Origin of the sequence: Cellulomonas sp. JZ18 (assembly GCF_009720485.1) — a bacterium.
In the GTDB taxonomy this organism is placed as follows: Bacteria; Actinomycetota; Actinomycetes; order Actinomycetales; family Cellulomonadaceae; genus Cellulomonas.
This window is the reverse complement of sequence record NZ_CP045245.1, coordinates 2,238,624-2,296,294: the sequence shown is the minus strand read 5'-3', so window position 1 is coordinate 2,296,294 and position 57,671 is coordinate 2,238,624. Positions and strand designations below refer to the sequence as shown.

The window sequence follows — 57,671 nt, the reverse complement described above, 5'->3', positions numbered from 1 at the left end:
CCGGCGGCGCCTTCGCCGACATCGTCACGCAGACGTCCGCCGCGGTGGACGCCATCTTCACCGGCCACACGCACAAGCAGTACGCGTGGCAGGCGCCCGTGCCGGGCGAGGACGGGACGCGGCCGGTGCTGCAGACCGGCTCGTACGGGGAGTTCCTCGGCAAGGTGGTCCTGACGTACGACCGCGAGTCGGGTGAGGTGACGGCCTCCACCGCGGAGAACGTCGCCCGCACGACGACGGCGGACGCCGAGCTCGTCGCGGCGTACCCGCGCGTGGCCGAGGTGAAGACGATCGTCGACGCGGCACTCGCGTACGCCGCCGAGGTCGGCAACCAGCCGGTCGGGTCGGTGACGGCGGACATCACGACGGCCTACGCCGGCGGCGCGTACGTCGACGGCCGCTACGTCGGCCCCGGCCCGCTGCCGAGCACCGGCCGCGACGACCGCAGCCGCGAGTCCACGCTCGGCAACCTCGTCGCGGACGCGCTGCTCGACACGCTCGACGCCCCCGAGCGGGGCGGCGCGCAGATCGGCGTCGTCAACCCCGGCGGCCTGCGCAACGAGCTGTTCCAGGCCCCCGACGGCACGATCACGTACGCCGAGGCCAACGCGGTGCTGCCGTTCGTCAACAACCTCTGGACGACCACGCTCACGGGCGCCCAGGTCAGGACGATGCTCGAGCAGCAGTGGCAGACGGACGAGGACGGCAACGTCCCGAGCCGGCCGTACCTGCAGCTCGGCCTGTCGGACAACGTGTCGTACACCTACGACGCGTCGCGTCCCCAGGGCGAGCGCATCACCTCGGTCACGGTCGACGGCGCGCCGCTCGACCCCGACGCCGAGTACCGCATCGGCACGTTCTCCTTCCTCGCGCAGGGCGGCGACAACTTCCGCGTCCTCGCCGAGGGGCAGGACACCGCCGACTCCGGTCTCGTGGACCGCGACGCGTGGATCGCCTACCTGCAGGCCAACCCCGGCCTCGCGCCGGACTTCCGCGAGCGGGCGGTCGCTGTGCCGGCGCTGCCGCAGAGCGTGGAGGCGGGCGCGGAGCTCACGTTCCCCGTCACCGGGCTCAACCTCACGAGCCTCGGAGCGCCGGAGAACACCTCCCTCGAGGTGCGCCTCGACGACGTCGTGCTCGGCACGGCGCCGCTCGCTCGGGGCGAGGGACCGGACGCGTCCGGCACCGTCACGGTCACGGTGCCCGAGGGCACCGCGCCCGGCACCCGGACGCTCACGCTCGTGGCGCAGCCCAGCGGCACGACCGTGACGCTGCCGCTGGTCGTGGAGGACGGCGTGCCGTCGTCGACCACCACGCTCACGGCGCAGCCGGACAGCCAGGTGCACGGCGACCTCGCGCCGCGCGTGCGGCTGACGGCACGGGTCACGTCCGACGTGCGGGTGACGGGTCAGGTCGAGTTCGTCGCGGGCGACACCGTCCTCGGCACCGCGACCCTGCGCGGCGGGCAGGCGGTGCTCACGCTGCCGGCCGGCACGCCGGCGGGCACGTACGACGTCGTCGCCCGGTACGCGGGCAGCGCGCAGGTCGCGGGCTCGCAGTCGGACCCGGTCACGGTGACGGTCGAGAGGGTCGGCAGCAGCACCACGCTGCACGTCGTGTCGTCGCCGGTGTCGTTCCTGCCGTCGCCGTGGGTCGCCACGGTCCGCCTCGACACGCTGCGCCTGCCGTCGGGCACCGTGCAGCTGCGGGAGGGTGACCGCGTCGTGGCCGAGGCCCCCGTCGTGCTCGGCGTCGCGATCGGCACCCTGCCGCGCGACCTCGGCCGCGGGACGCACCGCCTCACCGCGGTCTTCGTCCCCGACGACGCCGCGAACGTCGAGGGCAGCACGAGCCGGACGGTGACCGTGCGCCGCTGACGCGCCGGCCCCTGCGACGGGGGCGGGTCCCACCGGACCCGCCCCCGTCGTCGTGCCCGCTCCGGACGGCCGTCCGGTCCGAGGAATGGTCCGGTCCGTCCGGATGCGTCCCTCGCTGCGCTACGGTGGCCGGCGACACGGGGTGCCCTGCACCAGGCAGGGCTGAGATCACACCCGTCGAACCTGATCTCGTTAGCACGAGCGAAGGGATGTCGCGATGACGACGCCTGCCGTCCCTGCCCACCCGACCTCGCCGCGGCCGCCGCGGCGGCGTTGGCCGACCTGCGGGCACGGACCCCGCTCGTCCAGTGCCTGACCAACGAGGTGACGACGAACCTCGTCGCCAACACCCTGCTCGCGGTCGGCGCGTCGCCGGCGATGGCGTCGGCGCCCGGCGAGGCCGAGGAGCTGGCCGCCGTCGCCGGTGCCGTCCTCGTCAACCTCGGCACGCTCGGGCCCGACCAGCGTGCGGCCGTCGAGCCGACCGTCGCCGTCGCCGCGGGGGCCGGCACGCCGTGGGTGCTCGACCCGGTGGCCGTCGGCGTGCTGTCGGTCCGCACGCGGCTCGCGGGGCGCCTGCTCGCCGAGCGTCCGGCGGTGGTCCGCGGCAACGCCGGCGAGGTCCGCGCGCTCGCGGGCCTCGCGACCGCCGCACGCGGCGTCGACGCACGCGACGGCGTGGACGACGCGGTCGTCGCCGCCGAGCAGGTCGCCCGGCTCACCGGCGGGGCGGTCGCCGTCTCGGGCCCCGTGGACCTCGTGACCGACGGGCGCACGCACGTGCGTCTGGCCGTGGGCCACCCGCTGCTCACGACCATCACGGGCGCGGGCTGCGCCCTCGGCGGGCTGACCGCCGCGTTCGGCGCCGTCGCCGACCCGCTCACGGCGGGGGTCGCCGCGACGGTGGCGCTCGGCCTGTCCGCCGAGCGCGCCGCGACGGTCGCCCGCGGGCCGGGCTCGTTCCCCGCCGCGCTGCTCGACGCGCTGCACGCCCTCGCCCCGGACGACGTCGCCGAGCGGGCCCGGACGGCCGCGCGCGTGGCGGTGCCCGCATGACCCGCCTGCCCGCAGGGGCGTACCTCGTCCTCGACGCCGACGTGTGCGCCGCGTCCGGGCACGCGCCGGCCGCCGTCGCGTCGGCGGCCGTGCGCGCCGGCGTCGGCACCGTGCAGGTGCGCGCGAAGCGTGCGGGCGTCCGCGAGCAGGTCGCGCTCACGGTCGCGGTCGCCGACGCCCTGCGGCACGCGCCGACCGCGTTGCTGCTGGTCGACGACCGCGTCGACGTCGCGCTGGCGGCCCGGGCCCGCGGTGCCCGCGTCGACGGCGTGCACGTCGGCCGGCAGGACCTCGAGGTGGCCGACGTGCGGGCCCTGCTCGGGCCGGACGCGGTCGTCGGCGTGTCGGTGCCGCACCCGGACCGGCTCGCCGACGCGGTGGGCGCGGACTACGTGGGCAGCGGCCCCGTGCGGCTGACCCCGACCAAGCCGGAGGCCGGCCCCGCGCTCGGCGCCGACGGCGTGCGGGCGGTGGCGGCCGCGACGGCGCTGCCCGTCGTCGCGATCGGCGGCCTGTCCGCGGACGACGTGCCGGCCCTGCGGGCCGCGGGTGCGCACGCCGTGGCGGTCGTGAGCGCGGTCTGCGCCGCGGCCGACCCCGGGCGTGCCGCCGCCGACCTGGTCGACGCCTGGTCGCGGGCGGGCCTCGCGGCGGTGACCCGGTGAGCGCCCCGCTCGGCGTCCCGACCCGGGTCCGGGCGCTGTCGGTCGCGGGGACCGACCCCACGGGCGGCGCCGGCATCCACGCCGACCTCAAGTCCTTCGCCGCGCACGGCGCGTACGGCATGGCGGTCGTGACGGCGCTCGTCGCGCAGAACACGCACGGCGTGCGCGCGGTGCACGTGCCGGACGTGGACTTCCTGCGCGCGCAGCTCGACGCGGTGAGCGACGACGTGACGGTCGACGCCGTGAAGATCGGCATGCTGGGCACCCGCGCCGTCGCGGACGAGGTCGCCGCGTGGCTCGCGCGCACCCGCCCGCCGGTCGTCGTGCTGGACCCCGTCATGGTCGCGACCAGCGGGGACCGGCTCCTCGACCGCGACGCCGAGGACGCGGTGCGCCGGCTCGTCCCGCACGCCCACCTCGTGACGCCCAACCTGCCCGAGCTCGGCGTGCTGCTCGGGGAGCCGACGGCGCGCACGTGGCGCGACGCGGTGGACCAGGCCCGCCGGCTCGCGCAGGCCTCGGACGTGACGGTCCTGCTCAAGGGCGGGCACCTCGACGGGGACGCGAGCCCCGACGCGGTCGTCGACGCGACGACCGTCGTCGAGCTCGACGCGGTCCGCCTCGCCACGACGGCGACGCACGGGACGGGCTGCTCGCTGTCGGCGGCCGTGGCCGCGCTGCGCCCGCGGCGCGCGGACTGGGTGTCGGCGGTGCGGGAGGCCAAGGCGTGGCTGACCGGTGCGATCGCGGCGGGGGAGGCGCTCGCCGTCGGGTCGGGACGGGGACCGGTGGACCACCTGCACCACGCCCCGACGCTGGGCGCCCGGCCGTTCGGGGACGAGGCGTGGGACGCGGTCGCGGACCTGCGGGCCGCGTGCGACGACCTGCCGTTCGTCCGGGCGCTCGCGGACGGCACGCTGCGGGCCGAGGCGTTCGAGGCGTACCTGCACCAGGACGCGCTGTACCTGGCCGCCTACTCGCGCGTCCTGGCCCGGGCGAGCGAGCTCGCGCCCGACGGCCCGGCGCAGGCGTTCTGGGCGCGCGGGGCGAGTCGGTGCCTCGACGTCGAGGCGCAGCTGCACCGCGACCGCCTCACCCGCACGGGACGCGTGTGGGACGGCCCGCCGTCCGCGGTGACGACGGCCTACACCGACCACCTGCTGGCGGTCGGGGCCCGCGGCTCGTACGCCGAGCTCACGGCGGCGGTGCTGCCGTGCTACTGGCTGTACGCGGACATCGGCGCGCGCGTCCTGGCGCGTTCGGGGACCTCGCGGGGCACCCGTACGGCGACTGGGTCGGCACGTACGGCGACCCGGCGTTCGCCGCGGCCGCCGACGAGGCCCGGCGCCTGTGCGACGCCGCCACGCGGGAGGTCGGGGCGGCGACGCGGGCGCGCATGCTCGCGGCGTTCGTCCGCTCGTGCGAGCACGAGGTGGCGTTCTTCGACCAGGTCGACGTCGTCGCGCCGGACCGTCCCGGGTCCGGCGTGCTGGCCGCTGCGGGACGCGGCGCCCCGTGATCCGGTGCCGGCGGCCCCTCAGGGGGCGGGGCCGTCGGCACCGTCGTGAGGCCCGTCAGCAGGACGCGTCGGTGCACGCCTCCCCGGCCGCGACGGTGGCCAGCGGGTTCGCCGCGCGCCACCCGGTCTCGAGCAGCTGCGCGAACACCTGCGCCGGCTGCGCACCGGAGACGGCGTACGTGCGGTCGAGGACGAAGAACGGCACGCCGGTGACCCCGAGCGCCCGCGCCTCGGCGATGTCGGCGCGCACGGCGTCGGCCTCCTCGTCGCCGGCGAGCGCGGCGGCCACGCGGGCCTCGTCCCAGCCGTGCTCGGCGAAGCCGACCTGCTCCGCGACCGCCACGAGCGCGCCGTCGGCACCGAGGTCGACGCCCTGCTCGAAGTGCGCCGAGAAGAGGGCCTCCATGGTCGCGTCGGCCAGGGCCGCGCCGCCGACGCGCGCGGCGAGGTGCAGCAGCCGGTGGGCGTCGAACGTGTTGAAGGCGAGGGTGCGGTCGAAGTCGTACCGCAGGCCGTCGGTCGCCGCGACGGCGGTGACGTGCGCGAACATCTGGCGCACCTGCGCGGGGTCCAGCCCCTTCATCCGCGCGAGCGCGTCCACCTCGGGCCGGCCGGGACCCGTCGGCGTCTCGGGGAGAGCTGGTAGGAGCGCCACACGACCTCGACGCGCTCGCGGTGGGGGAACTGCGCGAGCGCGGCGGCGAAGCGGCGCTTGCCGATGAAGCACCAGGGGCAGGCGACGTCCGACCAGACCTCGACACGGATCGTGCGGGTCGGCGCGGGCAGGGGCGTGAAGGGCGTCGTGGACGTCACGGGAGCAGCAGCACCTTTCCGGTGGTGGCGCGCCCCTCGAGGGCGCGGTGGGCCTCGGCCGCGTCGGCGAGGGGGAACGTGGCGCCGACGCGGACGTCGAGCGCACCGGCGGCGGCGGGCTCGGCGACCTCGCGCCAGCGCCACTCGAGCTCGTCGCGGGTCAGCGTGTGGTGGGCGAGCGTCGGCCGGGTGACGAACAGCGACCCGGCGGCGTTGAGCCGCTGCAGGTCGAACGGCGGGACCTGACCCGACGAGCCGCCGAACAGCACGAGCGTCCCGCGCGTGCGCAGCGCCGCCAGCGACGCGTCGAACGTGTCCCTGCCCACCGAGTCGTACACGACGTGCACGCCGCGGCCGGCGGTCAGGTCGCGCACGAGCGCGGGCAGCTCGGCGGTCAGGTCGGACAGGTCGCGGTAGCGGATGACGTCCGCGGCGCCGGCCGCGCGGGCCAGCGCCTCCTTCTCGGCCGATCCGACCGTGCCGATCACGCGGGCGCCGCGCGCGGCCGCGAGCTGGGTGAGCAGCAGTCCCACGCCTCCGGCGGCGGCGTGCAGCAGCACGTCGTGCCCTCGCTCGAGCGGGAAGGTCGACGCCGCGAGGTAGTGCGCGGTCATGCCCTGCAGCGGCAGTGCGGCGGCGGTCCGGTCGTCGAGGCCGGGCGGGACGACGAGCGCGGAGCGCTCCGGCACGGCGACGAGCTCGGCGTAGGAGCCGGGGACGTCGGCCCAGGCGACCCGGTCGCCCGGCGCGAGGGTCGTGACCTCGGGCCCGACCGCGACCACCTCGCCCGCGCCCTCCGAGCCGACGACGTGCGGGTAGGACATCGGGTACGTCCCCGTGCGACGGTAGGTGTCGATGAAGTTGACCCCCGCGGCGGCGACGCGCACGAGCACCTCGTCGGGACCCGGCGCGGGGTCCGCGACGTCGGTCGGCTCCAGGACCTCGGGTCCGCCCGCACGGGCGGCGACGACGGCACGCATGACCGTCGCAACCGCGTCGCCTGCGAGACTGTTCCCGCTGGTCGCGACCGGAACCGTTGGTATCTTTGTGCAGCCCACTGTATGTTCATGCACATGACGTTCTCCGTGGCGGTCGCCGGCGCCAGCGGGTACGCGGGCGGTGAGGTCCTCCGCCTGCTGCTCGACCACCCCGAGGCGCGCATCGGCACGCTGACGGCCCACAGCAACGCGGGCACACCGCTGGGGGACCACCACCCGCACCTGGTCGACCTCGCCGACCGCGTGCTGGAGCCGACGTCCGCGCAGGCGCTCGCCGGGCACGACGTCGTCGTCCTGGCGCTCCCGCACGGCGCGAGCGGCGCGGTCGCGGCCGAGCTGGAGGCGCTGGGGGAGGACCCCGTGGTCGTCGACCTCGGCGCGGACCACCGCCTCGTCGACGCGGGGGACTGGGAGGCCTACTACGGCAGCCCGCATGCCGGCACGTGGACCTACGGCCTGCCGGAGCTCGTCGTCGCCGAGACCTCGGCCCGCCAGCGCGACCGGCTCGCAGGCGCCCGCCGCATCGCCGTCCCCGGCTGCAACGTCACCGCCGTCACCCTGGGTCTGCAGCCGGGCGTCGCCGCCGGCCTGCTCGACACCACCGACCTCGTCGCGGTCCTCGCCGTCGGCTACTCGGGGGCGGGCAAGTCCCTCAAGCCCCACCTGCTCGCGTCCGAGGCGCTCGGTGCGGCCGTGCCGTACGCGGTCGGCGGCACGCACCGGCACATCCCGGAGATCGCCCAGAACCTGCGCAGCGCGGGCGCCACGGACGTGCGCACGTCCTTCACGCCCGTCCTCGTGCCGACCTCGCGCGGCATCCTCGCGACCGCCACCGCGCGGCTCGCACCGGGCGTCGAGGCCTCCGACGACGAGCTGCGCGCGGCGTGGCGCGCGGCGTACGCCGACGAGCCGTTCGTGCACGTCCTGCCCGACGGCCGCTGGCCCACGACGGCGGCGACGACGGGTGCGAACACCGCGCTCGTCCAGGTCGCCCTCGACGCCCGCGCCGGCCGGGTCGTGACCGTCACCGCCATCGACAACCTCGTCAAGGGCACCGCGGGTGGCGCGGTGCAGTCCCTCAACATCGCGCTCGGCCTGCCCGAGACGCTCGGCCTCCCGCGGAACGGAGTCGCCCCGTGACCGACCACCTCGGCCCCGCCCTCGAGGGCACCTCGCCCGGCACCTCGCCCGGCGTGACGGCCGCCGCGGGCTTCCGGGCCTCGGGTGTGACCGCCGGGCTGAAGGCCTCCGGCAAGCCGGACCTCGCGCTCGTCGTCAACGACGGGCCCCGGCAGGTCGGCGCCGCGGTGTTCACCACGAACCGCGTCGTCGGCGCACCCGTGCTGTGGTCGCGCCAGGCGGTCTCGGACGGCGTCGTGTCCGCCGTCGTCCTCAACTCGGGTGGGGCGAACGTCGGCACGGGGCCGCGCGGCTTCCAGGACGCGCACGCGACGGCCGAGAAGGTCGCCGACGCGCTCGGCGTCTCCGCGGGCGACGTCCTCGTGTGCTCGACCGGGCTCATCGGCGTCCCGCTCGCGAGCGAGAAGCTGTTCGCCGGCATCGCCCCGGCCGTGGCGGCGCTCGACGCGTCCACCGGGCCGGACGCCGCCGCCGCGATCATGACGACGGACAGCGTCAGCAAGACGGCGCACGTCACCGTCACGACGCCGGACGGGACGTTCACCGTGGGCGGCATGGCCAAGGGCGCCGGCATGCTGGCGCCGGCCATGGCGACGATGCTGTCCGTGATCACGACGGACGCCGACGTGGACGCGGCGACCGCGGACGCCGCCCTGCGCGCGGCGACCGGCGCCACCTTCGACCGCGTCGACTCCGACGGGTGCATGTCCACGTCGGACACGGTGACGCTCATGGCCTCCGGCGCGAGCGGCGTCGTCCCCGCGCCCGACGTCTTCGCCGACGCCGTCCTGCGCGTGTGCGCGTCGCTCGCCCGCCAGCTCGTGGCGGACGCCGAGGGGGCGAGCCACGACATCGCGGTCCACGTGCACGGCGCGACGACCGAGGCCGCCGCCCTCGCCGTGGCCCGCGCCGTCACGCGCTCGAACCTCTTCAAGGCGGCGATGTTCGGCAACGACCCGAACTGGGGCCGCATCATCGCCCAGGTGGGCACGGTGCCCGAGGATGTCGCGCCGTTCGACCCCACCGCGCTCGACGTCGCGATCAACGGCCTGCAGATCTGCCGGGCGGGCGGCGCGCACGAGGACCCGGCGCAGCTCGACCTCGCCGCGGCGCGCGAGATCCACGTCGAGGTCGACCTGCACGCCGGGGACGCCTCGGCGACGGTCTGGACCAACGACCTCACGCACGACTACGTCCACGAGAACAGCGCGTACTCCACATGACGACACCCGAGCTCCCGCCCGTGCCGGAGGACTTCTACTTCGACACCCGCACCGACCTGCGTCCGGACCAGAAGGCCGAGGTCCTCATCCAGGCGCTGCCCTGGCTCGAGCAGTTCGCCGGCGCGCTCGTCGTCGTGAAGTACGGCGGCAACGCGATGGTCGACGAGACGCTCAAGCGCGCGTTCGCCGAGGACATGGTGTTCCTGCGCCGGGTGGGCCTGCGGCCGGTCGTGGTGCACGGTGGCGGCCCGCAGATCAACGCGATGCTCGACCGCCTCGGCATCGAGAGCGAGTTCCGCGGCGGCCTGCGCGTGACGACGCCGGAGGCCATGGAGGTCGTCCGGATGGTCCTGACGGGCCAGGTGTCGCGCGAGCTCGTCGGCCTGCTCAACGCGCACGGCCCGCACGCGGTCGGCCTGTCCGGCGAGGACGGCGGGCTCTTCCAGGCGCGCCGGCGCACGGCGGTCGTCGACGGGCAGGAGGTCGACGTCGGCCTCGTCGGCGACGTCGTCCAGGTGAACCCCGGCGCGGTGCTCGACCTGCTCGACTCGGGGCGCATCCCCGTGGTGTCCACGGTCGCGCCCGACGTCGACGACCCCACGCAGGTGCTGAACGTCAACGCGGACACCGCCGCGGCGGCCCTCGCGGTCGCGCTGGGGGCGCGCAAGCTCATCGTCCTCACCGACGTCGAGGGCCTGTACACCGACTGGCCGGACCGCGAGAGCCTGGTCCGCCGCATCCGCGCCGCCGACCTGGCGGCGCTGCTGCCCCGGCTCGACGCCGGCATGCGCCCCAAGATGGAGGCCTGCTGGCGCGCCGTCGAGGGCGGCGTGCCGCGTGCGCACGTCATCGACGGGCGGCAGGCGCACTCGATCCTCGTCGAGGTCTTCACCTCCGACGGCGTCGGCACGATGGTGCTGCCGGACGTCGACCCCGCCGACAACCCCTCGACGGTGCCCGTGCCCCGGGTCCGTGCCGCGCAGGAGGACACCCCGTGACCGAGCCCACCACCCCTGCGGCGCCGTCGTCGCCGTCCGCGCCGCGCCACCGCGCGGAGGCGCCCGACGACGCCCTGCCGATGCCCGCCGCGGCCGGCTCGGTCGCCGAGTGGACCGACCGCTACACGCACGCCCTCATGGACACGTTCGGTCCGCCGCAGCGCGTCCTCGTGCGCGGCGAGGGCCCGTACGTCTGGGACGCGGACGGCAGGCGGTACCTCGACCTGCTGGGCGGGATCGCGGTCAACGCGCTCGGGCACGCGCACCCGACGCTCACGGCTGCGGTCAGCGCCCAGCTCGGCACGCTCGGGCACATCTCGAACTTCTTCGCGAGCCCCACGCAGATCGCCCTGGCGGAGCGCCTGCTCGCGCTCGCGGCCGCCCCCGAGGGCTCGCGCGTGTTCCTCACGAACTCCGGCACGGAGGCGAACGAGGCCGCGTTCAAGCTGCTGCGCCGCCACTCCGCCGGCCGCCGCCCGCGCGTGCTCGCGCTCGAGGGCGGCTTCCACGGCCGGTCCATGGGCGCCCTCGCCCTCACGTCCAAGGCCGCGTACCGCGAGCCGTTCGAGCCGCTGCCGGGCGGCGTCGAGTTCCTCCCGTTCGGGGACACCGCCGCGCTCGAGGCCGCCTTCGCCGACGGAGGCGACCAGGTGGCGGGCCTCGTGCTCGAGCCGGTCCAGGGGGAGGCGGGCGTGCGTCCGCTCCCGCCGGGCTACCTGGCCCTCGCGCGCGAGCTGACGTCCCGGCACGGGGCGCTGCTGGTGCTCGACGAGGTGCAGACCGGCATGGGACGCACGGGCCGCTGGTTCGCCCACCAGCACCCGCACCTCGGCGGCGGCGTCGTCCCGGACGTCGTCACGGTCGCCAAGGGCCTCGGCGGCGGGTTCCCGGTGGGTGGGCTGATCGCGTTCGGCCCCCAGGTGGCCTCGCTGCTCGGTCGCGGCCAGCACGGGACGACGTTCGGCGGCAACCCCGTCGCCGCCGCGGCCGCGCTCGCGACGATCGGCGTCGTCGAGCGCGACGGCCTCCTGGCGCACGTGACCGCGCTGGGCGCGCGCCTGCGCGAGCGTCTCGCCGCGACGGGCAACCCCCTGGTGCGCGAGGTGCGCGGGGAGGGACTGCTCATCGCGGTCGAGCTGGCGGCGCCGGTGGCGGCGCGGGTCGCGACCGACGCGCTCGAGGCCGGCCTGATCGTCAACCCCTGCACGCCCACGACGCTGCGCATCGCACCGCCGTACGTCCTGACCGACGAGCAGGCGCAGCCGTTCGTCGACCTCGTCGCCGCGCTGCCGGCCGACCTGGCGAAGGAGGCCTCCGCGTGACCCGCCACTTCCTGCGCGACGACGACCTGGACCCGCAGGAGCAGGCGGCCGTCCTCGAGCTCGCCCTCGCCTTCCGTGACGACCGCTTCCTCCGCACGCCGCTCGCCGGCCCGCGGACCGTCGCGGTCATCTTCGACAAGCCGACGCTGCGCACGCAGGTGAGCTTCATGACGGGCGTCGCCGAGCTCGGCGGCTTCCCGCTCACGGTCGACGGGTCGCTCGCGCGCATCGGTGTGCGCGAGTCGATCGCCGACACGGCGCGGGTCCTCGGCCGCCAGGTCGCCGCCGTCGTCTGGCGTACGCACGCCCAGACCCGTCTCGAGGAGATGGCCGCGCTCGCGGGCGTCCCGGTCGTCAACGCGCTGACGGACGAGTTCCACCCGTGCCAGGTGCTCGCCGACCTGACGACGGTCGCGCAGCACCGCGGCGGCGTCGCGTCACTGCCCGGCACGACGCTCGCCTACGTGGGCGACGGCGCGAACAACATGGCCCACTCGTACCTGCTCGGCGGTGCGACGGCCGGCCTGCACGTGCGCGTCGGCACGCCCGCGGACGCGCTGCCGGACCCCGGGGTCGTCGCGGCCGCCCAGGCCGTCGCGGCGCGCACCGGGGGCTCGGTGCAGGTCCTGCACGACCGGGACGCCGCGGTCGCGGGCGCCGACGTCGTCGCCACCGACACCTGGGTCTCCATGGGCCAGGAGGACGAGGCGGGGGAGCGGGCCGGGCGCTTCACGGCGTTCCGCCTCGACACGGACGCGCTGGCGCTGGCGGCGCCCGGCGCGCTGGTGCTGCACTGCCTGCCCGCCTACCGCGGCAAGGAGATCACCGCCGAGGTGCTCGACGGCCCCCAGTCGGTCGTCTGGGACGAGGCGGAGAACCGCCTGCACGCGCAGAAGGCGCTGCTGACGTTCCTGCTGGAGCAGCGGTGAGCACGCCGGCGGGGGCGATCCCCTCGACGAAGGCCGCGCGGCACGCGCTCATCACCCACCTGCTCTCGCGCGGGTCGGTGCACTCGCAGGGGGAGCTCGCGGAGCTGCTCGCGGGCGAGGGCGTGCACGTGACGCAGGCGACCCTGTCGCGCGACCTGGTCGAGCTGCGCGCCGTGAAGATCCGCACCCCCTCGGGCGCGCTGGCGTACGCCGTCCCGCAGGAGGGCGGCGACCGCACGCCCACCACGAGCGACACGGAGATGCTCGCCGCGCGCCTGGCCCGGCTGTGCGCGGAGCTCCTGGTCACGGCCGAGGCGTCCGGCAACCTCGTGGTGCTGCGCACGCCGCCCGGGGCGGCCCAGTTCCTCGCCTCCGCCATCGACCACTCGGTCCTGCCGCACGTGCTCGGCACGATCGCGGGCGACGACACCGTGCTCGTCATCGCGCGCGCTGCCGACGGCGGCGAGGCCGTCGCCGCCCGCTTCCTCGCCCTCGCCGGCGAGGGCTGAGACCCGGTTGTGCATATCTCCGCGCGGGCATGTATGTTCATGCATGCACACGCTGCTGAGAACGGAGAGAACCTGACATGACCGATCGCGTCGTCCTCGCGTACTCCGGGGGCCTGGACACCTCGGTGGCCATCGGCTGGATCGCGGAGGCCACCGGTGCCGAGGTGATCGCCGTCGCGGTCGACGTCGGTCAGGGCGGGGAGGACCTCGAGGTCATCCGCCGCCGCGCGCTCGACTGCGGCGCCGTCGAGGCCTACGTCGCCGACGCGCGCGACGAGTTCGCCGAGGAGTACTGCATGCCGGCGCTCAAGGCGAACGGCCTGTACCTCGACCGGTACCCGCTCGTCTCGGCGCTGTCGCGCCCGGTGATCGTCAAGCACCTCGTGCGCGCCGCGCGCCAGTTCGGCGCGACGACCGTCGCGCACGGCTGCACCGGCAAGGGCAACGACCAGGTGCGCTTCGAGGTCGGCATCACCTCGCTCGCACCGGACCTCACGTGCCTCGCGCCCGTCCGCGACCTCGCGCTGACCCGCGACAAGGCGATCGAGTTCGCCGAGAAGCACCAGCTCCCGATCGCGACGACCAAGCACAACCCGTTCTCCATCGACCAGAACGTGTGGGGCCGCGCGGTCGAGACCGGCTTCCTCGAGGACATCTGGAACGGCCCGACCAAGGACGTCTACACCTACACCGACGACCCGACGTTCCCGCCGGTCGCCGACGAGGTCGTCATCACGTTCGAGCAGGGCGTCCCGGTCGCCCTCGACGGCGTCCCGGTCACGCCGCTGCAGGCGATCCAGGAGATGAACCGCCGTGCGGGCGCGCAGGGCGTCGGCCGGATCGACATCGTCGAGGACCGCCTGGTCGGCATCAAGTCGCGCGAGGTCTACGAGGCGCCCGGCGCGATCGCCCTCATCGCGGCGCACCAGGAGCTCGAGAACGTGACGGTCGAGCGCGAGCAGGCCCGCTTCAAGCGCGGCGTCGAGCAGCGGTGGACCGAGCTGGTCTACGACGGCCAGTGGTTCAGCCCGCTCAAGCGCTCGCTCGACGTCTTCGTCGACGACACGCAGCGGTACGTGTCGGGCGACGTGCGCCTCGTGCTGCACGGCGGCCGCGCCACGGTGACGGGACGCCGCTCCGACGCGAGCCTCTACGACTTCAACCTGGCGACCTACGACACGGGCGACACGTTCGACCAGTCCGCGGCGAAGGGCTTCATCGAGATCTACGGCCTGAGCTCGAAGCTCGCCGCCGCGCGGGACGTCAAGTTCGGCAACGCGCCGGACCTGGGCACGCAGGGCGGGCTCGCCGGTGCCTGAGCAGCCCACGACCGGTGACGGGCCGCTCGCGCTGTGGGGCGGGCGCTTCGCGTCCGGCCCCGCGGCGGCCCTCACCGAGCTGTCCCGCTCGACGCACTTCGACTGGCGGCTCGCCGACGACGACATCACCGGCTCCGTCGCGCACGCGCACGTGCTGCACGCCGCGGGCCTGCTCACGGACGCCGAGGTCGCCGGCATGGAGGACGCGCTCGAGCGTCTGCGCGCCGACGTCGCCTCCGGCGCGTTCGCGCCGACCCCAAACGACGAGGACGTGCACACGGCGCTCGAGCGCGGGCTGATCGAGCGTGCCGGCGCGGAGCTCGGCGGCAAGCTGCGCGCGGGCCGCTCGCGCAACGACCAGATCGCCACGCTCGTGCGCATGTACCTGCGCCGGCAGGCGCGCGTGCTGTCGGGCATGGTGCTCGACGTCGTCGACGCCCTCGTGGCCCAGGCCGAGGCCGCCGGCGACGCGCCCCTGCCGGGGCGCACGCACCTGCAGCACGCCCAGCCGGTGCTGCTCGCGCACCACCTGCTCGCGCACGCGTGGCCGCTGCTGCGCGACGTCGAGCGCTGGGCCGACTGGGACCGCCGCGCGGCGGTGTCGCCGTACGGCTCGGGTGCGCTCGCCGGGTCGTCGCTCGGCCTCGACCCGGCGGCCGTCGCGGCCGAGCTGGGCTTCGACGCGCCGGTGGAGAACTCGATCGACGGGACGGCGTCGCGCGACGTCGTCGCGGAGTTCGCCTTCGTGGCCGCGATGGTCGCCGTCGACCTCTCGCGGATCGCCGAGGAGGTCGTCCTGTGGGCGACCAAGGAGTTCGGGTTCGTGCGCCTGCACGACGCGTACTCGACCGGGTCGAGCATCATGCCGCAGAAGAAGAACCCGGACGTGGCCGAGCTCGCGCGCGGCAAGGCCGGCCGGCTCGTGGGCGACCTCACCGGGCTGCTCACCACCCTCAAGGGGCTGCCGCTCGCGTACAACCGCGACCTGCAGGAGGACAAGGAGCCGGTCTTCGACCAGGTCGACCAGCTCACGGTCCTGCTGCCGGCGTTCGCCGGCATGGTCGCCACCCTCACGTTCGACACGGACCGGATGGCCGCGCTCGCGCCGCAGGGCTTCTCGCTCGCGACCGACGTCGCCGAGTGGCTGGTGCGCGAGGGCGTGCCGTTCCGCGTGGCGCACGAGGTCGCCGGCGCGTGCGTGCGCGCGTGCGAGGAGCACGAGCCGCCGCTCGAGCTGTGGGACCTCACGGACGAGCAGCTGCAGGCGATCTCGCCGCACCTGACGCCGGGCGTCCGGGCGGTGCTGTCCGTCGAGGGCTCGCTCGCGTCGCGCTCCGCGCACGGCGGCACGGCGCCCGTCCGCGTCGCGGAGCAGCTCGAGCGCGCCCGTGCGCTCGCGGCACGGCTGCGGGCCTCGCGCGCGGCCTGATGACGGCGGCGCGCGACGCCGGCGCGGTCCTCGACGTGCTCGTCGACCGCGTCCTGGCGGGACCGCGCCGGCTCGGCCCGGTCCGGCTGGTGTGCGTCGACGGCCCGGCGGGCTCGGGCAAGACGACGACGGCCGGCCGGCTCGCCGCGGCCGTCGCCGCGCGCGGGCACGCCGCGGACGTGCTGCACCTCGACGACCTGTACGACGGCTGGCGCGGGCTCGAGTGCTCGCTGTGGCCGCGCCTCGCGGCGCAGGTGCTCGAGCCCCTGCGCCGCGGCCTGCCCGGTCGCTACCAGCGGTTCGACTGGCCGAGCGGCCGGTTCGCCGAGTGGGTCGACCTGCCGGTGCCCGACGTCCTGGTGCTCGAGGGCTGCGGCTCGGCGCGGCGCGCGGCCGACCCCGCGGCCACGCTGCGGGTGTGGGTCGAGGCGCCCGACGACCTGCGCCTCGCACGGGGGCTCGCGCGCGACGGCGAGGCCGCACGCGAGCACTGGCTGACGTGGATGGCCGACGAGCGGGCGCACTTCGCGCGGGAGCGGACACGCGTGCGGGCCGACGTCCGCCTCGACGCCTTTGGCATGATGACGGCGTGACCGCCCAGGAGCCGACGCCGCGCCGCGGGGACGACGGCCCCGTGCCCGACGTCCCCGGGGCCGGTCCCGTGCCCGCGCGCACCTGGTTCGCGCGGGACGTGCTCGCGGTGGCACGCGACCTGCTCGGCGGGTTCGTGACGACCCGGTCCCCCGAGGGCACCGTGACGGTGCGGCTGACCGAGGTCGAGGCGTACGGCGCGCAGGACGACCCCGGCTCGCACGCCTTCCGCGGCCGCACGCCGCGCAACGCGGCGATGTTCGCCGAGCCCGGACGTCTCTACGTCTACCGCCACCTCGGTCTGCACCACTGCGTCAACGTCGTGACACAGCCCGCGGGGAGCGCGTCGGCCGTGCTGCTGCGTGCCGGCGAGGTCGTCGAGGGGGCCGACCTGGCGTGGGCGCGGCGCACCCGCTCCGGCGTCGTCGACAGCGCGCGTCAGCTCGCGCGCGGTCCGGCGCGGCTCGCCGTGTGCCTCGGGCTGGACCTGACCGCGAACGGTGCGGACGTCACGGAGCCCGGCGGCGCCGTCGTGGTCCGCCGCCGCGACGCGGCGACGGCGCTGCCGGCCGTCGCGACCGGACCGCGGGTGGGGGTGGCCGGACCGGGCGGAGACGCGGGCGCGCACCCCTGGCGGCTGTGGCTGACGAACGAGCCGACCGTGTCGGCCTACCGCCCGGCGTATCGGTCGCCGGCGTCGGCAGACGCCCCGCGCGGGGCGACGACGTCGGCCTGAGGACGGTGCCGCCGGCACCGCGACCGCCATCGCAACGACACTGACCCCGGGCCGCCGAGGCGCCCGCGAGGAGGAGACCGACGTGAGCAACATCCTCGACGAGCTCGAGTGGCGCGGGCTCGTCGCGCAGACCACCGACCGCGACGCGCTGGCGCAGGCGCTGGCCGACGGACCGGTCACCTTCTACACCGGCTTCGACCCGACCGCGCCGAGCCTGCACCACGGCCACCTCGTGCAGCTCGTGCTCATGCGCCACCTGCAGCTCGCGGGGCACCGGCCGCTCGCGCTCGTCGGGGGCGCCACGGGGCTCATCGGCGACCCGCGGATGTCGGGCGAGCGCGTGCTCAACACCCCGGAGACCGTGGCGGAGTGGGTCGGGCGCCTGCGCGCCCAGATCGAGCGCTTCCTCGACTTCGAGGGGCCGGACGCCGCGGTCATGGTGAACAACCTCGACTGGACGGGCGGGATGTCGGCCATCGACTTCCTGCGGGACGTCGGCAAGCACTACCGGCTGGGCACCATGCTGGCGAAGGACACCGTGGCACGGCGCCTCGCCAGCGAGGAGGGCATCTCCTTCACCGAGTTCAGCTACCAGATCCTGCAGGGCCTCGACTACCGCGAGCTGTTCCGCCGGCACGGCTGCACGCTGCAGACGGGTGGCAACGACCAGTGGGGGAACCTGCTGTCGGGCGTCGACCTCATCCGCAAGACCGAGCGGACCGCGGTGCACGCGCTGACGACGCCGCTCATCACCAAGGCGGACGGCACGAAGTTCGGCAAGTCCGAGGGCGGTGCCGTGTGGCTCGCGCCGGACATGATGACGCCGTACGCCTTCTACCAGTTCTGGCTCAACACCGACGACGCGGACGTCGTCCGCTACCTGAAGGTGTTCACCTTCCGCACCCGTGAGGAGATCGCGGAGCTTGAGGAGGCGGTGGCGGCGCGGCCCGCGGCGCGTGAGGCGCAGCGCACGCTCGCCTACGACGTCACGGCGCTCGTCCACGGCGCGGCCGCGACCGACGCCGTCGTCGCCGCGAGCCAGGCGCTGTTCGGCCGGGGCTCGCTCGAGGACCTGGACGCGGCGACCCTCGCGGCTGCGGTCGCGGAGCTGCCGACGGCCCGCGGCGCGGCCGGCGACCCCGTCGTCGACCTGCTCGCGGCGACCGGTGTCGTGGCGAGCAAGGCCGCCGCCCGGCGCGCGATCGCCGAGGGGGGTGCCTCCGTGAACAACGTGCGGGTGGCGGACGAGGACGCGGTGCTCGCACCCGGGGACCTCCTGCACGGGCGGTGGGCGCTGCTGCGCCGGGGCAAGCGGACGCTCGCGGTGGTCGACGCCGGCGCCTGACGACGGCACCCGGTGCCCGTCCCCGGTGGGGGGCGGGCACCGGGAGCCGCGGTGGGCCACCGTGCGGACCGGCCGAGGGGCCGGTCGCGACGACCGGCACGCGGTCCCGCGGCCGGCACGTGCGCGACGACAGGCACGCGGCCCACGGCACGCACGTGCGCGACGACCGGCGGCGCGCGGCGATCCGCCGGGGCGGGGCGACGCGGTGGCGCCGGCGGTGACCACGCTCACGCGGGCACGAAGGGAATGGTCCTGCCCGCCTGCGGGTTGCACAGCGAGCGGCCGGGGGCGCCGCGCAGCCCGCGACCTGGTGACCGTGGTCACCGGCGGCAGGGTTTGCGTGGGGGGCTGGGTTCGCGTAATGTTCTCTAGGCCCGCCCGGCAGGGAGGCACGGACACCGTGATGGTGGCCGGTCCCGCGGAGCAGGGCACAACCCCGGTTCGGATCACCCAGGCGCTGTGCGCGTCGGGGTGTGAGGTGCGGGTGGGTCGGTTCTTGCGTGTGCTGGTCGTTTCGGCGGTCGGGGTTTGGAATGGCCTGGTAGCGTGGAAATCGTTGCTGGAGAGGGAATTGTGTCGGCCGTTACGGCGGTCGGGGCGAGGAATTCTTCTGGTACGGTGGAAACACAACGGCGGTCCTGCTGGAAACGGTCACCTCGGTGGTCGGGGAAAGCGTAAGGGTCTGCTAGGGTGGATGAGCCTCCTGCGGGAAGCCCGAGAGGGTGGATCGAGGATGAGCGTCTGTTCCTTGAGAACTCAACAGTGTGCCAAGTAGTCGATGCCATTTGTTTGGTGTCGAGCCCAGATCTTGATCCGCGTCCCCGTGGTGATGGTCTGGGGTAGAGACCAGTTTCGGCCCTGCTTCGTGTGGGGTTTCTTTGTGTGTCTGTTGCCTGCCGGGTTCGCCTGGTGGGTGGCGTGTGACATTTACGGAGAGTTTGATTCTGGCTCAGGACGAACGCTGGCGGCGTGCTTAACACATGCAAGTCGAACGGTGAAGGTCAGCTTGCTGACCGGATCAGTGGCGAACGGGTGAGTAACACGTGAGCAACCTGCCCTCCACTCTGGGATAAGCCTTGGAAACGAGGTCTAATACTGGATACGAGGCGCCCGGGCATCTGGAGCGTCTGGAAAGATTTATCGGTGGGGGATGGGCTCGCGGCCTATCAGCTTGTTGGTGGGGTGATGGCCTACCAAGGCGACGACGGGTAGCCGGCCTGAGAGGGCGACCGGCCACACTGGGACTGAGACACGGCCCAGACTCCTACGGGAGGCAGCAGTGGGGAATATTGCACAATGGGCGCAAGCCTGATGCAGCGACGCCGCGTGAGGGATGACGGCCTTCGGGTTGTAAACCTCTTTCAGCAGGGAAGAAGCGCAAGTGACGGTACCTGCAGAAGAAGCGCCGGCTAACTACGTGCCAGCAGCCGCGGTAATACGTAGGGCGCAAGCGTTGTCCGGAATTATTGGGCGTAAAGAGCTCGTAGGCGGTTTGTCGCGTCTGCTGTGAAAACCTCAGGCTCAACCTGGGGCTTGCAGTGGGTACGGGCAGACTAGAGTGCGGTAGGGGTGACTGGAATTCCTGGTGTAGCGGTGGAATGCGCAGATATCAGGAGGAACACCGATGGCGAAGGCAGGTCACTGGGCCGCAACTGACGCTGAGGAGCGAAAGCATGGGGAGCGAACAGGATTAGATACCCTGGTAGTCCATGCCGTAAACGTTGGGCACTAGGTGTGGGGTCCATTCCACGGATTCCGTGCCGCAGCAAACGCATTAAGTGCCCCGCCTGGGGAGTACGGCCGCAAGGCTAAAACTCAAAGAAATTGACGGGGGCCCGCACAAGCGGCGGAGCATGCGGATTAATTCGATGCAACGCGAAGAACCTTACCAAGGCTTGACATGCACCGGTAACACTCAGAGATGGGTGCCCCGCAAGGTCGGTGCACAGGTGGTGCATGGTTGTCGTCAGCTCGTGTCGTGAGATGTTGGGTTAAGTCCCGCAACGAGCGCAACCCTCGTCCCATGTTGCCAGCGGGTTATGCCGGGGACTCATGGGAGACTGCCGGGGTCAACTCGGAGGAAGGTGGGGATGACGTCAAATCATCATGCCCCTTATGTCTTGGGCTTCACGCATGCTACAATGGCCGGTACAAAGGGCTGCGATACCGCGAGGTGGAGCGAATCCCAAAAAGCCGGTCTCAGTTCGGATTGGGGTCTGCAACTCGACCCCATGAAGTCGGAGTCGCTAGTAATCGCAGATCAGCAACGCTGCGGTGAATACGTTCCCGGGCCTTGTACACACCGCCCGTCAAGTCATGAAAGTCGGTAACACCCGAAGCCGGTGGCCCAACCTCTTTGAGGGGGGAGCCGTCGAAGGTGGGACTGGCGATTAGGACTAAGTCGTAACAAGGTAGCCGTACCGGAAGGTGCGGCTGGATCACCTCCTTTCTAAGGAGCATCTGGCACGTGCCTGCGCCTGTCATGGGTGTGGGTGGGTGTCCAGGCCCATGCCTCCACCGCCAGTGTGTGGGGGGTGGTGCTCGAGGGTGGAACGTCGACTACGGCCGGCTTCGCGCTGGCAGATGGCCTAGTACGCCTCGTCGTGCTGCTGGGGAGCTTGCTTCCTGGGGGTGTGGTGGGGGAGGGAACGGTTGGTCTGCTGGTGGTGGGGTCGGCCTGGCACGCTGTTGGGTCCTGAGGGAACAGCCCGCTTGTCGGGGTGTTGCTTCGGGGTCGCGAAGGTCTGCTGCTGCGGGTCCTGGTCCTGGTGTTGTGCCGGGGTGGGGGTCGGGTGGTGGGCTGGGTGGGCCTTCGGGTCTGTCGGTGGGTGTCGAACCGCCTGTGCACGCCAGTGGTGTGTGGGGGTAGGCGTGCCTGGTGCCGGCGGGGTCCGGTGGTTGCTTGAGAACTGCACAGTGGACGCGAGCATCTTTGAATGATCTTTGTGGTCAAGTTTATAAGGGCACAGGGTGGATGCCTTGGCACCAGGAGCCGAAGAAGGACGTAGTAGCCTGCGATAAGCCTCGGGGAGTTGGCAAACGAACCGTGATCCGAGGATGTCCGAATGGGGAAACCCCGCCACAGTCATGTGTGGTGACCCGCACCTGAATATATAGGGTGCGTGGAGGGAACGCCGGGAAGTGAAACATCTCAGTACCGGCAGGAAGAGATATTCCGTGAGTAGTGGCGAGCGAAAGCGGATCAGGCCAAACCGTGCGTGTGTTCAAGCCGGCAGGCGTTGCACGTGCGGGGTTGTGGGACCCGTCAGCTGATACTGCCGTGTCAGCAGGGAGTCAGAAAGTCGCGTCATAGTCGAAGGGCATTGAAAGGCCCGGCACAGAGGGTGGTACCCCCGTAGACGAAATGGCGTGGCCTCCCGATGGGGATCCCAAGTAGCTCCGGGCCCGAGAAACCCGGAGTGAATCTGCACAGACCACTGTGTAAGCCTAAATACTACCTGGTGACCGATAGCGGACAAGTACCGTGAGGGAAAGGTGAAAAGTACCCCGGGAGGGGAGTGAAATAGTACCTGAAACCGTGTGCCTACAATCCGTCGGAGCCTCCTTAGCAGGGGTGACGGCGTGCCTTTTGAAGAATGAGCCTGCGAGTTAGTGGTACGTGGCGAGGTTAACCCGTGTGGGGAAGCCGTAGCGAAAGCGAGTCCGAACAGGGCGTGTCAGTCGCGTGCTCTAGACCCGAAGCGAAGTGATCTAGCCATGGGCAGGGTGAAGCGCGGGTAAGACCGCGTGGAGGCCCGAACCCACCAGGGTTGAAAACCTGGGGGATGACCTGTGGTTAGGGGTGAAAGGCCAATCAAACTTCGTGATAGCTGGTTCTCCCCGAAATGCATTTAGGTGCAGCGTCACGTGTTTCTTGCCGGAGGTAGAGCTACTGGATAGCCGATGGGCCCCACCAGGTTACTGACGTTAGCCAAACTCCGAATGCCGGTAAGCCAGAGCGTGGCAGTGAGACTGCGGGGGATAAGCTCCGTAGTCGAGAGGGAAACAGCCCAGACCACCAGCTAAGGCCCCTAAGCGTGTGCTAAGTGGGAAAGGATGTGGAGTTGCACAGACAACCAGGAGGTTGGCTTAGAAGCAGCCACCCTTGAAAGAGTGCGTAATAGCTCACTGGTCAAGTGATTCCGCGCCGACAATGTAGCGGGGCTCAAGCACACCGCCGAAGCTGTGGCATTCACACATCGTGACAAGCCTTCGTGGTTCAGTCGTGTGGATGGGTAGGGGAGCGTCGTGTGGGCGGTGAAGCCGCGGGGGAACCCAGTGGTGGAGCCCACACGAGTGAGAATGCAGGCATGAGTAGCGAAAGACGGGTGAGAAACCCGTCCGCCGAATGACCAAGGGTTCCAGGGCCAGGCTAATCCGCCCTGGGTAAGTCGGGACCTAAGGCGAGGCCGACAGGCGTAGTCGATGGACAACGGGTTGATATTCCCGTACCGGCGAAGAACCGCCCATACCGAGCCCGGTGATGCTGACCGTCCGAGCCGGTGCACCGTCCCTTCGGGGACACCGCACCGGGGAGCACGGGACCCGAACCGGTAGTAGGTAAGCGTGTTAACAGGGGTGACGCAGGAAGGTAGCCCAGCGTGGCGATGGTAGTCCACGTCCAAGGCCGTAGGGCGAGGTGCAGGCAAATCCGCACCTCACGTAGCCTGAGAACCGACGGGTACCGCGTATGCGGGAAATGGGTGATCCTATGCTGCCAAGAAAAGCCTCGACGCGAGGTTCTAGCCGCCCGTACCCCAAACCGACTCAGGTGGTCAGGTAGAGAATACCAAGGCGATCGAGAGAATCGTGGTTAAGGAACTCGGCAAAATGCCCCCGTAACTTCGGGAGAAGGGGGGCCTCAAGCGTGTACCGGTTCGCCCGGGAAGCGTGGAGGGCCGCAGAGACCAGGGAGAAGCGACTGTTTACTAAAAACACAGGTCCGTGCGAAGTCGCAAGACGATGTATACGGACTGACGCCTGCCCGGTGCTGGAAGGTTAAGAGGACGGGTCAGCACGCAAGTGCGAAGCTCAGAATTTAAGCCCCAGTAAACGGCGGTGGTAACTATAACCATCCTAAGGTAGCGAAATTCCTTGTCGGGTAAGTTCCGACCTGCACGAATGGCGTAACGACTTCTCCGCTGTCTCAACCGCGAACTCGGCGAAATTGCACTACGAGTAAAGATGCTCGTTACGCGCAGCAGGACGGAAAGACCCCGGGACCTTTACTATAGCTTGGTATTGGTGTTCGGTGCGGCTTGTGTAGGATAGGTGGGAGACTGTGAAGCCGGCACGCCAGTGTCGGTGGAGTCATCGTTGAAATACCACTCTGGTCGCTCTGGACATCTAACCTCGGTCCGTGATCCGGATCAGGGACAGTGCCTGGTGGGTAGTTTAACTGGGGCGGTTGCCTCCTAAAATGTAACGGAGGCGCTCAAAGGTTCCCTCAGCCTGGTTGGCAATCAGGTGGCGAGTGCAAGTGCACAAGGGAGCTTGACTGTGAGACTGACAGGTCGAGCAGGGACGAAAGTCGGAACTAGTGATCCGGCGGTGGCTTGTGGAAGCGCCGTCGCTCAACGGATAAAAGGTACCCCGGGGATAACAGGCTGATCTTGCCCAAGAGTCCATATCGACGGCATGGTTTGGCACCTCGATGTCGGCTCGTCGCATCCTGGGGCTGGAGTAGGTCCCAAGGGTTGGGCTGTTCGCCCATTAAAGCGGTACGCGAGCTGGGTTTAGAACGTCGTGAGACAGTTCGGTCCCTATCCGCTGCGCGCGCAGGAAACTTGAGAAGGGCTGTCCCTAGTACGAGAGGACCGGGACGGACGAACCTCTGGTGTGCCAGTTGTTCCGCCAGGAGCACGGCTGGTTGGCTACGTTCGGAAGGGATAACCGCTGAAAGCATCTAAGCGGGAAGCCTGCTTCAAGATGAGGTTTCCACGCCCTTCGGGGTGAGAGGCTCCCAGATAGACCACTGGGTAGATAGGCCGGATGTGGAAGGCAGGACCAACGACTGCCGCAGCTGACCGGTACTAATAAGCCGACAACTTGACACACTTCATTCTTTGCTACGCGTCCACTGTGCGGTTCCCGAGAAATCAACGGGTCCACGACCTGCTTGACAATCTCGACCGTGTTACGGCGGTCATAGCGAAGGGGAAACGCCCGGTCCCATTCCGAACCCGGAAGCTAAGCCCTTCAGCGCCGATGGTACTGCACTCGCCAGGGTGTGGGAGAGTAGGACGCCGCCGGACAACCATTCCACGAAGGCCCACCCGACACCGGGTGGGCCTTCGTGCATTCCCGGCACATACGCACCGCTCTTGGGACCGGGCCATGGCCGGTCGGCGCGTGCAGCACGACGGCGACCTGCAGCGGCCGCGGGCGTCCGCGTCCGGTACGTGCGGGGTCAGCGCCGGCGCTCGTGCACACCCCACCGCGCGCCCGGACTGGCGCGCAGCGACCCGGATCACGTCCGGCTCGTGATGGGCCGGCGGTCCTGCCGGTCGCGGTAATGAGACCATGGGCGCCGACGTACGACGAGGAGCACAACATGAACAGCGACGGCTCGCCCGACGAGCGACGTCCCCGCCGCAACGACCAGGGCGGCAGCGCACGAGGGCCCCGCGGTGGAGCTGCGGGGGCCGGCGACGGCTCCCGCGGGACGCGCGGCGGAGCGGCCGCGCGCGGTGGGACCGGGTCGACCGGGTCGTGGCGCGGCGGTGACGCTCGCGGCGGCTCCGCCACGGGCCGCGGCACCGGCGGGGCCTCGGGGCGGGGGCGCGGGGACCGCTGGAACGACCGGCCGCGCGTCGAGGACGGCGGGTCGCGTCGGGACGACGTGCGTCGAGCGCCTGCGGGCCCCCGCGCGGGAAGCGGTTCGGCGCGCGATGCGGAGGCGTGGCGTCCCGGTCCGGGCCGTCCCGCCGACGGCGGTCGGCGCGGGCGCGAGCTCGATGCCGGGGTGCGCGATCAGCGTCGCGACGAGCAGCGCGGACGTGGCGAGGGCGGCACAGGACGCACGGCGGGTGCCGCCGCGGCGGGGCGTGGTCGTGCTCCGGGCGGTTCGGGTCCGTGGCGCAGCGACGACCGCGGCCCGCGGCCCGCGGGTGCAGGCGGGCGGCCGCGGGTGGCGGGGCGCCGTGGGGACGACCCCCGTGAGCGCGACGTGCGCGGCGGCTCCGGGGCGTCGGGACGCACCTGGGAGCCCCGACGTGGGGACGGCGGCGGACGTGACGACCGCGGTCGCGGTGACGCTGCGGGACGGGGGCGTCCGCCCCGTGCGTGGGACGGACCGCGGCGCGACGAGGGCGGCCGGGGCGCCGGCCCGGGCCGACGTCCTGCGGCGGACGGGCCGCGTGGTGACGTGCGTGCGCACACCCGCGGCGCGTCGACGTCCGGGCCGCGCGACGCCCGCGGGCCGGACGACAGGACCCCACGCACGGACCGCGGGCCGGGCGGTGGCGTCCGGCGCGAGGACGCGTGGCAGGGGGACCGCCGAGGCGATGCCGCGAGCGGCGGACGCCACGAGGTGCGCGACCGCGGTGCGCGCCGCGGGTACGAGGAGCGACCCGGCCACGACGAGCGGCGTGGTCGCGGTGACGGTCCCCCGCGCGGGGCCGCCGGGGCGCGCCGCGTCGCGGGCGCCGACCGTGGTCCCCGTGGGGCGGACCGGCACGAGCCGGAGCGCGTGCGCGTGCCCGAGCCGGAGCTCCCCGAGGAGGTGACGTTCGCCCAGCTCGACCGCGAGGTGCGCGGACGTCTGCGCACGCTGAGCAAGGAGAACGCGCAGCGCGTCGGCAGGCACCTGGTGATGGTCGGGCGGCTGCTCGACGTGGACCCCGAGCTCGCCTACGAGCACGCGGCCGCGGCGGTGCGCCGCGCCGGACGCGTCGACGTGGTGCGTGAGGCGGCGGGGCTCGCCGCGTACCGGACAGGGCGCTACGCGGAGGCGCTGCGCGAGCTGCGCACGGTCCGTCGTCTCAACGGCTCGTCGGAGCACCTCGCCGTCATGGCGGACGCCGAGCGCGGGCTCGGGCGCCCGGAGCGCGCGGTCGCCCTCGCCCAGGAGCCGGAGGCCGAGACCCTGCCGGCTGCTGTCCGGGTCGAGCTCGCGATGGTCGTCAGCGGTGCGCGCCTGGAGATGGGGCAGCCCGAGGCGGCGGTCGCCGCGCTGTCCACCGACGTCGTGCGGCGGGCGAGCGGGCTGCTCGCCGTGCGCGTCGCGCAGGCTCGTGCGACGGCTCTCGAGGCCGCCGGGAGGCACGCCGAGGCGGAGGCGGAGCTCGCCCCGTACACGCAGGAGCAGCTCGACGAGGCCGCCGGCGCCGTCGAGCCGGAGGAGGAGGTCGTGGTGTACGACCTCCTCGAGGACGTCGAGGACGTCGAGGACGTCGAGGACGTCGAGGACGTCGAGGCGACCGGTGCCGAGGACGTCAGCTCGCCGTCCGCTGCCGACGGCGCACAGGACGAGCCGGACGGGTCCGGGCGCGGCGAGACGCCGCAGGGCGAGGCGGCGTCGGACGAGGCGCCGCAGGGCGAGACGCCGCAGGACGAGACTGACCAGGACGTCGAGGGCGTCCAGGACGAGGAGGCACGGTGACGGGAGCGGGGCTGCTGGAGTCGCAGGAGCCGCTCGCCGAGCGCTACGACCTCGCGCTCGTCGACCTGGACGGCGTGGCCTACCGGGGCCACGAGCCGATCGACGGCGCCGCGGAGGGGCTCGACCGGGCGCGCGGGGCCGGCATGCGCGTCGTGTTCGTCACCAACAACGCCTCGCGCGAGCCCGAGCAGGTGGCCGAGCAGCTCGTGGGCCTCGGCATCCCGACGGCCCCGCACGAGGTGATGACCGCGGCGCAGGCCGCCGCCGAGCTGCTCGCGACACGCGTGCCCGCCGGGGCGCGCGTGCTGGTCGTGGGCGGCGCGGGCCTCCTGACGGCGGTGCGGGCCAAGGGCTACGAGGTCGTGACGTCGGCGGACGACGACCCGGCGGCGGTCGTGCAGGGGTTCGCGCCCGAGCTCGGCTGGGCGCAGCTCGCGGAGGCGGCCTACGCCGTCCAGCGCGGCGCGTGGCACGTGGCGTCGAACCTCGACCTCAGCCTCCCGACGGCCCGCGGGTTCGCCCCCGGCAACGGGTCGCTCGTGGGTGCGGTGCGCGCCGCGACGGGGGTCCAGCCGGCGAGCGCGGGCAAGCCGTCGCCGACGATGTACCGCCTGGCGGTGGAGCGGGCCGGCGCCCGTGCGCCGCTCGTCGTCGGGGACCGGCTCGACACGGACCTCGCCGGTGCGAGGTCCGGGGACATCCCCGGCCTGCACGTCCTGACGGGGGTCAGCAGCGCCCGCGACGACGTGCTCGCCCTGCCCGGCGAGCGCCCGCACTTCGTCGGCGCCGACCTGCGTGCGCTCCTCGAGCCGCACCCCGCACCGGTCCGCCGGGACGGGTGGTGGGTGTGCCGGGGCGCGGCCGCACGGGTGGCCGACGGCGCGCTGGACCTGCGGCCCGACGCGGCCGGGGGCGTCGGTGCCCGGCTCGACCTGGTGCGTGCGGCCTGCGCCGCGGCGTGGGACGCGGCCGACGGGGGTGCGCCGCTCGACCCGGCCGTCGTGCCGGAGCTCTGACCGCGGACGCGGCGCCCGGGCGGCACGTCACGCCTGTGGGTCGCGCCCGCCGCCGCGGGCCGACGCCGGGTAGCGTGGGGACGCCCCGCGCCCGGCGCGCCGGTGCGGCACGTCCGCACGGCGCCGGCCCGACGCCGTGCGCCGCCCGGTGCGGCCGCCGGACGACCGCGACGAAGGAGGACCGCACGTGAGCGAGAGCGCCAGCACCGCAGCGGGCACGCCGTCGCCCGCGGCCGTGTCTGCGGCCGTGCCTTCGGCCGTGCCCGCGGCACCCACGCCGTCGGACCTCCTGACCGCGGCCACGGGGGACGACGCGGTGGACGAGGCGCTCGGGCGGCTGCGTGAGGTGCAGACGCTGGACCTGCGCGCACAGCTCGCGACGTTCGAGGCGGTGCACGAGGCGCTGCAGGACCGGCTCGCGGACGCCGAGGGATGACCGCGACGATGACGGCACGCCTCGACACCGAGCTGGTCCGCCGTGGGCTGGCCCGGTCCCGCACCCAGGCCGCCCGGTTCGTCGCGGACGGCCGGGTGCAGGTCGACGGAACCTGCGTGCGGCGGCCCGCCGCGCCCGTGGACGACGGGCAGGACGTCACGGTCGCGCCCGACCCGGCCGACGCGGGGTGGGCGTCCCGGGCGGCCCTCAAGCTCGCGGACGCGCTCGGCGCCTGGCCGCACCTGGAGGTCCGCGGACGGGTGTGCCTGGACGCGGGGGCCAGCACCGGTGGCTTCACCGACGTGCTCCTGCGCCGCGGTGCCGGGCGCGTGGTCGCGGTCGACGTGGGCCACGGGCAGATGGTGCCGTGGTTGCGCGAGGACCCCCGCGTCGACGTGCGCGAGGGCGTCAACGTGCGTGACCTGGGCGCCGGCGACGTCGTCCCGGTGCCCGACCTGGTGGTCGGTGACCTGTCGTTCATCTCGCTGCGGCTCGTGCTCGCCCCGCTCGTGGCGGTGGCGGCCCCGGGCGCCGACCTGGTGCTGCTCGTCAAGCCGCAGTTCGAGGTGGGCCGCGAGCGCCTGGGCGCGCACGGCGTCGTGCGGGACCCGGACCTGTGGCGTGCGGCGGTGCTGGACGTGTGCGAGGCGGCGCAGCGGCTCGGCGCCGCGGTGCACGCGGTGCGTCCCAGCACGGTGCCGGGCACGCACGGCAACGTCGAGTTCGTGGTGCACCTGACGGCACCGGGTGGCGCGCCGGCGCCCCTCGCGCCGGTCCCGTCGGTCGACGTCGTCGCCGCGGTCGACGCGGCGGTGCGCGCCGCGGTCGACGGCACGACCCCGCGGCGGGAGGGCGTGCGGTGACGCGCCGCGCGCTGGTCGTCCGCCACAGCGGGCGACCCGAGGCGGTCGCGGCCGCGGACTCGGTGGTGCGCGCCCTCGCGCACGCCGACGTCGAGGCGGTGGAGGCGTCGGAGGACGTCACGGCGGACGAGCTGCCCCCGTTCGAGCTCGCGGTCGTGCTCGGCGGCGACGGGACGATCCTGCGCGCCGCGGAGCTCACGCGCGGCACGGACGTGGCGCTGCTCGGCGTGAACCTCGGGCACGTCGGGTTCCTCGCCGAGATCGAGCCCGCGGACGTCGCGACGGCCGTGGCGCGGCTGACCGCCGGCGACCACGACGTGGAGGAGCGGGACACCGTCGACGTGCGCGTCGTGCACGCCGACGGCCGGGTCGAGACGGGGTGGGCGCTGAACGAGGCGGCCGTGGAGAAGACCGACCCGGCGCGGATGATCGAGGTCGTCGTCGAGGTCGACGGCCGTCCGCTCTCGTCGTTCGGCTGCGACGGCCTCGTCGCCGCCACCGCGACGGGCTCGACGGCGCACGCCTTCTCCGCCGGCGGGCCGGTGCTGTGGCCGGACGTCGCCGGGACCGTGCTCGTGCCGCTGGCCGCGCACTCGCTGTTCGCACGGCCGCTCGTCGTCGGGCCCGGCAGCGTGCTGGCCGTGGAGCTCATCGGCCGCTCGTCGTCGGCGGCGGTGGTGACGTGCGACGGGCGGCGCCAGCTCGAGCTGGACCGCGGCGCGCGGCTCGAGGTGCGCGTGAGCGACCAGCCCGTGCGGTTCGCACGCCTCAACCCGGCGCCCTTCACGACGCGCCTGGTGCAGAAGTTCGACCTGCCGGTCGTCGGCTGGCGGGGTGCCCGCGAGGACGGTGGACGGTGATCGAGGAGATCCGGATCGACGACCTCGGCGTCATCGGTCGCGCGCACGTGCGGCTCGGCCCGGGGCTGACCGTGCTGACCGGGGAGACCGGTGCCGGCAAGACGATGGTGCTGACGGCCCTGTCGCTGCTGCTGGGCGGCCGGGCGGACCCGGCGACCGTCCGGACGGGCGCCCGGTCCGCGGCCGTGGAGGGCCGGGTCGTGCTGGGCGACGGGGCCGCCGCCCTGGAGCGTGCGCGCGAGGCCGGCGCCGAGGTCGACGAGGACGGGAGCCTCGTGGTGCTCCGCACGGTGACGGCGGCCACCGACGACGCCCCCGGGCGCTCGCGCGCGTACCTCGGGGGACGCTCGGTCCCGCAGGGTGTGCTCGCCGAGATCGCCGAGGAGCTCGTCACCGTGCACGGGCAGGCGGACCAGGTGCGTCTGCGCTCCCCGGCGCGTCAGCGCGCCGCCCTCGACGCGTTCGCCGGGGCGGCGCACCAGGCCGTGCTCGCCGACCACCGCAGGACGTGGGCCGAGCGCGCCCGGGTGCAGACGGAGCTGGACGACCTCGTCACCCGCGCGCAGGAGCGCGCCCGTGAGGCGGAGCTGCTCCGGCTCGGCCTCGCCGAGGTCGAGCGCGTCGACCCGCAGCCGGACGAGGACGTGCAGCTCGCGGCGGAGGCGGAGCGGCTCGGCAACGCCGAGGACCTGCGGGCCGCGGCCGCCGGGGCGCACGCCGCGCTGGTCGGGGACGACGACTCGGCGGGGGAAGCGGTCGCCGCGACCGTGCTCGTCGAGGACGCGCGACGCCGTCTCGAGCAGGTGGGCGCGCACGACGGCGCCCTGGCGTCGCTCGCGACGCGCGTCGCGGAGGCCGGCTACCTGCTGGCCGACGTCGCGGCGGAGCTGGCGGCCTACGTCCAGGACCTGCAGGCCGACCCGGCGCGCCTCGACGCGGTGCAGCGCCGTCGCGCCGAGCTCGCGACGCTCACGCGCTCGTACGGCGAGGACGTGGGTGCGGTGCTGCGCTGGGCGCAGGAGTCGTCCGCCCGGCTGCTGGACCTGGAGGGGGCGAGGAGCGGATCGCGGCCCTGCACGAGCGGCGCGACGCGCTCGACGCGCGCCTGCAGGAGCTGGCCGCCGCCATCACCGCCGCCCGGACCGCGGCCGCCGGAGCGCTGTCGGAGGCGGTGAGCGAGGAGCTCGGCGGGCTGGCGATGGCCGGGGCCCGGCTGGTCGTGGACGTGCGGCCGGCCGAGGAGCACGCCGCGCACGGGGCGGACCAGGTCGAGATGCTGCTCGTCCCGCACGCGGGTGCGCCCGCACGGCCGCTCGGCAAGGGCGCCTCCGGGGGTGAGCTCTCGCGCGTGATGCTCGCGCTCGAGGTGGCGCTCGCCACAGCCGAGGGCTCCGTGGCACCCGGCACGTTCGTCTTCGACGAGGTCGACGCCGGCGTGGGAGGACGGGCCGCGACGGAGATCGGACGTCGCCTCGCGCGGCTCGCCGCCGGGACGCAGGTGCTCGTGGTGACCCACCTGGCGCAGGTGGCCGCGTTCGCGGACCGGCACCTGGTCGTGACGAAGTCGACCGCGGACGGCGTGGACGTCGTCACGGAGTCCGACGTGCGCGAGGTCGACGGCGAGGAGCGGGTGCGCGAGCTCGCGCGGATGCTCTCCGGGCAGGACTCCGACACGGCACGTGCCCACGCGTCGGAGCTGCTGGCCCGGTCCGTGGGACGATGACCCCACGATGAGAGTCTCCCTGCGCAGGCGGACGAGCGCGCCCGACACCGGTGAGGTGGTCGGGCCGGCGCGCGTCGACCGCCGCACCAAGTCCCTGACCAAGCGCCTGCGTCCCGGCGACGTGGCCGTGATCGACCACCTGGACCTCGACCGCGTGTCGGCCGAGGCCCTCGTGCGGTGCCAGCCCGCCGCGGTGCTCAACGCGGCCCCGTCGACGTCCGGTCGGTACCCGAACCTCGGTCCCGAGATCCTCGTCTCCGCGGGCATCCCGCTCGTGGACGACCTCGGGGCCGACGTGATGGCGGTCGCGGAGGGACGCACGCTGCGTGTCGTCGACGGCGCGGTCTACGACGGGGAGGCGCTCGTCGCCGAGGGCGTCGCGCAGACGCCCGAGTCCGTGGCCGCGACGATGGAGGAGGCGCGCGCCGGTCTGTCGGTGCAGCTCGAGTCCTTCGCGGCGAACACGATGGACTACCTGCGCCGTGAGCGGGAGCTGCTGCTCGACGGCGTCGGCGTGCCCGACGTGGACACGCGGCTCGAGGGGCGCCAGGTCCTCATCGTCGTCCGCGGCTACCACTACAAGGAGGACCTCGTCACGCTGCGCCCGTACATCCGGGAGTACCGTCCGGTGCTCATCGGCGTGGACGGCGGCGCGGACGCGATCCTCGAGGCGGGCTGGCGGCCCGACATGATCGTCGGCGACATGGACTCCGTCTCCGACCGTGCCCTGCAGTGCGGCGCCGAGATCGTCGTGCACGCCTACCGGGACGGTCGTGCACCGGGCCTCGCACGGGTCGAGCAGCTCGGGGTGCCGCACGTCGTCTTCCCCGCGACGGGCACGAGCGAGGACGTCGCGATGCTGCTCGCGGACGACAAGGGCGCCGAGCTCATCGTCGCGGTGGGGACGCACGCGACCCTGGTCGAGTTCCTCGACAAGGGCCGGGCGGGCATGGCGAGCACGTTCCTGACGCGGCTGCGCGTGGGCGGCAAGCTCGTCGACGCCAAGGGCGTGTCGCGCCTGTACCAGCACCGCATCTCGAACGTGCAGCTCACGCTGCTGGTCCTCGCCGGCCTGCTGGCGCTCGGCGTGGCGCTCGCGTCCACGGCCGCGGGTCAGACGCTGATCGGCCTGCTGGGCGCGCGCCTCGACGACGTCGTCTCCTGGTTCGGCTCGCTCGTCGGCGGCTCGCCGTGACCGGGCCGGCCCGCGCCGCCGCGCGACCGGCGACGCCCTGGCGGCACGCCGCCGCGCTGCCCCTCCTCCTGCTTCCCGCCCCCTGCGCCGCACGCCGCGGCGCGACCGACCGAGAGCCCACCCCGTGATCGACTTCCGGTACCACGTCGTCTCCCTCATCTCCGTCTTCCTCGCGCTGGCCGTCGGCATCGCGCTGGGCGCGGGACCGCTCAAGGAGACGATCGGCGACACCCTGACCGGCCAGGTCGAGCAGCTGCGCGCCGAGAAGGAGGACCTGCGCGCCCAGCTGGACGCCGCCGGCACCGACGAGGCGGCGGCCGAGGCCGTCGTGTCCGCGTCCGCCGAGCGCCTGCTCGGCGGGTCGCTCACCGACCGCCGCGTCGCGCTCGTGCTGCTCGACGAGGTGCCGGAGGACCAGGTCACGGCCCTCGGCGAGCGGATCGGCCAGGCGGGCGCGAGCGTGGCGGCGACGGTCCGGCTGACGGACGCGTGGACGGACCCGGCGCTGCGGACCTACCGGCAGGCGCTCGCCGGCACGCTCGTGTCGTACCTCGACGCCGCGCCGCCGGCCGACGCGGGCACCGAGACGGAGCTCGCCGACGCGCTGGTGCAGGGGCTGACGGGCGCCGACGCGTCCGCGCCCGACCAGGTGTCGGAGAACGCCGCGACGCTCGTCGAGCTCCTGTCGTCCGGTGACAACCCGCTCATCGCGGTGACGGGCGAGGTCGCGGGGCCGGCGGACGCGGTCGTCGTCGTCGCCGGCCCGCCCGCGGACCCGGCGCAGGCCTCCCCGAGCCCGGACGCGGCGGCCGCCGGGCGCGACGCGGAGCTCGCGGTCCTCGACGCCGCGCAGCGGCTGTCGCAGGGGGCGGTGCTGGCGGACGGCCCGCGCACGCCGGAGTCGCTCACGTCGGCCGTGCTGGCCGACGGTGAGCGCACCGAGCGGCTGACGACGGTCTCGCGCACCGACGACGTCACGGGCCAGGTCGTCGTGCCGCTGGCGCTCGCGGCACGCATCGCCGGCGAGAACGGCCACTACGGCTACGGGGACGACCTCGAGCCGCTGCCGCCGGTCGTCCAGCTGCCCCCGGTCGACCGGACGCCGGCCGCGGACGGGACCGGTGCGACGGACGCCGGCACGGACCCGGCCGCGGGCGCCGGCGCGGAGGGCCAGGGGTGAGCGTCGCGCGTCGACTCGCCGCCGGGGCCGTCGCGGCCGCCACCACCGCGGTCGTGCGGGGCGTGCTCGACCTGAGCCCGCCCGGGGGCCCGCAGGTGTGGACCCGGACCAACCACCGCGGTGAGCCGGTCAGCATGCTCGAGGGCCCCGCCACCGCGGCGGGGCTGCTCGCGGGTGCGGTCGTGGGCGCGTCGTCCCCGCGGAGCGCGCTGGCGGCGGCGGTCGCCGTGACGGGTGCGGGGGCGTTCGGCCTCGTCGACGACCTGCGCGAGGACACCTCGACGCGCACGAAGGGTCTGCGGGGACACCTGGGCGCGCTCGCGCACGGCACGGTCACGACCGGCGGGCTCAAGGTCCTCGGCATCGGCGCGAGCGCGCTGGCCGCCGCGGCGCTCGCGGCACCGGCGGGCGGGCACCCGTCGCACCCGGTGGCGCGCGCCGCGGACACGCTCGCGTCCGGCGCGCTCGTCGCCGGCACCGCGAACCTGCTCAACCTGCTCGACCTGCGCCCGGGGCGGGCCCTCAAGGCGGCGGCCCTCGCGGCCGCACCGCTCGCGCTGGCGGGCGGCGCGGGCGCCGGCGCGGCCGCGGCCGTCCTCGGCGCCGGGGGAGCGGCCGTCGAGCAGGACCTCGCGGAAGCCGACATGCTCGGCGACGGCGGGGCGAACGCCCTCGGCGCGGCCCTCGGCACCGCCGTCGTGCTGGCGGCACCGCGCCCGGTGCGGCTCGCGGCGCTGGCGGGCGTGGTCGCGCTGACCCTCGCGAGCGAGCGCGTCAGCTTCACGCGGGTCATCGAGCGCACACCCGTGCTGCGGGAGATCGACGCGTGGGGCCGCCGACCGGCGGCCCCGGCTGCCCGTGGCCGCCACGCCGCGCCCGCGGACGACAGCGGCGCATGAGCCGCGGCGCACGGCGGGCCGTCCAGGGGCTCCTCGGCGCGGCGGCCCTCATCACGGTCGTCACCGTGCTGTCCCGGGTGCTCGGCCTGGGGCGCTTCCTGGTCCAGGCGGCCACGGTCGGCGGGCACGAGATCGGTGACGCGTACAACGCGGCGAACACCCTGCCGAACATCCTCTTCGAGGCCGCGGCCGGTGGTGCGCTGGCCGGTGCCGTCGTGCCGATGCTCGCGGCGCCCCTCGCCCGCGGCGACCGTGCGCGGGTCGAGCGGATCGCGTCGGCCGCGCTCGGGTGGGCGCTCCTCGTGCTCGTGCCGCTCGGCGTCCTGCTCGCCGTGCTCGCCGAGCCGCTCGCGGTCCTCGTCGCCGGGGACGACGCACCGGTCGACCTCGTGCGGTTCTTCGTGCTCGTCTTCGCCGTCCAGGTGCCGCTGTACGGGGTCACCGTGCTGCTGTACGGCGTGCTCCAGGCGCACCGCCGGTTCTTCTGGCCGGCGTTCGCCCCGGTGCTCAACTCGGTCGTCGTCATCACCGTGTACGGGGTGTACGGCGCACTGGCCGACGGCGAGGTGAGCGACCCGGGGCGGCTGCCGCCCGGCGCCCTCGAGGTCCTGGCGTGGGGGACGACGGCCGGCGTGGCGGCGATGTGCCTGCCGATGCTCGTCCCGGTGCGCCGCCTCGGGCTGCGTCTGCGCCCCACCCTGCGGTTCGGCGAGGACGCCGGGCCGCGGTTCCGCGCGCTCGCGCTCGCGGGCGTGGGGTCCGTGGCGGCGCAGCAGCTCGCGGTGCTGGTCGTCCTGCTCCTGGCGGGGAACTTCGCACCGGGCGGCGGTGAGGGCTACACCGCGTTCGTGTACGCGCAGCAGGTGTACCTGCTGCCGTACGCGGTGCTCGTGGTGCCCCTCGCGACCTCGACCTTCACGCGGGTGGCGGAGCACGCGGCGAGCGGCGACCGCGCCGCCTTCGGACGGCTCGCGGCCGTGACGACGCGCGGTGTGGTGGCCGCGGCCGCGCTCGGCGCCGCCGCCGTGCTGGCCGGTGCGCCGGCGGTCGCGGCCCTGTTCGGCGCGTTCGACAGGGGCGGCGGCGGGGTGGCCACCGGGCTCCTGGACGCGCTCGTGCCGCTCGCGCCCGGCGTCGTGGGCCTGGGCGTCCTGTTCCACGTGTCACGCTGCCTGTACGCCCTGGAGCGGTCGCGCTCCGCCGTGGCGGTCAACGCGTTCGGGTGGGGCGTCGTGACGGTGTCCGCGCTGCTCCTCGTCGTGCTCGCGCGGCGCGCCGACCTGGGCGTCCTGGCGGCGCTCGGTGCGGCGACCACGCTCGGCATGGTCGCCGGCGCCGTCGCGGCCCTCGTCGCGCTGCGCCGCGCCGCGGGCCGGGACGCCCTCGCCGGCCTGGCGCGCACGGTCCTCGTCGCCGGGGGTGCGGGCGCCCTCGGTGCGGTCTCCGGGCGGTGGGTCGCCGACTCCGTCCTGCTGCTGGCCGGCGACGGGCCCCTGTCGGCCACGGGAGCGGCGGCCGGCGGTGCCGTGACGGCGGCCCTGGTCGTCGCCGCCGGGGCCGCGCTGCTCGACCGGCGCACGCTCGTCGGGATCGCCCGCGCCGAGCGCCCGTCCGACCCGCGCGAGGCGGCGCACGAGACCGGCGCCGCCGTCGTGCCCGTCGACGCCGTGCTGCCCACGCCGGCCCCCGCGGAGGCCGCGCTCGCACCGCACACGCCGCGCGACGACCGCACGCCGCACGACGACCGCGGCGTGCAGGGTGACCCCGCCCCGCAGGACGGACGCCCCCCGCACGAGCTCCCGCCGCGCGACGCGCGACCGGGGGAGGCGGCGGGCGGGGACGGTGACCGCCCGGCCGGCTCCCGGGGTACCGCGCCGCGCTGAGGTGCGCGCCGCGCTGGGACCGCACCACGGCGGCGGGCGGTGCGTGCGGTAGGGTGGAAGCCCGTGACAGAGCGCGCGTACCGACTCTCCGGGCGGTCGGACATCTCGACCCGGCACATCTTCGTCACGGGGGGCGTCGCCTCCTCGCTCGGGAAGGGCCTGACGGCGAGCAGCCTCGGCCGCCTCCTCCGCTCGCGCGGCCTGCGGGTCACGATGCAGAAGCTCGACCCGTACCTCAACGTGGACCCGGGCACGATGAACCCGTTCCAGCACGGTGAGGTCTTCGTCACGGAGGACGGCGCGGAGACAGACCTCGACGTCGGCCACTACGAGCGGTTCCTCGACGTCGACCTCGTCGGCTCGGCGAACGTCACGACGGGGCAGGTCTACTCGCACGTGATCGCGAAGGAGCGGCGCGGCGAGTACCTCGGCGACACCGTCCAGGTCATCCCGCACATCACGGACGAGATCAAGGCCCGCATGCGCTCCCAGGCGGGTGAGGACGTCGACGTGATCATCACGGAGATCGGCGGCACCGTCGGCGACATCGAGTCGCAGCCGTTCCTCGAGGCGGCGCGCCAGGTCCGGCACGACCTGGGCCGCGACAACTGCTTCTTCCTGCACGTGTCGCTCGTGCCGTACATCGGCCCGTCGGGCGAGCTCAAGACGAAGCCGACGCAGCACTCGGTGGCGGCCCTGCGCAGCATCGGCATCCAGCCCGACGCGATCGTGCTGCGCGCCGACCGCGAGGTGCCCGAGTCGACCAAGCGCAAGATCGCGCTGATGTGCGACGTCGACGTGCAGGGCGTGGTCACCGCGAAGGACGCGCCGAGCATCTACGACATCCCGCGCGTGCTGCACACCGAGGGCCTCGACGCGTACGTCGTGCAGCGCCTCGGGCTGCCCTTCCGGGACGTCGACTGGAGCGGCTGGGAGGACCTCCTGCGCCGCGTGCACGAGCCCGCGCACCAGGTCGAGATCGCGCTCGTCGGCAAGTACATCGACCTGCCCGACGCGTACCTGTCGGTCACCGAGGCGCTGCGCGCCGGCGGCTTCCACCACGACGCGAAGGTCACCATCCGCTGGGTGCCCTCCGACGAGTGCCAGACGCCCGAGGGCGCGCAGGAGGCGCTCGGGGGCGTCGACGCGGTGCTGGTGCCCGGCGGCTTCGGCGTGCGCGGCATCGAGGGCAAGCTCGGCGCGCTGCGCTGGGCGCGCGAGCAGAAGGTGCCCACGCTCGGCCTGTGCCTCGGCCTGCAGTGCATGGTCATCGAGTACGCACGCACGGTCCTCGGCCTCGAGGACGCGTCGTCGACCGAGTTCGACCCGGACACCGCGCACCCGGTCATCGCGACGATGGAGGAGCAGCTCGCGATCGTCGGCGGCAAGGGCGACCTGGGCGGCACGATGCGGCTCGGCGCGTACGACGCGCGCCTGACGCCGGGGTCGGTGGTCGCGGAGGCGTACGGCGCCGAGCAGGTCTCCGAGCGGCACCGCCACCGCTACGAGGTCAACAACGCGTACCGCGACAAGCTCGAGGACGCGGGCCTGGTCATCTCCGGCGTGTCGCCCGACACGTCCCTCGTCGAGTTCGTGGAGCTGCCCCGCGAGGAGCACCCGTACTACGTCGCGACCCAGGCGCACCCGGAGTTCAAGTCCCGTCCGACCCGAGCGCACCCCCTGTTCGCCGGGCTCGTCGGCGCGGCGCTCGCGCAGCGGGCGGGGGCGTGAGCGCGCCCGACCCCGCCACGCTCGTCGACGTCCCGCAGGAGCGTGCGGTCACCGCGCGCGAGACGGTCTTCGCGGGCCGCATCTGGGACGTCGTGCGGGACACCGTCGAGCTGGGCGACGGCCCCGCGGTGCGCGAGTACGTCGCGCACCCGGGGGCCGTGGCGGTGCTCGCCATGGACGACGAGGACCGCGTGCTCCTGCAGTCGCAGTACCGCCACCCGGTGCGGCAGGTGCTGTGGGAGCCGCCCGCGGGGCTGCTCGACGTCGCGGGCGAGGAGCGGGTCGTCGCCGCGGCGCGCGAGCTCGCGGAGGAGGCCGACCTCGAGGCGGGCCGCTGGTGGCGGCTCGCGGAGTTCTTCAGCACGCCGGGCGGCAACGACGAGCGGATCACCGTGTTCCTGGCCCGCGACCTGCGTCCGGTGCCCGCGCAGCGGCGCTACGAGCGCGGCGAGGAGGAGGCGGACCTCGTGCCCGCCTGGGTCCCGCTGGACGACGCCGTGACGGCGGTGCTCGAGGGCCGGCTGCGCTGCCCCACGACCGTGACGGGCGTGCTCGCGGCGGCCGCCGCCCGTGCCCAGGGCTGGCGCACCCTCACCGAGGTGCACCTGCCCTGAGCGCCGGCCGTACGCGGCGGCAGGACGAGGACGGCCGCTCCCCGGTGGGGGAGCGGCCGTCCGTGCGTCGGGGCCCGCGGCCCGTTTCCGCGCCCGCGGGGGCGGGCCAGGCGGCGACGGGTCAGGTGGCGGCGGGTCCGACGGGGGCGACCGCCTCTGCGGGTGCACCGACCGCGGGACGCACGCGCAGCGTGCCGAGGAAGAGCGCGAGGACCGCGGTGAGCACCGCTGCGCCCAGCATGTGCAGGTTCACCAGGGCGATCGGCAGCCCCGTGAACAGCTGCACGTAGCCGACACCGCCCTGGGCGAGCGTGACGACGAGCAGCACCAGGCCGGAGCGCCGCGCGCGGGCGAGGGCCGCCGCGTCCGCGTCGCCGTGGTCCGGCACGATGCCCCGCGCCGGCTGGGCGCCGCCGTCCGCACCCGTGTACGTCGGCGTGCCGGCCGCGCCGCGCACCCGGGCCAGGCGCACGAGCACGACGACGAGCAGCGCGACGAACGCCCACACGGACAGCGCGTGGACGCGGGCCATGGCGTACGGGTCGACGGCGAAGCGGTAGCCGACCTCCTCGTCGCCGGAGTGCGGGCCCGCACCGGTGACGACGACGCCGAGGACGAGCACGACCGCACCCACGGCGCCCAGGACCACGGCGAGCGCGCGCGTGCCCGCGTCGGCGACGCGCACGGGGGCGCCGTCGCCCTCGCGGGTCCGCACGAGCAGCCACGCCGAGACCGCGACGAGCGCCATCGAGATGAGGAAGTGCGACCCGACCACCGCCGGGTGCAGGTGCACGAGCACGGTGATGCCGCCGATGACCGCCTGCAGCACGACGCCCGCGATCGGCGCCCAGGCCCACGCGCGGTAGGCGGCCGGGCGGCGCCGGTCGAGCCCGGCGAGCAGGGCGACGGCCGCCGCGACGACGACGAGCACGCCGGTGAGGGTGCGGTTGCCGAACTCGACGACGGTGTGGATCGACATCGCCTCGTGGAAGACGGGGGCGAACTGCCCGGGCTCGCACTGCGGCCACGTCGAGCAGCCGAGCCCGGAGCCCGTGAGCCGCACCGCCCCGCCCGTCACCACGATGACGACCTGGGCCACGAGGTTCGCCACGACGGCGGGGACCGTCCAGCGCGGCCGCAGCCGCTCCAGCAGGTTCGGCGACGGCGGTGCGACGGGAGGCGTGGCGGAGGTCGTGCTCACGCGTCCAGGGTAGGCGCCGTCTTGAGCACCCCCGGCACGGCGAGGCAGGCGTCACACCGGCGGCGGGACGCGCGCGCACCCCCGGCGGGGCGACGGGCGGGACGACGGGCGTCAGTGCCAGCGGAAGACGCGCGCGGCGAGCGTGCCGAGCACGGCCGTCCAGCCGGCGAGGACGAGCGCGGGCACGAGCGGCAGGGCGCCCTCGAGGAGCGTGCCGCGCAGCACGTCGCCGAGCGCCCCCGACGGCAGCCACGCGGCGACCGCCGCGACGGGAGCGGGCAGGTCGGCGGCCGGGACGATCACGCCCCCGCCGAGCGCGAGGACGAGGAGCAGGAGGTTCGCGAGCGCGAGCACCGCCTCGGCGCGCAGGGTGCCGGCGACGAGCAGCGCCAGGGCGGTGAACGCGGCCGTGCCCAGCACGACCCCGACCAGCGCGAGCGCGACGCCGGCGCCGGGCGGCCGCCACCCGAGCGCTGCGGCCGACCCGCCGACGAGCACGACCTGCACCACCTGCACGGCCAGGACGCCGAGCACCTTGCCGGCGAGCAGCCCGCCGCGTCCGAGCGGCGTGGTCGCCATGAGCCGCAGCACGCCGTTGCGCCGGTCGAACGCGGTCGCGATGGCCTGGGACGTGAAGGACGACGTCATGACGGCGAGTGCGAGCACCCCGGGGGTGAGGAAGTCGACGCGCGACGCGCCGGCCGTGTCGAACTCCACGAACGTGCCGCGCACGAGGCCGACGAGCGCGAGCACGGGGATCACCACGGTGACGAGCAGCTGCTCCCCGTTACGCAGGATCGTGCGGGTCTCGAACCCGGCCTGGGCGAGCACGCGCCGGACCGCGGGAGCCGCCTCGGCCGCGGGGCGGCGGGTGCCGGGGTGCTCATCGCAGGCTCCGTCCGGTGAGGTCGAGGAAGACGTCCTCGAGCGTGCGCGGCCCGAGGTCGAGGCGCGTCGCGAGCACGTCGCGGTCGGCGAGCCACGCGGTCACCGCGGCGAGGGTGCGCGGGCCCACGTCACCGGTGACGGCGAGCACCGTGGCGGAGCGCTGCTCGACCACGAGCGCGTCGCCGAGCGCGTGCCGCAGGTCGCCGGCGTCGACCGGGAGCGCGGTGCGCACGACGAGCGTCGCGCCGGGTGAGCGGCCGCTCGCGCCGCCGTCCCCGGCGAGCAGCGCGGCCACGGTCCCCTCGGCGATGACGCGGCCGTGGTCCACGACGACCACGTGGTCGGCGAGGTCCTCGGCCTCCTCCATGAGGTGGGTCGTGAGGATCACCGCGACGCCCTCGTCGCGCAGCTCGCGCACGAGCTCCCACACGGCCCGTCGCGACTGCGGGTCCATGCCGGCGCTGGGCTCGTCGAGGAAGACGACGCGCGGACGTCCGACGACCGCGACGGCCAGCGCCAGGCGCTGCCGCTGCCCGCCGGACAGGCGGCGGACGGTGGTCCGCGCGAACGCGCCGAGGCCGAGGCGCTCGGCGAGCACGTCGGTGCTCACGGGGTCGGCGTACATCCGGGCGACGTGGTCGAGCATCTCGCGCGCCCGCACCGCGGTCGGCAGCCCGCCGTCCTGGAGCATCACCCCGACGCGCGGCCGCAGCGCGGCCCCGTCGGCGACGGGGTCGAGGCCGAGCACGTGCACGCGGCCCGCGTCCGGCGTGCGCAGGCCCTCGCAGCACTCGACGGTGGTCGTCTTGCCCGCGCCGTTCGGCCCGAGCACGGCGGTCACGCGGCCGGCCTCGGCGCTGAGGTCGAGGCCGTCGACCACGGTCCGGCCGTCGTAGCGCTTGACGAGCCCGCGGACCTCGACGGCGGGGGAGTGCGGCACGGTGGGCGAGTCTAGGTGCTGGCGGCGGCCCCCCGGGGCGCGTCGTCGCGACGCCGTGGCCGGTGCGGCACGCGCGCCCGCATCGTCCGGGATGTCCCCCAGATGGACGACCCGCGCGCGGCGCGCCCGCACGCCTCTAGGGTGACGCGGCGGCGCGCGGGTGCCGTGCCGCCGGATCCGACGACGACGGGAGAGCCCGTGGCCACCTACCGCATCGACCCCGACACGCTGCGGGAGGTGCCCGGCGACGTGACGGCGGTGTGGGCGCACGTCGAGCAGCTGGAGGCGCGCGGCCCCGACGGCGACGGCGAGCGGGTCGTGTGGCTGCGCATCCTCGGTGCGCTCGGGTCCGCGCTGGCGCTCGGCTGGAGCGACGTCGCGCGCCGGGGCGGCCCGCCGACGCTGGAGGCGGCGGCCGTGACGGTCCCGCGGACGGTGCCGCCCGCCGCGTACCGACCGCTGCTGCGGGTCGCGCACGTGCTGCACTGGCAGCGCCGGCACGCGGACGCCGACACGGTGGTCGACCTGGTCCGCGCCGCCGCGTCCGCCCGCGCCGAGGCGGCGGTCCAGGAGGAGGTGCGCCGCGACTGCGCGGCCGTGCTGGCGTTCGCCGACCAGCACCAGGGCAAGGTCCGCTACGACGAGGGGCGCTACGCGGAGGCCGCCGCCCTGTTCGCGGCGGCGCTCGCGCGCCGCGAGCGCGAGCAGGCACCCTCGGACCAGGTCGTCTCGAGCCGGCAGGCGCTCGACGCGGCCCGGCGGCGCCAGGCGGGGGTCGCGCCCACGCTCGTGTGAGGTGCGGCTCACGAAGGTGGGCCTTGCTTGCGGGGATGGATTTCGGCAACAAGGATGTTGCCGATATCAGGAGCGCGCGTGCCGACGTGCGCCCGTCCCGTCGGACGCGAACGCGACCGGCGCCGGCCGACCCCGTGGAGGTGCGCGTGAGCAGCATGCTGCCCGTGGTCGTGCCCGCGGCGCCCGGCGAGCTCGACGCCGGCACCCGGCGCCGCGTGCTGCAGCTCGTCGCGAGCGACGGGCCCGTCAGCGCGGCCGACCTCGCGTCCGCCCTGGACCTCACCGCCGCCGGCGTGCGTCGTCACCTCGCCGCGCTCGAGCAGGCCGGCCAGGTCGTCGTGCACGAGAGCCACGGCGGGGCGCGCGGCCGCGGCCGTCCCGCGCGTCGCTACGTCGTGACCGGGGACGGGCAGGCGACGCTGTCGCAGCGCTACGCCGAGATCGCCGCCGAGGCCCTGCGGTTCCTCGCCGACGCCGCCGGGCCGGAGGCGGTCGAGCGCTTCGCCGAGCAGCGCGTGCGCGAGCTCGAGACGCGTCACGCGGCCGCCGTCGCCGCGGCCGGCGAGGACGTCGGCGCCCGGGCGCACGCCCTCGCCGACGCGCTCGCGCGGGACGGGTACGCCGCGTCGGCCCGTCCGGTGCCGGGCGCCGCCGTCGTCCAGCTGTGCCAGGGCCACTGCCCGGTGCAGGACGTCGCCGCCGAGTTCCCGCAGCTGTGCGAGGCCGAGACGCGCGCGTTCGGGCGCCTGCTCGGCGTGCACGTGCAGCGGCTGTCGACCCTGACGACCGGTGGGCACGTGTGCACCACGAGCGTGCCCACCCGCACGACCCCGACCGGCGGACGGTGACCCCGCCCGCGACACCAGCCCCCGCCCCCCCATCCCGGACAGCACCCCCCGAACCCGCACGTGCACTCGACGGAAGGACCGACACCATGAGCGCACCCACGGACGAGACGGCCACCCGGCCGGCGGCGACCGAGCCGCTGAGCCAGGACGAGGCCATCGCCTCCCTCGGCAACTACACCTACGGCTGGCACGACCCGGACGTGGCCGGCGCGAGCGCGCGTCGCGGCCTGTCCGAGGACGTCGTGCGCGACATCTCCCGGCTCAAGAACGAGCCCGAGTGGATGCTGAAGACGCGCCTGAAGGCGCTGCGCATGTTCGACAAGAAGCCGATGCCCTGGTGGGGCGCGGACCTGTCGGGCATCGACTTCGACAACATCAAGTACTTCGTGCGCTCGACCGAGAAGCAGGCCACCAGCTGGGAGGACCTGCCCGAGGACATCAAGAACACGTACGACCGCCTCGGCATCCCGGAGGCGGAGAAGCAGCGCCTCGTCGCGGGCGTCGCCGCGCAGTACGAGTCCGAGGTCGTGTACCACCAGATCCAGGAGTCGCTCGAGGAGCAGGGCGTCATCTTCCTCGACACCGACACGGGCCTGCGCGAGCACCCGGAGATCTTCGAGCAGTACTTCGGCTCGGTCGTCCCCCCGGGCGACAACAAGTTCGCGTCGCTGAACACGGCCACGTGGTCCGGCGGCTCCTTCGTCTACGTGCCGCCGGGCGTGCACGTCGAGATCCCGCTGCAGGCCTACTTCCGCATCAACACGGAGAACATGGGCCAGTTCGAGCGGACGCTGATCATCGCCGACGAGGGCTCCTACGTGCACTACGTCGAGGGCTGCACGGCGCCGATCTACCAGTCGGACTCGCTGCACTCGGCCGTCGTCGAGATCGTCGTGAAGAAGAACGCCCGCGTGCGCTACACGACCATCCAGAACTGGTCGAACAACGTCTACAACCTCGTGACCAAGCGCGCCACGGTCGCCGAGGGCGGGACGATGGAGTGGGTCGACGGCAACATCGGCTCCAAGGTCACCATGAAGTACCCGGCGATCTACCTCATGGGCGAGCACGCGCGCGGCGAGACGCTGTCGATCGCGTTCGCGGGTGAGGGCCAGCACCAGGACGCCGGCTCGAAGATGGTCCACGCGGCCCCGCACACGTCGAGCTCGATCGTGTCGAAGTCGGTCGCGCGCGGCGGTGGCCGCACGTCGTACCGCGGTCTCGTGCAGATCCTCGAGGGCGCCTCGCACTCCGCGTCCAACGTGCTGTGCGATGCCCTGCTGGTCGACCAGATCTCGCGCTCGGACACGTACCCGTACGTCGACGTCCGCGAGGACGACGTGTCGATGGGCCACGAGGCGACCGTCTCGCGCGTCAGCGAGGACCAGCTGTTCTACCTGATGTCCCGGGGCATGGCCGAGACCGAGGCCATGGCGATGATCGTGCGCGGGTTCGTCGAGCCCATCGCGCGCGAGCTGCCCATGGAGTACGCGCTCGAGCTCAACCGCCTCATCGAGCTGCAGATGGAAGGATCCGTCGGCTGATGACGACCACCACGAACGAGGGCGCCGGCGTCGGCCTCTCGACCGACCACTCGCGCGCCGTCGCCGACGGTGCCCACAGCCACGGCGTGGGCACCGTCCCGGAGTCGTCGCGCGCCGCGCGCCGGACGAGCTTCGACGTCGCCGACTTCCCGGTCCCCACGGGCCGGGAGGAGGAGTGGCGGTTCGCGCCCGTCGACCGGTTCGCGCCGCTGTTCGGCGCGGCGACGGACGGCGTCCTGTCCGGTCACGGCGTCCTGACGACGGTCGTCGAGGCGCCCGAGGCGCGCGTCGAGATCGTCGAGCGCGACGACGCCCGCCTGGGCACCGCGGGCCGCCCCGGCGACCGCACGGCCGCGACCTCGTGGGCGTCCTTCGAGCGCTCGACGGTCGTGACGCTGCCCCGCGAGTCGGTCTCGTCGAAGGTCACGTCCGTGGTCGTCGAGGGGTCGGCGAGCGAGGGGATCGCCGCCGAGCCGACGGCGACGCACCTGCTCGTGCACGCCGAGCCGCTCTCGCAGGGCGTCGTCGTCATCGACCACGTGGGCCACGCGAACCTCACCGAGACGGTCGAGATCGTCGCGGAGGACGGCGCGCACCTCACGGTCGTGTCCGTGCAGGACTGGGCCGAGGGCACCGTGCACGCGTCCAGCCACCGCCTGCGCGTCGGCCGCGACGCGTCCGTCAAGCACATCGTGGTCACGCTCGGCGGCGACGTCGTGCGCGTCACGCCCGACGCCGAGTTCGTCGGCGAGGGCGCGTCCGTCACGATGCTGGGCGCGTACTTCGCGGACGCGGAGCAGCACCAGGAGCACCGTCTGTTCGTCGACCACGCGGTGCCCAGCTGCACCTCGCGCGTGACGTACAAGGGCGCGCTGCAGGGCGCCGGCGCGCACACCGTGTGGGTGGGCGACGTCCTCATCCGCGCGGCGGCCGAGGGCACCGACACCTACGAGCTCAACCGCAACCTCGTCCTCACGGACGGCGCCCGGGCGGACTCGGTCCCGAACCTGGAGATCGAGACGGGTGTCATCGAGGGCGCCGGCCACGCGAGCGCGACCGGCCGCTTCGACGACGAGCAGCTCTTCTACCTGCGCGCCCGGGGCATCCCCGAGGCCGACGCGCGCCGCCTGGTCGTGCGCGGGTTCTTCGCCGAGCTCATCCACGAGATCGGCGTGCCCGAGGTCGAGGAGCGCCTCATCGCCTCGATCGAGGCCGAGCTCGAGAAGTCGATGAGCGAGATCCTCGGCACCCCGCGGGTCGAGGAGTCCGTGGCGGTGGCGCCGGCGGACGAGGCATGACCGCTCAGCTGGCCTGCATGACCGACGACGTGCCCGTCGCCGGGACGCTGCGCGTCGAGCTCGAGGGCGAGACGGGACCCGTCGAGGTCGCCGTCGTGCGCGACGAGGCCGGCGAGTGGCACGCCATCAGCGACGTGTGCTCGCACGGCGCCGTCTCCCTCTCCGAGGGCGAGGTCGAGGACTGCACGGTCGAGTGCTGGCTGCACGGGTCGCGGTTCGACCTGCGCAGCGGCAAGCCGCTGTCGCCGCCGGCCGTCCGTCCCGTCCCCGTCTACCCCGTGACCGTCGACGGCGAGCGCGTGCTCGTCGACGTCGACGCCCCGCTCTGAACCCCGAGGAGTACCCCGAGATGTCCACCCTGGAGATCCGCGACCTGCACGTCAGCGTCGAGACCAAGGAAGGCGCCAAGCCGATCCTGCGCGGCGTCGACCTCACCGTGAACAGCGGCGAGACCCACGCGATCATGGGCCCCAACGGGTCCGGCAAGTCCACGCTGGCGTACTCGCTCGCCGGCCACCCGAAGTACGAGATCACCTCCGGCACCGTCCTGCTCGACGGCGAGGACGTGCTCGAGATGAGCGTCGACGAGCGCGCCCGCGCGGGCATGTTCCTGGCGATGCAGTACCCGGTCGAGGTGCCGGGCGTGTCGGTGTCGAACTTCCTGCGCACCGCCAAGACCGCCATCGACGGCGAGGCCCCGCCGCTGCGCACGTGGGTCAAGGACGTGCGCGGCGCCATGGACGCGCTGCGCATGGACTCCTCGTTCGCGGAGCGCTCGGTCAACGAGGGCTTCTCGGGCGGTGAGAAGAAGCGCCACGAGATCCTGCAGATGGAGCTCCTCAAGCCGCGCTTCGCGATCCTCGACGAGACCGACTCCGGCCTCGACGTCGACGCGCTGCGGATCGTCTCGGAGGGCGTGAACCGCGTCCGCCAGTCGACCGACGTCGGCGTGCTGCTCATCACGCACTACACGCGCATCCTGCGCTACATCAAGCCCGACTTCGTGCACGTCTTCGTCGACGGCAAGATCGCCGAGGAGGGCGGCCCGGAGCTGGCCGAGCGCCTCGAGAACGAGGGCTACGACCGGTTCCTCACGTCCGCCACGGCCTGAGCCGGCGCGAGCACCTGAGCACCGCCCGCCGGGACGCGACCACGGTCGCGTCCCGGCGGCGCCCCGGCACCCGGGGCTCCCGGACGGCCGCCGCCGCCCGGACCACCGTCCGGAGGGACACCCCATGACCAGCACGCTCGAGCCGGTCGCCGCACCCGACGGCCGGCTGTCCGCCACCGAGCTCGCCGCGGTCCGCGCCGACTTCCCGCTGCTCGCGCGCACGCTCCGCGACGAGCGTCCGCTGGTGTACCTCGACTCCGGGGCGACGTCGCAGAAGCCGGACGTCGTCCTCGACGCCGAGCAGGACTTCTACCTGCAGCGCAACGCCGCCGTGCACCGCGGCGCGCACCAGCTCGCGGAGGAGGCGACCGAGGCGTTCGAGGACGCCCGCGCGCGCGTCGCCGGGTTCGTCGGCGCCACGCCCGGCGAGCTCGTGTGGACGTCCAACGCGACGGCCGCGCTGAACCTCGTCGCGTACGCGATGTCGAACGCGTCGCTCGGGCGCGGGGGAGAGGCCGCCCGCCGGTTCGCGCTCGGCGAGGGCGACGAGATCGTCGTCACCGAGCTCGAGCACCACGCGAACCTCGTGCCGTGGCAGGAGCTCGCCGCCCGTACGGGCGCGACGCTGCGCTGGATCGGCGTCACGGACGACGGGCGGCTGCGCGTCGACGAGCTCGACACGGTCGTCACCGAGCGGACGAAGGTGCTGGCCTTCTCGCACGCCTCCAACGTGACGGGGGCCGTCACGCCGGTCGAGCGGTTCGTCGCCCGGGCCCGCGAGGTCGGTGCGCTCACGGTGCTCGACGCGTGCCAGTCGGTCCCGCACATGCCGGTCGACCTCGCCGCCCTCGGCGTGGACCTCGCCGCGTTCTCCGGGCACAAGATGTACGGGCCCACGGGCGTCGGCGCGCTGTACGGGCGGCGCGAGCTGCTCGAGGCGATGCCCCCGGTCACGACCGGCGGCTCCATGGTCGAGGTCGTCACGATGGAGACCACGACGTACGCGCCGCCGCCGCAGCGGTTCGAGGCCGGCACGCAGATGGTGTCGCAGGCCGTCGCGCTCGGCGCCGCCGCGCAGTACCTCGGCGACCTCGGCATGGCCGCGGTGCACGCGCACGAGACCGAGATGGCCGGGCTGCTGCTCGACGCCGTCGCGTCCGTGCCGGGCGTGCGCGTCATCGGCCCCACCGACACCACCGACCGCCTCGCCAACGTCGCGTTCGTCGTCGACGGCGTGCACGCGCACGACGTCGGCCAGGTGCTCGACGACGCGGGCGTCGCCGTGCGCGTCGGCCACCACTGCGCGCAGCCGCTGCACCGCCGCTTCGGCGTCGCCGCGACCACCCGTGCGTCCGCCGGCGTGTACACGACCGCCGAGGACGTCGCGGCGTTCCGGGAAGCACTGGCGGGGGTCCGGACGTTCTTCGGTCTGGAGGGAGCGTGATGAGCACCGGATCGATGGAGCAGCTGTACCAGCAGGTCATCCTGGACCACGCCAAGTTCCCGCACGGGCGGGGGCTGGGCGCCGCGGGCGACGCCGCCGCGGTGACGGGGGAGTCGCACCAGGTGAACCCGACGTGCGGTGACGAGGTGACCCTGCAGGTCGACCTCGACGACGCCGGCGTCGTGCGCGACGTGCGCTGGGAGGGGCAGGGCTGCAGCATCTCGCAGGCCTCCGTCTCGGTGCTGCACGACCTCGTCGTCGACAAGGACCTCGCGGGCGTCGACGAGCTCGCCGCCACGTTCCGCGCGCTCATGCAGTCCAAGGGCGCCGGTCTCGACGACGAGCACGCCGAGGACCTGCTCGGCGACGCCACCGCCTTCACGGGCGTCGGGCGGTTCTCGGCACGCGTGAAGTGCGCGCTGCTCGGGTGGACCGCCCTGTCCGACGCCCTCATCACGTCCGGCGCACGCGCCCGGGAGGACGCATGACCACCGAAGAGACCACCAGCCCCGCGCCGGCGACGGCGCCCGACGCCGCCCCGGTGGCTGCGGCCGCCGCACCCGCGTCCGCGCCGGCGAACGTCGCCGACGTCGAGGAGGCGCTGCGCGACGTCGTCGACCCCGAGCTCGGCATCAACGTCGTCGACCTCGGCCTCGTCTACGGCGTCGCGATCGACGGCGACAACACCGCGGTCATCGACATGACGCTGACGTCGGCAGCCTGCCCGCTCACCGACGTCATCGAGGACCAGTCGGCCCAGGCGCTCGACGGGATCGTCGACGGCTTCCGCATCAACTGGGTGTGGATGCCGCCGTGGGGCCCCGAGAAGATCACCGACGACGGTCGTGAGCAGATGCGGGCCCTCGGGTTCAACATCTGACGCACCGCGTGCCACGACGGCCCGGTCCCCGCGCGGGGGCCGGGCCGTCGGCGCACCCGGGGTCGGTGCGCGGGTGCAGCCGTGAGAGCGTGCCGCCGTCAGAGCGTGTCGACGGCGAACGTGTCGCACGCCTCCAGCGAGCCCTGCTCGTAGCCGATCGTGAACCAGCGCTGGCGCTGCTCGCTCGAGCCGTGCGTCCACGTGTCGGGGTTCACGGCACCGCCCGACTGCTGCTGGATGTGGTCGTCGCCGACCGCGGCGGCGGCGTCGAGCGCGCTCGCCAGCTGCTCGCGTGTGATCGGCTCGAGGAACGTGACGCCGGTGTCCGGGTCGACCCGCTGCGTCGCGTCACGTGCCCACATGCCCGCGTAGCAGTCCGCCTGGAGCTCGACGCGGACCGAGTCGGACTCGGCGCCGCCGCCGCTGCGGTCGGCGGAGGCGAACACGCCCGTGAGGTTCTGCACGTGGTGGCCGTACTCGTGGGCGTACACGTACATCTCGGCGAGCGGCCCGCCCTGCGCGCCGAACTGCGACTGCAGCACCTGGAAGAAGCCGAGGTCGAGGTAGATCGTCTGGTCCGCCGGGCAGTAGAACGGGCCCGTCGACGCCGAGGCGGCACCGCACCCGGTCGGTGCGCCGCCCTCGAACGCCTCACCCGGCGGCTGCGTCCACTGCGCGCCCGCGGCGGGCAGCGTCTGGGACCAGTAGGCGTCCAGCGCCTGCAGCGTGGCGGAGAACCGGCACGTCGGGTCCGCGTTCGCCTCCTCGGCGGTGCACCCCCCGACCTCCGACACGGTGCCGCCCTGGCCGCCGTCCGCCGCGCCGCCGAGGAGCGGCGAGACGTCCTGGCCGGTGAACAGGTAGATCGCGAGGGCGATGACGCCGACGAGACCGCCGCCGCCGACCGCCGCGGTCCGCCCGCCCGTGCGCCGACGCACGCGCCCACCCTCGAACCGACCACCCTCGCTGAACGTCACGCGGTCACGCTAGACCGGGCGCGACGTGCGCGCCCGGCGAGCGGGTGCGGTCCTGGTCGGCCGTCCAGGACCGGTGGCCGGACGCCTGCCCCAGCGCGCGGAGAGAGGCACCACCACGCCGCGACGACGACGAGCGCGTCGTCCGTCAGTCGTCTCCGAGTCCCCGTGCGGCGAGCGCGTCACCGGTCGAGCGGGCGTGCCCCACCATCCGCACGGCCGCGGGCACGACGAGCGCGCGCGGGTCGCGCTCGAGCCCGCGGGCGCGCGCCGCGTCGCGCGTCTCGGTCACCGTGTGCACGAGCACGGGAACGGTGCGCAGGAAGAGCCCGACGGCGAGGCCCACGGTCGCCGGCGGGAGCCCGACGTGGCGCAGGGGCCGCGCCGTGCGGGCGACGGCGGCGAGCAGGTCGTCGGCGCGCGTGGTCGCGGTCACCAGGCTGCCGGCGAGGACGAGCACGAGCAGGTCGACCGCGGCCTCGACGCCCCGCGCCGGGTCGCCGACCCACGTCTGGTAGGCACCGAGCACGACGGCCGTGAGCACGACGGGCAGCAGGCCGCGGGTCGCGCGGTGCCACGGGACGCGTGCGAGCGCGGTGAGCGCGACGACGGCGGCGAGCCCGACGAGCGCGGCGACCACGCCGCGCACGAGCACGACCGCGAGGCTCCCGGCGGCGAGACCGAGCAGCTTCACGCCGACCGGCGCGCGGTGCAGGAGGGTGCGCCCGGGGTGGTACAGCCCCAGCGGGCCCGCCCAGGGGGCGCGGACCGGACGCCCCGCGCCGACCCGTCGACGCCGGGCCTCGGGCGCGCGCGCCGGCGGCTCGCCCCGGCGCGAGGTGCTCAGGCTCACGCCGGTCCCCGCCGGAGCGACGCGGCACCCGCCGCTCCGGCCGCGGTGCTCGTCCCGGTCATGAGCGTGCGGTACCGGGCGAGGGCCGGGCCGGGCGGGCCGTCCGCGACGACGACGCCCTGATCCACCACGAGCACCCGGTCGGCGCGCGCGGCCGCCTCCAGGTCGTGCGTGACGACGACGACCTGCTGGTCGAGCGACTGCAGCAGGTCGTCGACCCGCGTGCGCCACCGCAGGTCGAGCAGCGTCGTCGGCTCGTCGCACACGAGCACGGCCGGCTCGGTCGCGAGCACGGCGGCGAGCGCGAGCAGCTGCCGCTGCCCGCCGGACAGGGAGTGCACGGGCACGTGCGCGCGCTCGGCGAGCCCGAACCGCTCGAGCACCTCCAGCGCCCGCGCGGTGCGCGTGGCCGCGTCGGGCACCGCGCGCCGCAGCGAGAGCGCCACGTCCTCGACGGGCGTCGGCATGACGATCTGCGCGTCGGGGTCGGTGAAGACGAAGCCGACGCGCCGACGCACCGCCGCGCCGTCCGACGCGGTGTCGAGCCCGTCGACGAGCACCCGCCCGGCCGACGGCAGCACGAGCCCGTTGAGCAGCCGGGCGAGCGTGGACTTGCCCGACCCGTTCGCCCCCACCACGGCGACGCGCCGCTCCGCGAGCTCCAGGGACACGGGGCCGAGCAGCCGCACCAGCCGGTCCGGGCCGCCGTCGGGGTCGGACGTCCAGGCCGTGACCTCGACGTCCTCGAGCGTGATCACGGCCGCGGCGCTCGAGCCCGTGCATCGGGGCGCAGGTCGGGGTACGCGCGCAGCACGGCGACGGTCACGGCGCCGGCGAGCAGGTTCTTCACGACGTCGCCGGGCCAGTAGACGACGTCGATGACGAACGCGGCGGGCAGGTCGACCCCGAGCCGCCACATCAGACCGGCGATGCCGGCCGGGTGCACCGTGAGGAACGACGCGCCGAGCCCCGCGGCGGCGAGCGTCGCCCACCGCCAGCGCAGCGGGGCACGCAGCGCGACCCGGGAGAGCAGACCCGCCACGGCCGCGGCCAGCGGGAACGACAGCAGGTAGCCGACCGACGGCTTGCCCAGCACCCCGAGCCCGCCCGTCAGCTCGGCGAACACCGGAACGCCGGCGAGACCGACGACGAGGTAGAGCGCCACGGCGAGGAAGCCGCGCAGCGGCCCCAGCACGAGCCCGGCGAGGATCACGCCGAACGTCTGCAGCGTGATCGGCACGCCGGACCCCGTGGGGATCGGCGGGACCAGCGCGCACGCGGCGACGAACGCCGCGAACGTCGCCACGAGGGCGACGTCCGTGGCCGGGCGCCGGCCCGGAGGCGGGGCGGGCAGGGCGCGGTCCTCGCCGGCGCGCGCGGGGCGCGTCGCCTCGTCGGTGGTCGTGTCGTCGAAAGCGCTGGACATGGCTCGCCCTCCGCGGGAAGTGTCGGGTCCTGGCCGGACGGCGGTGTCCCGGACCGCGCCGCGTCGTCCCGGTGCGTCCGACCGGTGCCGGCCGCAGCCCCTGGGCCGCTGGTCACGCTAGCGGCTCGGTAGACTGCTGGGCGTTTGTGCCGGGCTCCAGATCCCTCCCGGCGTCGTCGGAGGAAACCACCAGTGATCACCGCCTCGGCCGTCGAGCTGCGCGTCGGCGCACGCGTCCTGCTCGAACCCACGACCTTCCGCATCGCCTCGGGCGACCGGATCGGTCTCGTCGGCCGCAACGGCGCCGGCAAGACCACCCTGACCAAGACCCTCGCGGGGGAGAGCCAGCCCACGGGCGGCACCGTCTCCCGCAGCGGGGACGTCGGCTACCTGCCGCAGGACCCCGCCTCGGGCGACCTCACCCAGCTGTCCATGGACCGCGTGCTCTCGGCGCGCGGCCTCGACGCCGTGCTCGCCGCGATGCGCGAGACCGAGGGCGCGATGGCGTCCACGGACGACGCGACGCGCGAGCGCGCGATGGAGCGCTACACCAAGCTCGAGGCGCGGTTCACCGCCGCCGGCGGGTACGCGGCGGAGTCCGAGGCGCACCGCATCACCGCGGCCCTCGGCCTCGACGACCGGGTGCTCGGCCAGGAGCTCGGCACCCTGTCCGGTGGTCAGCGCCGGCGCGTCGAGCTCGCGCGCATCCTCTTCTCGGGCGCGGAGACCCTCCTGCTGGACGAGCCGACGAACCACCTCGACGCCGACTCGATCGTCTGGCTGCGCGACTACCTGAAGAACTACCCGGGCGGCTTCCTCGTCATCAGCCACGACGTCGAGCTGCTGCGCGCCACGGTGACGAAGGTCTTCCACCTCGACGCCAACCGCTCGCAGCTCGACCAGTACAACCTGGGCTGGGACGCGTACCTGCTGCAGCGCGAGACGGACGAGAAGCGCCGCCGCCGGGAGCGTGCCAACGCCGAGAAGAAGGCCGCCGCGCTGCTCGCGCAGGCCGACAAGATGCGCGCCAAGGCGACCAAGGCCGTCGCGGCGCAGAACATGGCGCGCCGCGCCGAGCGCATGCTGTCGGGCCTGGAGGAGGTGCGCGTCTCCGACAAGGTCGCGAGGCTGCGGTTCCCCGACCCGGCACCGAGCGGCCGCACGCCGATCACGGCCGAGGGGCTGTCGAAGTCGTACGGCTCGCAGGAGGTCTTCACCGACGTCAGCCTCGCGATCGACCGCGGCAGCAAGGTCGTCGTCCTCGGTCTCAACGGCGCCGGCAAGACGACGCTGCTGCGGATGCTCGCCGGTCTGGAGAAGCCGGACACCGGCGAGGTGAAGCCGGGGCACGGGCTCAAGCTGGGCTACTACGCCCAGGAGCACGAGACGCTGGACCTGAGCCGCACCGTGGTCGAGAACCTGCGCACGGCCGCCCCCGACCTCACCGACACCCAGGTGCGCTCGGTGCTCGGGTCGTTCCTGTTCTCCGGGGACGACGCCGACAAGCCGGCGCGCGTGCTGTCCGGCGGGGAGAAGACCCGGCTCGCGCTCGCGGCCCTCGTCGTCTCCAGCGCGAACGTGCTGCTGCTCGACGAGCCGACGAACAACCTGGACCCCGCCTCGCGCGAGGAGATCCTGGCGGCGCTGCGCGGGTACAAGGGCGCGGTCGTGCTCGTGAGCCACGACGAGGGCGCGGTCGCGGCGCTCGAGCCCGAGCGGGTGCTGCTGCTGCCGGACGGCGACGAGGACCTGTGGGGCCCGGACTACCTCGACCTCATCGCGCTCGCCTGAGCGCGCCGGTCTGACCGCTCAGCGGCCGTCGGCGAGCTGGGCGTCGATCTCGGCGTCCTCGTCCCGCTCGTCGCGGCCGGGCGCCCGGCGCCGGCGCGCCGGCGAGGGAGGTGCGACGCCGGTGCGCGCAGCGCCGTCCGGCGCGTCCGCGGGCGGCGCGTCGCGCCACTCCCGGCGCGCGGCGACGGTGAACGCGACCAGACCGCCGAGCGCGAACACCCACCACTGGAACGCGTAGGACAGGTGCGAGCCGGGGTCGGTGCTCGGCGCGGGGAGCGGCCCGAGCTCCGTGTCGGCCGCGGGGACCTCGCCGACCAGCCCGCCGTAGGCGGCGTAGGGCTGCGCGTCCGCCGGCACCCCCGCGCCGCCTGCCGCCACCACCTGCGCGGGCGCGATGGAGTGCACCTGCCCCGCCGGGGCGTCCCGCTCGCTCGGCTGCTCCCCGGGGCGCAGGCGCACGGTGACCTCGACGTCGCCGGCGGGCGGCGGCGGCACGTCCACGCCGGACGAGCCGTCCTCACCCGTCGGCACCCAGCCGCGGTCGACCACGAGGACGCGTCCGGCGTCGACCGGCGGGCCGAACGTTCCCGGCGCGGCGTCCGTCACGAGCAGCGGCACCAGCACGTGGTACGCGGGCGTGCCGTCGACGGGCCGGTTGCGCAGCAGCACGGTCGCGTCGCCCAGCCAGCGACCGGTGACGACCACCCGCCGCCAGGCGTCGTCGTCCGGCAGCGGCGCCGACGGGTCGGGCACGACCTGCGCGAGGTCGACCGGTGCGGCGGCGTAGTTCGCCTCGACCACCGCGATCGCCTCGGACCGCGCGACGTGCCGGTGCCACTGCCAGCGCCCGAGGAACGTGCAGACCACCGCGACGGCGACCGCCAGCGCCAGCAGCCCGAGCGCCCGCCGTCGCACGTCCGCCCGCGTGCCCGCCGACGGGACGTGCAGCGCCTCGGGCGACGGGTCGGCGGCGACGGGCGCGGCGGCCGTCGCCGGCGTCACGGCACCGACCGCTCGAGCTCGGCGACGGGGACGACGTCCTTGAGGAAGCCCCGCACCTGCAGGTACTCCCCGAGGTGCGTGCGGTGCTCGTCGCACGCGAGCCACACCTTGCGCCGCTCGGGCGTGTGCAGGCGCGGGTTGTTCCACAGCACGCCCCAGGCCGCGTCCGCGCGGCACCCGCGCGCGCTGCAGACCAGCTCGTCGACGGCGTCGGGCGTGCTCATCACGACCCTCCCAGCTCGCCGCCGCCGCGGGGCGCCGCCCCGAGCTCGCGCGGCGTCATGTAGACGTCGCCCTCGACGCGGCGCTCGCGGCCCGCGTTCGCGAGCAGCACCGCGACGTAGGGGAGCACCACGGCGGCCGCCATGAGGACGATGGGCACGACCACGGGCACGTGCGCCCACAGCAGGCCCGCCGCGAGGAAGCAGACGACCCGGATGCCCATCTGCCACAGGTAGCGGCGCTGGCGACGCGCGAGGTCGTCGGCCAGCGGCTCGGGGGCGCTGGTGATGCGGTGCACCTCCTCGCCGGGGAGGTCGCGCCGCCGTCGGGTGCTCACACCCCATGGTAGGCGCCCCCCGTCGTTGTGGGCGTCCCACAACGACGGGCCCGCAACTCGTGCGCGGCCGCACCCCCTGGCGTCGCGGGGGCGTCGGCTAGCGTCGTGACCCGTGCCTGCGACGACACCCGAGCCCACGACCGCCCCCGGCCCCGACGCCCCCGGCCCCGACGCGCCCGCCCGCGCGCCGCGCAGCGTCCTCGTGACGGGGGCCAACCGCGGCATCGGCCGGGCGATCGCCGAGCGGTTCCTCGCGGCCGGTGACGCGGTCGCGACGATCGTCCGCTCGGGCGGCGCGCCCGAGGGCGTGCTCGAGGTGCGGGCCGACGTGCGCGACACGGCCGCGGTCGACGCCGCGTTCACCGAGGTCGAGAAGGCGCAGGGCCCCGTCGAGGTCGTCGTCGCCAACGCCGGCGTGACGCGCGACCAGCTGCTGCTGCGCATGACCGACGAGGAGTTCGAGGACGTCCTCGACGTCAACCTCACGGGCTCGTTCCGCGTCGTGCGGCGTGCGAGCAAGGGCATGATCCGGCTGCGTCGCGGCCGCATCGTGCTCATCTCCTCGGTCGTCGGCCTGTACGGCTCGCCCGGCCAGGTCAACTACGCGGCGTCGAAGTCGGCGCTGGTCGGCATGGCGCGCTCCATC

General features: G+C 74.4%; 49 protein-coding genes, 3 rRNA genes, 3 pseudogenes and 1 riboswitch (2 of these 56 cut by a window edge). Of the genes and pseudogenes, 42 read left to right on the top strand and 13 right to left on the bottom strand.

Features of this window, described 5'->3' with window-relative positions; translation table 11 throughout:
- From GC089_RS20080 to GC089_RS20075, 5 genes and pseudogenes are all read left to right on the top strand, one after another.
- Positions 1-1,877 (top strand): annotated as a pseudogene (locus GC089_RS20080) (ExeM/NucH family extracellular endonuclease) (it extends 3,092 nt beyond the left edge of the window).
- Positions 1,878-2,005: 128 nt separating this feature from the next.
- Positions 2,006-2,104: riboswitch (TPP riboswitch) on the top strand.
- A complete protein-coding gene (gene thiM / locus GC089_RS10410) occupies positions 2,064-2,933 on the top strand; it encodes a hydroxyethylthiazole kinase (protein ID WP_155377624.1) in 870 nt (289 codons plus the stop codon). (Overlaps the previous riboswitch by 41 nt.)
- Positions 2,930-3,598 (top strand): thiamine phosphate synthase, encoded by a 669-nt coding sequence (gene thiE / locus GC089_RS10405; RefSeq protein WP_155377623.1) that lies wholly within the window; start codon positions 2,930-2,932, stop codon positions 3,596-3,598. Before thiM ends, thiE begins: the two co-directional genes overlap by 4 nt.
- Positions 3,595-4,788, top strand: a pseudogene (gene thiD, locus GC089_RS10400) (bifunctional hydroxymethylpyrimidine kinase/phosphomethylpyrimidine kinase); the annotation flags it as partial. The gene thiE and the pseudogene thiD, both read left to right, overlap by 4 nt.
- Positions 4,710-5,117 (top strand): hypothetical protein, encoded by a 408-nt coding sequence (locus GC089_RS20075; RefSeq protein WP_370514109.1) that lies wholly within the window; start codon positions 4,710-4,712, stop codon positions 5,115-5,117. The pseudogene thiD and the gene GC089_RS20075, both read left to right, overlap by 79 nt.
- Before the next feature lie 55 nt (positions 5,118-5,172).
- Here GC089_RS20075 and GC089_RS10395 read toward each other — a convergent pair whose 3' ends face one another.
- From GC089_RS10395 to GC089_RS10390, 3 genes are read right to left on the bottom strand one after another with little or no spacing between them, the layout of a single operon-like run.
- Entirely contained in the window at positions 5,173-5,700 is a 528-nt protein-coding gene (locus GC089_RS10395; protein WP_370513986.1) for a DsbA family protein, read from the bottom strand.
- Positions 5,697-5,930 carry a DsbA family protein gene (locus GC089_RS20070; protein WP_370513985.1) on the bottom strand — a complete coding sequence of 78 codons (234 nt, stop codon included), beginning with the start codon at positions 5,928-5,930 and terminating at the stop codon, positions 5,697-5,699. The genes GC089_RS10395 and GC089_RS20070 overlap by 4 nt, the downstream gene beginning before the upstream one ends.
- Complete coding sequence (locus tag GC089_RS10390) at positions 5,927-6,910, bottom strand: quinone oxidoreductase (protein ID WP_155377622.1); 984 nt, start codon at positions 6,908-6,910, stop codon at positions 5,927-5,929. The genes GC089_RS20070 and GC089_RS10390 overlap by 4 nt, the downstream gene beginning before the upstream one ends.
- 93 nt (positions 6,911-7,003) lie before the next feature.
- Between GC089_RS10390 and argC the strand changes: the two genes are divergently transcribed.
- The 26 genes and pseudogenes from argC (at position 7,004) to GC089_RS10260 (ending at position 39,471) form a co-directional block, all read left to right on the top strand.
- The gene (gene argC, locus GC089_RS10385) at positions 7,004-8,068 is read left to right on the top strand and encodes an N-acetyl-gamma-glutamyl-phosphate reductase (RefSeq protein WP_230684732.1); all 1,065 of its coding nucleotides are present in this window, start codon (positions 7,004-7,006) and stop codon (positions 8,066-8,068) included.
- Positions 8,065-9,291, top strand: coding sequence for a bifunctional glutamate N-acetyltransferase/amino-acid acetyltransferase ArgJ (argJ, locus tag GC089_RS10380; RefSeq protein ID WP_155377620.1), 1,227 nt, complete (start codon positions 8,065-8,067; stop codon positions 9,289-9,291). Before argC ends, argJ begins: the two co-directional genes overlap by 4 nt.
- Positions 9,288-10,289 carry an acetylglutamate kinase gene (gene argB / locus GC089_RS10375; RefSeq protein ID WP_155377619.1) on the top strand — a complete coding sequence of 334 codons (1,002 nt, stop codon included), beginning with the start codon at positions 9,288-9,290 and terminating at the stop codon, positions 10,287-10,289. Before argJ ends, argB begins: the two co-directional genes overlap by 4 nt.
- Before the next feature lie 80 nt (positions 10,290-10,369).
- Entirely contained in the window at positions 10,370-11,611 is a 1,242-nt protein-coding gene (locus GC089_RS10370; RefSeq protein WP_155379127.1) for an acetylornithine transaminase, read from the top strand.
- Complete coding sequence (gene argF, locus GC089_RS10365; RefSeq protein WP_155377618.1) at positions 11,608-12,540, top strand: ornithine carbamoyltransferase; 933 nt, start codon at positions 11,608-11,610, stop codon at positions 12,538-12,540. The genes GC089_RS10370 and argF overlap by 4 nt, the downstream gene beginning before the upstream one ends.
- Positions 12,537-13,049, top strand: a complete 513-nt coding sequence (locus tag GC089_RS10360) for an arginine repressor (protein WP_155377617.1) — start codon at positions 12,537-12,539, stop codon at positions 13,047-13,049. The genes argF and GC089_RS10360 overlap by 4 nt, the downstream gene beginning before the upstream one ends.
- Positions 13,050-13,126: 77 nt before the next feature.
- On the top strand, positions 13,127-14,368 hold the full coding sequence (locus tag GC089_RS10355) for an argininosuccinate synthase (protein ID WP_155377616.1): 1,242 nt from the start codon (positions 13,127-13,129) through the stop codon (positions 14,366-14,368).
- Positions 14,361-15,797, top strand: coding sequence for an argininosuccinate lyase (gene argH, locus GC089_RS10350; protein WP_155377615.1), 1,437 nt, complete (start codon positions 14,361-14,363; stop codon positions 15,795-15,797). The genes GC089_RS10355 and argH overlap by 8 nt, the downstream gene beginning before the upstream one ends.
- Positions 15,797-16,390 carry a uridine kinase gene (locus GC089_RS10345; protein WP_155377614.1) on the top strand — a complete coding sequence of 198 codons (594 nt, stop codon included), beginning with the start codon at positions 15,797-15,799 and terminating at the stop codon, positions 16,388-16,390. The genes argH and GC089_RS10345 overlap by 1 nt, the downstream gene beginning before the upstream one ends.
- Positions 16,391-16,431: 41 nt before the next feature.
- Positions 16,432-17,124 carry a DNA-3-methyladenine glycosylase gene (locus GC089_RS10340; RefSeq protein WP_155379125.1) on the top strand — a complete coding sequence of 231 codons (693 nt, stop codon included), beginning with the start codon at positions 16,432-16,434 and terminating at the stop codon, positions 17,122-17,124.
- An 82-nt stretch (positions 17,125-17,206) separates the two neighbouring features.
- Positions 17,207-18,469, top strand: coding sequence for a tyrosine--tRNA ligase (tyrS, locus tag GC089_RS10335; protein WP_155377613.1), 1,263 nt, complete (start codon positions 17,207-17,209; stop codon positions 18,467-18,469).
- Positions 18,470-19,395: 926 nt separating this feature from the next.
- A 16S ribosomal RNA gene (locus GC089_RS10330) occupies positions 19,396-20,918 on the top strand.
- Positions 20,919-21,416: 498 nt separating this feature from the next.
- Positions 21,417-24,525: ribosomal RNA gene (locus GC089_RS10325) — 23S ribosomal RNA — on the top strand.
- Between the two features lie 81 nt (positions 24,526-24,606).
- Positions 24,607-24,723 (top strand): 5S ribosomal RNA (rrf, locus tag GC089_RS10320).
- Together the 16S, 23S and 5S rRNA genes form the textbook arrangement of a ribosomal RNA operon.
- Before the next feature lie 1,442 nt (positions 24,724-26,165).
- Positions 26,166-27,071, top strand: a complete 906-nt coding sequence (locus GC089_RS10315) for a hypothetical protein (RefSeq protein WP_196250680.1) — start codon at positions 26,166-26,168, stop codon at positions 27,069-27,071.
- The gene (locus tag GC089_RS10310; RefSeq protein ID WP_155377612.1) at positions 27,068-28,087 is read left to right on the top strand and encodes an HAD-IIA family hydrolase; all 1,020 of its coding nucleotides are present in this window, start codon (positions 27,068-27,070) and stop codon (positions 28,085-28,087) included. The genes GC089_RS10315 and GC089_RS10310 overlap by 4 nt, the downstream gene beginning before the upstream one ends.
- A 187-nt stretch (positions 28,088-28,274) precedes the next feature.
- Positions 28,275-28,523 (top strand): hypothetical protein, encoded by a 249-nt coding sequence (locus tag GC089_RS10305; RefSeq protein ID WP_155377611.1) that lies wholly within the window; start codon positions 28,275-28,277, stop codon positions 28,521-28,523.
- A complete protein-coding gene (locus GC089_RS10300) occupies positions 28,520-29,386 on the top strand; it encodes a TlyA family RNA methyltransferase (protein WP_230684731.1) in 867 nt (288 codons plus the stop codon). The genes GC089_RS10305 and GC089_RS10300 overlap by 4 nt, the downstream gene beginning before the upstream one ends.
- Entirely contained in the window at positions 29,383-30,246 is an 864-nt protein-coding gene (locus GC089_RS10295) for an NAD kinase (protein WP_155377610.1), read from the top strand. Before GC089_RS10300 ends, GC089_RS10295 begins: the two co-directional genes overlap by 4 nt.
- Positions 30,243-31,969: pseudogene (recN, locus tag GC089_RS10290) on the top strand (DNA repair protein RecN). The gene GC089_RS10295 and the pseudogene recN overlap by 4 nt, the downstream one beginning before the upstream one ends.
- A gap of 7 nt (positions 31,970-31,976) precedes the next feature.
- Entirely contained in the window at positions 31,977-33,164 is a 1,188-nt protein-coding gene (steA, locus tag GC089_RS10285) for a putative cytokinetic ring protein SteA (protein ID WP_155377609.1), read from the top strand.
- A gap of 124 nt (positions 33,165-33,288) precedes the next feature.
- The gene (locus tag GC089_RS10280) at positions 33,289-34,344 is read left to right on the top strand and encodes a copper transporter (protein WP_155377608.1); all 1,056 of its coding nucleotides are present in this window, start codon (positions 33,289-33,291) and stop codon (positions 34,342-34,344) included.
- The gene (locus tag GC089_RS10275) at positions 34,341-35,243 is read left to right on the top strand and encodes a hypothetical protein (protein ID WP_155377607.1); all 903 of its coding nucleotides are present in this window, start codon (positions 34,341-34,343) and stop codon (positions 35,241-35,243) included. The genes GC089_RS10280 and GC089_RS10275 overlap by 4 nt, the downstream gene beginning before the upstream one ends.
- Positions 35,240-37,126, top strand: coding sequence for a murein biosynthesis integral membrane protein MurJ (gene murJ, locus GC089_RS10270; protein WP_155377606.1), 1,887 nt, complete (start codon positions 35,240-35,242; stop codon positions 37,124-37,126). The genes GC089_RS10275 and murJ overlap by 4 nt, the downstream gene beginning before the upstream one ends.
- 63 nt (positions 37,127-37,189) lie before the next feature.
- Positions 37,190-38,857 (top strand): CTP synthase, encoded by a 1,668-nt coding sequence (locus GC089_RS10265; protein WP_155377605.1) that lies wholly within the window; start codon positions 37,190-37,192, stop codon positions 38,855-38,857.
- The gene (locus GC089_RS10260; RefSeq protein ID WP_155377604.1) at positions 38,854-39,471 is read left to right on the top strand and encodes an NUDIX domain-containing protein; all 618 of its coding nucleotides are present in this window, start codon (positions 38,854-38,856) and stop codon (positions 39,469-39,471) included. The genes GC089_RS10265 and GC089_RS10260 overlap by 4 nt, the downstream gene beginning before the upstream one ends.
- 121 nt (positions 39,472-39,592) lie before the next feature.
- Here GC089_RS10260 and GC089_RS10255 read toward each other — a convergent pair whose 3' ends face one another.
- The 3 genes from GC089_RS10255 to GC089_RS10245 all read right to left on the bottom strand — a co-directional run bounded on the left by GC089_RS10255 (position 39,593) and on the right by GC089_RS10245 (position 42,500).
- On the bottom strand, positions 39,593-40,672 hold the full coding sequence (locus GC089_RS10255) for a heme A synthase (RefSeq protein WP_155377603.1): 1,080 nt from the start codon (positions 40,670-40,672) through the stop codon (positions 39,593-39,595).
- Between the two features lie 111 nt (positions 40,673-40,783).
- Positions 40,784-41,503, bottom strand: coding sequence for an ABC transporter permease (locus tag GC089_RS10250; protein WP_155377602.1), 720 nt, complete (start codon positions 41,501-41,503; stop codon positions 40,784-40,786).
- 52 nt (positions 41,504-41,555) lie between these two features.
- Positions 41,556-42,500, bottom strand: coding sequence for an ABC transporter ATP-binding protein (locus tag GC089_RS10245; RefSeq protein ID WP_155377601.1), 945 nt, complete (start codon positions 42,498-42,500; stop codon positions 41,556-41,558).
- Positions 42,501-42,698: 198 nt separating this feature from the next.
- Between GC089_RS10245 and GC089_RS10240 the strand changes: the two genes are divergently transcribed.
- The 9 genes from GC089_RS10240 to GC089_RS10200 all read left to right on the top strand — a co-directional run bounded on the left by GC089_RS10240 (position 42,699) and on the right by GC089_RS10200 (position 50,420).
- Positions 42,699-43,295, top strand: a complete 597-nt coding sequence (locus tag GC089_RS10240) for a hypothetical protein (protein ID WP_155377600.1) — start codon at positions 42,699-42,701, stop codon at positions 43,293-43,295.
- A gap of 155 nt (positions 43,296-43,450) precedes the next feature.
- Positions 43,451-44,143, top strand: a complete 693-nt coding sequence (locus GC089_RS10235) for a metalloregulator ArsR/SmtB family transcription factor (protein WP_155379121.1) — start codon at positions 43,451-43,453, stop codon at positions 44,141-44,143.
- A gap of 86 nt (positions 44,144-44,229) precedes the next feature.
- Positions 44,230-45,687 (top strand): Fe-S cluster assembly protein SufB, encoded by a 1,458-nt coding sequence (gene sufB / locus GC089_RS10230; RefSeq protein ID WP_155377599.1) that lies wholly within the window; start codon positions 44,230-44,232, stop codon positions 45,685-45,687.
- Entirely contained in the window at positions 45,687-46,985 is a 1,299-nt protein-coding gene (gene sufD / locus GC089_RS10225; protein WP_155377598.1) for a Fe-S cluster assembly protein SufD, read from the top strand. The genes sufB and sufD overlap by 1 nt, the downstream gene beginning before the upstream one ends.
- The gene (locus tag GC089_RS10220; protein ID WP_155377597.1) at positions 46,982-47,314 is read left to right on the top strand and encodes a non-heme iron oxygenase ferredoxin subunit; all 333 of its coding nucleotides are present in this window, start codon (positions 46,982-46,984) and stop codon (positions 47,312-47,314) included. The genes sufD and GC089_RS10220 overlap by 4 nt, the downstream gene beginning before the upstream one ends.
- 20 nt (positions 47,315-47,334) lie before the next feature.
- Entirely contained in the window at positions 47,335-48,096 is a 762-nt protein-coding gene (gene sufC / locus GC089_RS10215; RefSeq protein WP_155377596.1) for a Fe-S cluster assembly ATPase SufC, read from the top strand.
- Positions 48,097-48,220: 124 nt separating this feature from the next.
- Complete coding sequence (locus GC089_RS10210; protein WP_155377595.1) at positions 48,221-49,540, top strand: cysteine desulfurase; 1,320 nt, start codon at positions 48,221-48,223, stop codon at positions 49,538-49,540.
- Positions 49,540-50,028 carry a Fe-S cluster assembly sulfur transfer protein SufU gene (sufU, locus tag GC089_RS10205; RefSeq protein ID WP_155377594.1) on the top strand — a complete coding sequence of 163 codons (489 nt, stop codon included), beginning with the start codon at positions 49,540-49,542 and terminating at the stop codon, positions 50,026-50,028. Before GC089_RS10210 ends, sufU begins: the two co-directional genes overlap by 1 nt.
- Entirely contained in the window at positions 50,025-50,420 is a 396-nt protein-coding gene (locus tag GC089_RS10200; RefSeq protein WP_230684730.1) for a metal-sulfur cluster assembly factor, read from the top strand. Before sufU ends, GC089_RS10200 begins: the two co-directional genes overlap by 4 nt.
- Positions 50,421-50,518: 98 nt before the next feature.
- Here GC089_RS10200 and GC089_RS10195 read toward each other — a convergent pair whose 3' ends face one another.
- From GC089_RS10195 to GC089_RS10180, 4 genes are all read right to left on the bottom strand, one after another.
- Entirely contained in the window at positions 50,519-51,397 is an 879-nt protein-coding gene (locus GC089_RS10195) for a neutral zinc metallopeptidase (RefSeq protein ID WP_155377593.1), read from the bottom strand.
- 145 nt (positions 51,398-51,542) lie between these two features.
- The gene (locus tag GC089_RS10190; protein ID WP_230684729.1) at positions 51,543-52,247 is read right to left on the bottom strand and encodes an energy-coupling factor transporter transmembrane protein EcfT; all 705 of its coding nucleotides are present in this window, start codon (positions 52,245-52,247) and stop codon (positions 51,543-51,545) included.
- On the bottom strand, positions 52,244-53,005 hold the full coding sequence (locus GC089_RS10185) for an energy-coupling factor ABC transporter ATP-binding protein (RefSeq protein ID WP_155377592.1): 762 nt from the start codon (positions 53,003-53,005) through the stop codon (positions 52,244-52,246). Before GC089_RS10185 ends, GC089_RS10190 begins: the two co-directional genes overlap by 4 nt.
- Positions 53,002-53,673, bottom strand: coding sequence for a biotin transporter BioY (locus GC089_RS10180; RefSeq protein WP_155377591.1), 672 nt, complete (start codon positions 53,671-53,673; stop codon positions 53,002-53,004). Before GC089_RS10180 ends, GC089_RS10185 begins: the two co-directional genes overlap by 4 nt.
- A 192-nt stretch (positions 53,674-53,865) precedes the next feature.
- Between GC089_RS10180 and GC089_RS10175 the strand changes: the two genes are divergently transcribed.
- Positions 53,866-55,464: an ABC-F family ATP-binding cassette domain-containing protein gene (locus tag GC089_RS10175; protein WP_155377590.1), complete on the top strand. Its 1,599-nt coding sequence runs from the start codon at positions 53,866-53,868 to the stop codon at positions 55,462-55,464.
- A gap of 18 nt (positions 55,465-55,482) precedes the next feature.
- Here GC089_RS10175 and GC089_RS10170 read toward each other — a convergent pair whose 3' ends face one another.
- Genes GC089_RS10170 through GC089_RS10160 form a run of 3 tightly spaced genes read right to left on the bottom strand, consistent with a single transcriptional unit; the run spans position 55,483 to position 57,025 of the window.
- On the bottom strand, positions 55,483-56,466 hold the full coding sequence (locus tag GC089_RS10170) for an SURF1 family protein (RefSeq protein ID WP_230684728.1): 984 nt from the start codon (positions 56,464-56,466) through the stop codon (positions 55,483-55,485).
- A complete protein-coding gene (locus tag GC089_RS10165) occupies positions 56,463-56,690 on the bottom strand; it encodes a hypothetical protein (RefSeq protein WP_155377589.1) in 228 nt (75 codons plus the stop codon). The genes GC089_RS10170 and GC089_RS10165 overlap by 4 nt, the downstream gene beginning before the upstream one ends.
- Positions 56,690-57,025 carry a DUF3099 domain-containing protein gene (locus GC089_RS10160; protein ID WP_230684727.1) on the bottom strand — a complete coding sequence of 112 codons (336 nt, stop codon included), beginning with the start codon at positions 57,023-57,025 and terminating at the stop codon, positions 56,690-56,692. The genes GC089_RS10165 and GC089_RS10160 overlap by 1 nt, the downstream gene beginning before the upstream one ends.
- Positions 57,026-57,227: 202 nt before the next feature.
- On the opposite strand from GC089_RS10160, the gene fabG reads away from it, so the two are divergent.
- Positions 57,228-57,671, top strand: partial view of a 3-oxoacyl-ACP reductase FabG gene (gene fabG, locus GC089_RS10155; RefSeq protein WP_230685229.1) — the 5' portion only. Its footprint extends 243 nt past the window's final position; 444 of the gene's 687 nt are visible here — the first part of the coding sequence; its start codon is at positions 57,228-57,230; its stop codon lies beyond the right edge, outside the window.

Excerpts from the sequence above, each read along its gene's own strand:
- thiE (WP_155377623.1), top strand. The coding sequence starts at position 2,930 with ATGACCCGCCTGCCCGCAGGGGCGTACCTCGTCCTCGACGCCGACGTG.
- GC089_RS10395 (WP_370513986.1), bottom strand. The coding sequence starts at position 5,700 with ATGAAGGGGCTGGACCCCGCGCAGGTGCGCCAGATGTTCGCGCACGTC.
- GC089_RS10390 (WP_155377622.1), bottom strand. The coding sequence starts at position 6,910 with ATGCGTGCCGTCGTCGCCGCCCGTGCGGGCGGACCCGAGGTCCTGGAG.
- argC (WP_230684732.1), top strand. The coding sequence starts at position 7,004 with ATGACGTTCTCCGTGGCGGTCGCCGGCGCCAGCGGGTACGCGGGCGGT.
- argB (WP_155377619.1), top strand. The coding sequence starts at position 9,288 with ATGACGACACCCGAGCTCCCGCCCGTGCCGGAGGACTTCTACTTCGAC.
- GC089_RS10370 (WP_155379127.1), top strand. The coding sequence starts at position 10,370 with ATGCCCGCCGCGGCCGGCTCGGTCGCCGAGTGGACCGACCGCTACACG.
- GC089_RS10355 (WP_155377616.1), top strand. The coding sequence starts at position 13,127 with ATGACCGATCGCGTCGTCCTCGCGTACTCCGGGGGCCTGGACACCTCG.
- GC089_RS10345 (WP_155377614.1), top strand. The coding sequence starts at position 15,797 with ATGACGGCGGCGCGCGACGCCGGCGCGGTCCTCGACGTGCTCGTCGAC.
- GC089_RS10300 (WP_230684731.1), top strand. The coding sequence starts at position 28,520 with ATGACCGCGACGATGACGGCACGCCTCGACACCGAGCTGGTCCGCCGT.
- steA (WP_155377609.1), top strand. The coding sequence starts at position 31,977 with ATGAGAGTCTCCCTGCGCAGGCGGACGAGCGCGCCCGACACCGGTGAG.
- murJ (WP_155377606.1), top strand. The coding sequence starts at position 35,240 with ATGAGCCGCGGCGCACGGCGGGCCGTCCAGGGGCTCCTCGGCGCGGCG.
- GC089_RS10235 (WP_155379121.1), top strand. The coding sequence starts at position 43,451 with ATGCTGCCCGTGGTCGTGCCCGCGGCGCCCGGCGAGCTCGACGCCGGC.
- sufB (WP_155377599.1), top strand. The coding sequence starts at position 44,230 with ATGAGCGCACCCACGGACGAGACGGCCACCCGGCCGGCGGCGACCGAG.
- sufD (WP_155377598.1), top strand. The coding sequence starts at position 45,687 with ATGACGACCACCACGAACGAGGGCGCCGGCGTCGGCCTCTCGACCGAC.
- GC089_RS10220 (WP_155377597.1), top strand. The coding sequence starts at position 46,982 with ATGACCGCTCAGCTGGCCTGCATGACCGACGACGTGCCCGTCGCCGGG.
- sufC (WP_155377596.1), top strand. The coding sequence starts at position 47,335 with ATGTCCACCCTGGAGATCCGCGACCTGCACGTCAGCGTCGAGACCAAG.
- GC089_RS10210 (WP_155377595.1), top strand. The coding sequence starts at position 48,221 with ATGACCAGCACGCTCGAGCCGGTCGCCGCACCCGACGGCCGGCTGTCC.
- sufU (WP_155377594.1), top strand. The coding sequence starts at position 49,540 with ATGAGCACCGGATCGATGGAGCAGCTGTACCAGCAGGTCATCCTGGAC.
- GC089_RS10200 (WP_230684730.1), top strand. The coding sequence starts at position 50,025 with ATGACCACCGAAGAGACCACCAGCCCCGCGCCGGCGACGGCGCCCGAC.
- GC089_RS10180 (WP_155377591.1), bottom strand. The coding sequence starts at position 53,673 with ATGTCCAGCGCTTTCGACGACACGACCACCGACGAGGCGACGCGCCCC.
- GC089_RS10165 (WP_155377589.1), bottom strand. The coding sequence starts at position 56,690 with ATGAGCACGCCCGACGCCGTCGACGAGCTGGTCTGCAGCGCGCGCGGG.